At 57.6% G+C, this 56,132-nt stretch carries 56 protein-coding genes and 1 other RNA gene (1 of these 57 running past the window's edge); 36 read left to right on the top strand and 21 right to left on the bottom strand.

Annotation, left to right across the window (positions count from 1 at the left end):
* The 8 genes from D1646_RS04605 to D1646_RS04570 form a co-directional block, all read right to left on the bottom strand.
* Window positions 1-1,906, bottom strand: the 5' portion of a protein-coding gene (locus tag D1646_RS04605) for an FtsX-like permease family protein (protein ID WP_160635328.1). 467 nt of this gene lie to the left of the window's left edge; only the first 1,906 of its 2,373 coding nucleotides appear in the window; it begins with the start codon at window positions 1,904-1,906; its stop codon lies off the left edge, out of view.
* The gene (locus D1646_RS04600; RefSeq protein ID WP_160635327.1) at window positions 1,903-4,323 is read right to left on the bottom strand and encodes an ABC transporter permease; all 2,421 of its coding nucleotides are present in this window, start codon (window positions 4,321-4,323) and stop codon (window positions 1,903-1,905) included. The genes D1646_RS04605 and D1646_RS04600 overlap by 4 nt, the downstream gene beginning before the upstream one ends.
* A 12-nt stretch (window positions 4,324-4,335) precedes the next feature.
* Entirely contained in the window at window positions 4,336-6,735 is a 2,400-nt protein-coding gene (locus D1646_RS04595; RefSeq protein WP_160635326.1) for an FtsX-like permease family protein, read from the bottom strand.
* Between the two features lie 15 nt (window positions 6,736-6,750).
* Window positions 6,751-9,135, bottom strand: coding sequence for an FtsX-like permease family protein (locus tag D1646_RS04590; RefSeq protein ID WP_160635325.1), 2,385 nt, complete (start codon window positions 9,133-9,135; stop codon window positions 6,751-6,753).
* Window positions 9,136-9,148: 13 nt separating this feature from the next.
* A complete protein-coding gene (locus tag D1646_RS04585) occupies window positions 9,149-9,814 on the bottom strand; it encodes an ABC transporter ATP-binding protein (RefSeq protein ID WP_160635324.1) in 666 nt (221 codons plus the stop codon).
* 99 nt (window positions 9,815-9,913) lie between these two features.
* Window positions 9,914-10,939, bottom strand: a complete 1,026-nt coding sequence (locus D1646_RS04580; RefSeq protein ID WP_160635323.1) for a HAMP domain-containing sensor histidine kinase — start codon at window positions 10,937-10,939, stop codon at window positions 9,914-9,916.
* Window positions 10,936-11,625 carry a response regulator transcription factor gene (locus D1646_RS04575; protein ID WP_160635322.1) on the bottom strand — a complete coding sequence of 230 codons (690 nt, stop codon included), beginning with the start codon at window positions 11,623-11,625 and terminating at the stop codon, window positions 10,936-10,938. The genes D1646_RS04580 and D1646_RS04575 overlap by 4 nt, the downstream gene beginning before the upstream one ends.
* A gap of 182 nt (window positions 11,626-11,807) precedes the next feature.
* A complete protein-coding gene (locus tag D1646_RS04570) occupies window positions 11,808-12,452 on the bottom strand; it encodes a DUF2461 domain-containing protein (RefSeq protein WP_160635321.1) in 645 nt (214 codons plus the stop codon).
* Between the two features lie 170 nt (window positions 12,453-12,622).
* Here D1646_RS04570 and D1646_RS04565 point away from each other — a divergent pair, with 170 nt between their 5' ends.
* A complete protein-coding gene (locus tag D1646_RS04565; protein ID WP_160635320.1) occupies window positions 12,623-12,889 on the top strand; it encodes a hypothetical protein in 267 nt (88 codons plus the stop codon).
* Between the two features lie 333 nt (window positions 12,890-13,222).
* Here D1646_RS04565 and D1646_RS04560 read toward each other — a convergent pair whose 3' ends face one another.
* Both D1646_RS04560 and D1646_RS04555 read right to left on the bottom strand, forming a co-directional pair.
* Window positions 13,223-14,389 carry a site-specific integrase gene (locus D1646_RS04560; protein WP_160635319.1) on the bottom strand — a complete coding sequence of 389 codons (1,167 nt, stop codon included), beginning with the start codon at window positions 14,387-14,389 and terminating at the stop codon, window positions 13,223-13,225.
* A gap of 244 nt (window positions 14,390-14,633) precedes the next feature.
* The gene (locus D1646_RS04555) at window positions 14,634-15,248 is read right to left on the bottom strand and encodes a helix-turn-helix transcriptional regulator (protein ID WP_160635318.1); all 615 of its coding nucleotides are present in this window, start codon (window positions 15,246-15,248) and stop codon (window positions 14,634-14,636) included.
* 144 nt (window positions 15,249-15,392) lie between these two features.
* Here D1646_RS04555 and D1646_RS04550 point away from each other — a divergent pair, with 144 nt between their 5' ends.
* The 17 genes from D1646_RS04550 to D1646_RS04465 all read left to right on the top strand — a co-directional run bounded on the left by D1646_RS04550 (window position 15,393) and on the right by D1646_RS04465 (window position 31,447).
* Window positions 15,393-15,581, top strand: a complete 189-nt coding sequence (locus tag D1646_RS04550; protein WP_160635317.1) for a helix-turn-helix domain-containing protein — start codon at window positions 15,393-15,395, stop codon at window positions 15,579-15,581.
* A 4-nt stretch (window positions 15,582-15,585) separates the two neighbouring features.
* Window positions 15,586-15,783 carry a helix-turn-helix domain-containing protein gene (locus D1646_RS04545; RefSeq protein ID WP_160635316.1) on the top strand — a complete coding sequence of 66 codons (198 nt, stop codon included), beginning with the start codon at window positions 15,586-15,588 and terminating at the stop codon, window positions 15,781-15,783.
* Entirely contained in the window at window positions 15,780-16,088 is a 309-nt protein-coding gene (locus tag D1646_RS04540; RefSeq protein WP_160635315.1) for a hypothetical protein, read from the top strand. Before D1646_RS04545 ends, D1646_RS04540 begins: the two co-directional genes overlap by 4 nt.
* A complete protein-coding gene (locus D1646_RS04535; RefSeq protein WP_160635314.1) occupies window positions 16,085-18,484 on the top strand; it encodes a phage/plasmid primase, P4 family in 2,400 nt (799 codons plus the stop codon). Before D1646_RS04540 ends, D1646_RS04535 begins: the two co-directional genes overlap by 4 nt.
* A 301-nt stretch (window positions 18,485-18,785) precedes the next feature.
* A complete protein-coding gene (locus tag D1646_RS04530; protein WP_160635313.1) occupies window positions 18,786-18,950 on the top strand; it encodes a hypothetical protein in 165 nt (54 codons plus the stop codon).
* Window positions 18,951-19,012: 62 nt separating this feature from the next.
* Complete coding sequence (locus tag D1646_RS04525) at window positions 19,013-19,225, top strand: hypothetical protein (protein ID WP_160635312.1); 213 nt, start codon at window positions 19,013-19,015, stop codon at window positions 19,223-19,225.
* Window positions 19,226-19,569: 344 nt separating this feature from the next.
* Window positions 19,570-20,058: a hypothetical protein gene (locus D1646_RS04520; protein WP_160635311.1), complete on the top strand. Its 489-nt coding sequence runs from the start codon at window positions 19,570-19,572 to the stop codon at window positions 20,056-20,058.
* Between the two features lie 14 nt (window positions 20,059-20,072).
* On the top strand, window positions 20,073-20,948 hold the full coding sequence (locus tag D1646_RS04515; protein ID WP_160635310.1) for a hypothetical protein: 876 nt from the start codon (window positions 20,073-20,075) through the stop codon (window positions 20,946-20,948).
* Window positions 20,949-21,394: 446 nt separating this feature from the next.
* Entirely contained in the window at window positions 21,395-21,601 is a 207-nt protein-coding gene (locus D1646_RS04505) for a hypothetical protein (RefSeq protein ID WP_243154015.1), read from the top strand.
* A 523-nt stretch (window positions 21,602-22,124) separates the two neighbouring features.
* Window positions 22,125-22,331, top strand: a complete 207-nt coding sequence (locus D1646_RS04500) for an excisionase (protein WP_160635308.1) — start codon at window positions 22,125-22,127, stop codon at window positions 22,329-22,331.
* 909 nt (window positions 22,332-23,240) lie between these two features.
* Window positions 23,241-24,329 (top strand): redox-regulated ATPase YchF, encoded by a 1,089-nt coding sequence (ychF, locus tag D1646_RS04495; RefSeq protein ID WP_160635307.1) that lies wholly within the window; start codon window positions 23,241-23,243, stop codon window positions 24,327-24,329.
* A 14-nt stretch (window positions 24,330-24,343) separates the two neighbouring features.
* A complete protein-coding gene (locus tag D1646_RS04490) occupies window positions 24,344-24,661 on the top strand; it encodes a hypothetical protein (protein ID WP_160635306.1) in 318 nt (105 codons plus the stop codon).
* Window positions 24,658-25,254 (top strand): chromate transporter, encoded by a 597-nt coding sequence (locus tag D1646_RS04485; protein WP_160635305.1) that lies wholly within the window; start codon window positions 24,658-24,660, stop codon window positions 25,252-25,254. The genes D1646_RS04490 and D1646_RS04485 overlap by 4 nt, the downstream gene beginning before the upstream one ends.
* Entirely contained in the window at window positions 25,251-25,838 is a 588-nt protein-coding gene (locus D1646_RS04480) for a chromate transporter (protein ID WP_160635304.1), read from the top strand. The genes D1646_RS04485 and D1646_RS04480 overlap by 4 nt, the downstream gene beginning before the upstream one ends.
* 461 nt (window positions 25,839-26,299) lie before the next feature.
* The gene (locus tag D1646_RS04475) at window positions 26,300-27,415 is read left to right on the top strand and encodes a patatin-like phospholipase family protein (RefSeq protein WP_243154018.1); all 1,116 of its coding nucleotides are present in this window, start codon (window positions 26,300-26,302) and stop codon (window positions 27,413-27,415) included.
* A gap of 12 nt (window positions 27,416-27,427) precedes the next feature.
* Window positions 27,428-28,324: a hypothetical protein gene (locus D1646_RS04470; protein ID WP_160635302.1), complete on the top strand. Its 897-nt coding sequence runs from the start codon at window positions 27,428-27,430 to the stop codon at window positions 28,322-28,324.
* Between the two features lie 66 nt (window positions 28,325-28,390).
* Complete coding sequence (locus D1646_RS04465; RefSeq protein WP_160635301.1) at window positions 28,391-31,447, top strand: hypothetical protein; 3,057 nt, start codon at window positions 28,391-28,393, stop codon at window positions 31,445-31,447.
* 44 nt (window positions 31,448-31,491) lie between these two features.
* Here the strand turns inward: D1646_RS04465 and D1646_RS04460 are convergent, their stop codons facing one another.
* Both D1646_RS04460 and D1646_RS04455 read right to left on the bottom strand, forming a co-directional pair.
* On the bottom strand, window positions 31,492-32,628 hold the full coding sequence (locus D1646_RS04460) for a site-specific integrase (RefSeq protein ID WP_160635300.1): 1,137 nt from the start codon (window positions 32,626-32,628) through the stop codon (window positions 31,492-31,494).
* Between the two features lie 28 nt (window positions 32,629-32,656).
* Complete coding sequence (locus D1646_RS04455; protein ID WP_160635299.1) at window positions 32,657-32,884, bottom strand: helix-turn-helix domain-containing protein; 228 nt, start codon at window positions 32,882-32,884, stop codon at window positions 32,657-32,659.
* A gap of 114 nt (window positions 32,885-32,998) precedes the next feature.
* On the opposite strand from D1646_RS04455, the gene D1646_RS04450 reads away from it, so the two are divergent.
* Window positions 32,999-33,487, top strand: coding sequence for a sigma-70 family RNA polymerase sigma factor (locus D1646_RS04450; RefSeq protein ID WP_160635298.1), 489 nt, complete (start codon window positions 32,999-33,001; stop codon window positions 33,485-33,487).
* A 119-nt stretch (window positions 33,488-33,606) separates the two neighbouring features.
* Here D1646_RS04450 and D1646_RS23880 read toward each other — a convergent pair whose 3' ends face one another.
* The 3 genes from D1646_RS23880 to D1646_RS04435 form a co-directional block, all read right to left on the bottom strand.
* Window positions 33,607-35,112 (bottom strand): peptidylprolyl isomerase, encoded by a 1,506-nt coding sequence (locus tag D1646_RS23880; protein WP_160635297.1) that lies wholly within the window; start codon window positions 35,110-35,112, stop codon window positions 33,607-33,609.
* Between the two features lie 221 nt (window positions 35,113-35,333).
* A non-coding RNA gene (gene ssrS / locus D1646_RS04440) (6S RNA) lies at window positions 35,334-35,534 on the bottom strand.
* 6 nt (window positions 35,535-35,540) lie between these two features.
* On the bottom strand, window positions 35,541-35,861 hold the full coding sequence (locus D1646_RS04435; RefSeq protein ID WP_160635296.1) for a DUF1292 domain-containing protein: 321 nt from the start codon (window positions 35,859-35,861) through the stop codon (window positions 35,541-35,543).
* Between the two features lie 267 nt (window positions 35,862-36,128).
* Between D1646_RS04435 and D1646_RS23000 the strand changes: the two genes are divergently transcribed.
* The 4 genes from D1646_RS23000 (at window position 36,129) to D1646_RS04415 (ending at window position 42,139) form a co-directional block, all read left to right on the top strand.
* The gene (locus tag D1646_RS23000) at window positions 36,129-38,891 is read left to right on the top strand and encodes a transglycosylase domain-containing protein (RefSeq protein ID WP_160635295.1); all 2,763 of its coding nucleotides are present in this window, start codon (window positions 36,129-36,131) and stop codon (window positions 38,889-38,891) included.
* 235 nt (window positions 38,892-39,126) lie between these two features.
* Complete coding sequence (locus tag D1646_RS04425; protein ID WP_160635294.1) at window positions 39,127-39,567, top strand: ACT domain-containing protein; 441 nt, start codon at window positions 39,127-39,129, stop codon at window positions 39,565-39,567.
* A 54-nt stretch (window positions 39,568-39,621) separates the two neighbouring features.
* Window positions 39,622-40,833, top strand: a complete 1,212-nt coding sequence (locus D1646_RS04420; protein ID WP_160635293.1) for a homoserine dehydrogenase — start codon at window positions 39,622-39,624, stop codon at window positions 40,831-40,833.
* Window positions 40,834-40,918: 85 nt separating this feature from the next.
* The gene (locus D1646_RS04415; RefSeq protein WP_160635292.1) at window positions 40,919-42,139 is read left to right on the top strand and encodes an aspartate kinase; all 1,221 of its coding nucleotides are present in this window, start codon (window positions 40,919-40,921) and stop codon (window positions 42,137-42,139) included.
* 60 nt (window positions 42,140-42,199) lie between these two features.
* On the opposite strand, the gene nifU is transcribed toward D1646_RS04415, so the two are convergent.
* Genes nifU through D1646_RS04400 form a run of 3 tightly spaced genes read right to left on the bottom strand, consistent with a single transcriptional unit; the run spans window position 42,200 to window position 45,170 of the window.
* Complete coding sequence (gene nifU / locus D1646_RS04410) at window positions 42,200-42,631, bottom strand: Fe-S cluster assembly scaffold protein NifU (protein WP_160635291.1); 432 nt, start codon at window positions 42,629-42,631, stop codon at window positions 42,200-42,202.
* A 9-nt stretch (window positions 42,632-42,640) separates the two neighbouring features.
* A complete protein-coding gene (gene nifS / locus D1646_RS04405) occupies window positions 42,641-43,834 on the bottom strand; it encodes a cysteine desulfurase NifS (protein WP_160635290.1) in 1,194 nt (397 codons plus the stop codon).
* Between the two features lie 52 nt (window positions 43,835-43,886).
* Window positions 43,887-45,170, bottom strand: coding sequence for an O-acetylhomoserine aminocarboxypropyltransferase/cysteine synthase family protein (locus D1646_RS04400; RefSeq protein ID WP_160635289.1), 1,284 nt, complete (start codon window positions 45,168-45,170; stop codon window positions 43,887-43,889).
* 324 nt (window positions 45,171-45,494) lie between these two features.
* Between D1646_RS04400 and D1646_RS04395 the strand changes: the two genes are divergently transcribed.
* From D1646_RS04395 to D1646_RS04370, 6 genes are all read left to right on the top strand, one after another.
* Window positions 45,495-46,412: a hydroxymethylglutaryl-CoA lyase gene (locus tag D1646_RS04395; protein ID WP_160635288.1), complete on the top strand. Its 918-nt coding sequence runs from the start codon at window positions 45,495-45,497 to the stop codon at window positions 46,410-46,412.
* Window positions 46,413-46,645: 233 nt separating this feature from the next.
* On the top strand, window positions 46,646-47,512 hold the full coding sequence (gene metF, locus D1646_RS04390; protein ID WP_160635287.1) for a methylenetetrahydrofolate reductase [NAD(P)H]: 867 nt from the start codon (window positions 46,646-46,648) through the stop codon (window positions 47,510-47,512).
* Between the two features lie 99 nt (window positions 47,513-47,611).
* A complete protein-coding gene (locus D1646_RS04385; RefSeq protein ID WP_347565129.1) occupies window positions 47,612-48,328 on the top strand; it encodes a TVP38/TMEM64 family protein in 717 nt (238 codons plus the stop codon).
* Window positions 48,329-48,410: 82 nt separating this feature from the next.
* The gene (locus tag D1646_RS04380; RefSeq protein ID WP_160635285.1) at window positions 48,411-48,830 is read left to right on the top strand and encodes a transcriptional repressor; all 420 of its coding nucleotides are present in this window, start codon (window positions 48,411-48,413) and stop codon (window positions 48,828-48,830) included.
* Complete coding sequence (locus D1646_RS04375) at window positions 48,827-49,369, top strand: ferritin family protein (RefSeq protein ID WP_160635284.1); 543 nt, start codon at window positions 48,827-48,829, stop codon at window positions 49,367-49,369. The genes D1646_RS04380 and D1646_RS04375 overlap by 4 nt, the downstream gene beginning before the upstream one ends.
* Before the next feature lie 67 nt (window positions 49,370-49,436).
* Window positions 49,437-49,592, top strand: a complete 156-nt coding sequence (locus D1646_RS04370) for a rubredoxin (protein WP_160635283.1) — start codon at window positions 49,437-49,439, stop codon at window positions 49,590-49,592.
* 103 nt (window positions 49,593-49,695) lie between these two features.
* On the opposite strand, the gene D1646_RS04365 is transcribed toward D1646_RS04370, so the two are convergent.
* Window positions 49,696-50,205 (bottom strand): hypothetical protein, encoded by a 510-nt coding sequence (locus tag D1646_RS04365; protein WP_160635282.1) that lies wholly within the window; start codon window positions 50,203-50,205, stop codon window positions 49,696-49,698.
* A gap of 206 nt (window positions 50,206-50,411) precedes the next feature.
* Here D1646_RS04365 and D1646_RS04360 point away from each other — a divergent pair, with 206 nt between their 5' ends.
* Complete coding sequence (locus D1646_RS04360) at window positions 50,412-50,771, top strand: helix-turn-helix domain-containing protein (protein WP_160635281.1); 360 nt, start codon at window positions 50,412-50,414, stop codon at window positions 50,769-50,771.
* Between the two features lie 284 nt (window positions 50,772-51,055).
* On the opposite strand, the gene D1646_RS04355 is transcribed toward D1646_RS04360, so the two are convergent.
* On the bottom strand, window positions 51,056-52,111 hold the full coding sequence (locus D1646_RS04355; RefSeq protein WP_160635280.1) for a hypothetical protein: 1,056 nt from the start codon (window positions 52,109-52,111) through the stop codon (window positions 51,056-51,058).
* Window positions 52,112-52,277: 166 nt separating this feature from the next.
* On the opposite strand from D1646_RS04355, the gene D1646_RS04350 reads away from it, so the two are divergent.
* The 4 genes from D1646_RS04350 (at window position 52,278) to D1646_RS04335 (ending at window position 55,150) form a co-directional block, all read left to right on the top strand.
* The gene (locus D1646_RS04350) at window positions 52,278-52,607 is read left to right on the top strand and encodes a helix-turn-helix transcriptional regulator (RefSeq protein WP_160635279.1); all 330 of its coding nucleotides are present in this window, start codon (window positions 52,278-52,280) and stop codon (window positions 52,605-52,607) included.
* Between the two features lie 416 nt (window positions 52,608-53,023).
* On the top strand, window positions 53,024-53,782 hold the full coding sequence (locus tag D1646_RS04345; protein WP_160635278.1) for an exodeoxyribonuclease III: 759 nt from the start codon (window positions 53,024-53,026) through the stop codon (window positions 53,780-53,782).
* A gap of 114 nt (window positions 53,783-53,896) precedes the next feature.
* Window positions 53,897-54,433: an NUDIX hydrolase gene (locus D1646_RS04340; protein WP_160635277.1), complete on the top strand. Its 537-nt coding sequence runs from the start codon at window positions 53,897-53,899 to the stop codon at window positions 54,431-54,433.
* Between the two features lie 18 nt (window positions 54,434-54,451).
* A complete protein-coding gene (locus tag D1646_RS04335) occupies window positions 54,452-55,150 on the top strand; it encodes a response regulator (RefSeq protein ID WP_160635276.1) in 699 nt (232 codons plus the stop codon).
* Between the two features lie 10 nt (window positions 55,151-55,160).
* On the opposite strand, the gene D1646_RS04330 is transcribed toward D1646_RS04335, so the two are convergent.
* Window positions 55,161-55,424 carry a hypothetical protein gene (locus D1646_RS04330; protein ID WP_160635275.1) on the bottom strand — a complete coding sequence of 88 codons (264 nt, stop codon included), beginning with the start codon at window positions 55,422-55,424 and terminating at the stop codon, window positions 55,161-55,163.
* Window positions 55,425-55,502: 78 nt separating this feature from the next.
* Between D1646_RS04330 and D1646_RS04325 the strand changes: the two genes are divergently transcribed.
* Complete coding sequence (locus tag D1646_RS04325) at window positions 55,503-55,721, top strand: helix-turn-helix transcriptional regulator (protein ID WP_160635274.1); 219 nt, start codon at window positions 55,503-55,505, stop codon at window positions 55,719-55,721.
* A gap of 132 nt (window positions 55,722-55,853) precedes the next feature.
* Window positions 55,854-56,072: a helix-turn-helix transcriptional regulator gene (locus tag D1646_RS04320; RefSeq protein ID WP_160635273.1), complete on the top strand. Its 219-nt coding sequence runs from the start codon at window positions 55,854-55,856 to the stop codon at window positions 56,070-56,072.
* The last annotated feature ends 60 nt before the right edge of the window (window positions 56,073-56,132 follow it).

Genomic DNA, 56,132 nt, shown 5'->3' with positions numbered 1-56,132 from the left:
GATTACTGCGGCTGGACATAATTTCTTCCAGGGCGCTTTCGACTCGCTCCGCTTTCTGTGGGTCATTGACAATGCTCCAGGAGTAATCAAAGGCTTCGATCTCAGGATGGAGTTCCCGGAACAGCGCCTCTGGAGCGAACAGCGCCGCCGAATCCATGGCGAGAGCGCCGTGTCCGTTTGCCATCCTCGCCGGATCAAACAGGCCAGATATGGTGACGCTCACAGACTCCTGGCCCAGAGATAGTTCCATGGCGGCCCCGACATCCATCTCAGGATGGCGCTTCTGATAGTTCGTGCCCAGAAGGACGCTGTGGGCGTCCGCAGGTATCGTGCCGGATACCAGCGCGTCCTCCACATCCAGGCGGTTGGCATTCGTCAGCATATCGCACATACCAGCCTCGGCACTGGTAGAGGTCCCAAATCTTGCGTGCAGGGACAGGCGGGTTACCAGCACATCCGTCACTCCGTCCACAGAAAGAATTTCCTGCCGCAGCTCGTCGTTCAGCGGATTGCCGGCGGCCATGATTTCTTCCTCCGGCTGCTCTGAGGACAGGTAGATTTTATAGTCTCCATCCGGGAAAAACAGCCTCGCGGCCTGCTCCGGCGTCCGGGTCAGAACCATGGAGGATACCACCAGAAGCAAAATTCCTCCCAGGCTGAGAGAGACCACGATACTGGTGGATTTTTTGCGGTCACGCCGGAAGTTCGCAAGGCCCATGGACACAGGATTGAGCCTGATGTGTTTCTTCCGGCTGCGTATCCGCTCCTGTCCGGCGGAAAAACGCACCGCCTCCAGCGGTGAGATACCGGCGGCAATCTTCACCGGCCTACGGACGGAGATGGTCACCATGAACCAGCAGACCAGGTTGGTCAGAAGTACGGCTATCCCATAGTAGAGTCCGTGGAAGCCTTTGGGGAAGAGGATAAAACCTCCGCCGGCGCCCAGCAGCACACCAAGCAAGATTCCAATGCCGCCCAGCCGCCTGCTCTCCTTTTTCACGATGCGCCGGATCTGTTTTGGTGTTGCCCCGATGGTGTGGAGCTGCCCATAGCTTTGAATCTTATCCTGAATGGAGATGCGGAAAATGCTCTGGATGACCACATAGCCGCCAATCATCACAAGGGCTGCGATGCCGCCAATCGTAGAGAAGTCGATGGACTTGGAATAATAGGTAAAGTAGCTGTTGTTCATTCCCGCAGGGGGGAGGCCATACCGCCCGGCAATCTCCCGGCAGTAGGCGGTCATGACCTCCTGGCTCAACTGCCTGTCGTTCTGGAAATGCACATAGGCGCGATACCCGGCAGGGGTAAATCCGGCCCACCGGGTCAAGGCCGCTTTGGAAACGGCAATGGCGCAGGTGTTTCCTTCCTTTTCTCCCATGGCAGACAGAATGCCGGTCACAACATAGTCGCCATAAAAACTCTCAGTATCCAATCGAACCGTTTCACCGATTCCGGCGCCCAGGCCATAAGTGGAGAGAAAATATTCGCTGACAGCGACTTCATTCGCATGTGCCGGAAGTTCCCCCTTTACTAGCTCCATTTGGCTGCGGGCAATATACATCATGTCGCTGTCGCAGTACACATAGGAGGCGTTGTATCCCTGCTCCGAATGTTCCTGCCCAAGCAGATAGTATTCGCCCACCCGGGCAAACTCTGGCAGGTCTTTTAGGGCTGCCACGTCGGACGCGTCAACGCTGGTGAAGACTGCTTCATAGGTGTCGGCCACCTGATTACGCTGGATCTGCGTCACAGAAACGGATAGAATCGCTGCAAAAGAGATCAGGAACGCCGCCAGAGCAACAGCAATCACAACCATCAGGTTCCGGCGCTTCTCACTGGCGAGGCTCCTTTTTGCCAGCTTCTTCACAATAGCGCCGGTGTCGTTCTCAAAAGGCCAGGTCATGCTCCGCCTCCAGATGATACCCGCAGCTGCTCTATCAGAGACAGCTTGTTTTGATGCTTCAGCGCCGCCCAGGTTACCGTCAGCGCAGACAAGACCACAACCGCACCATAAACCAGGGCAATCCCAACCGGGAAACGATAATGCAGGTACGTCATAAGCCCGTTTTTCAAGCGGGAGCACAGGGCAGCTCCCACACCGCCGCCAATCAGCATAGAGAAGACCAGCCCAATTCCCGAAGTCATCAAGCTTTCCCAGAGGACCATGGAACAGAGCTGATTTTGCCCCATCCCCACACAGCGCATCAGGGTATGCTCTTTCTGCCGGACGATAACACCAGTGAGGATGGTGTGGATCAGATTCATAATCGCAAAGCAGCCGATAAAGGCCACAGCTGCGGCCAGAACCAGCTTCATCCCCTGGATAAAGTTTTCATTCTGCGCAATAGCGGCGGACAGCGACATCATCTCCAGACCAGAGGCTGCATTAAGAATCCGGTTGATCTCAGCTTCTGCCTGGGCCTCCATCCCGTCGGAGATACGGACGGCAAGTTGATACAGGGTGTCGGCGGAGGTCAGCTGTTTCATCGCGTCCATGGGCAGCATCAGCAAATCAATTTTATCTCCGCTGCTGCCAATTTTGCTCTGATCCAGAACGGCTCCCACCGTGAAATCCCTGTAATTTGTGGAAGTTCCGTCAAAAATCTTTAGAGTAAGCGTCTGCCCAGTCTCCGGCTGAATCCCATACTCCCGCTCCAAGGAGTCGGGACGCCCGACAATCAGCAGGCTCTGCTCTGCCAGGCTGTCATAGTCCAAATCGGTTTGGCCGCTCAAGCAGGGGCGGATCAGATCCATATCATCCCGGTCAAAACCGACCACCGATAGTTCAGATTCCACTGCATCCGCCTGAAACGCCGCCGGAAGATAGTGATATTCGGTTATGTCCTCCAGACCGGATATCATGTTCAGAGAATTTTTCAAGCTGTCGGTAAATGGGCTGGAGGTCTGGATCTGCTCCAGCGGAGCGTTCCGAAGCCGGTCATCGCTAATGTTGAGAATAAACTGCCCACGGGGGAAGCCGGACAAGGACATATCCCTGGCGTTGATGGAGGAGAGAACGGAGGAAAACCCCATAAGCAGAACGCCGGTCAGAGCCAGAGACAGGACGGTGAGCACATTCTTTTTTCGGTTGGTGGCAAGGTGCTTTTTCGCCAGCATGACCGGCGAGATTTTCTCGGGCCGCCTTGCCAGCCGATTTTTACGGGTCTGCTGTCCTGTATAACGGGAGGCGGCAATGGGGGATATGGATGCCGCCAGCAGAGCGGGCTTTCGGAGGGAGAGCCGCACCGTGAGATAGACCAAAACCGTCACTATAGGCCACACCCACAACAGGCTGACGGGCCGGAACCCCTGGGGGATCAGCAGGCAGGACAAGACTGTTCCCGTTCCCAATCCGGCGGGGATAGACCGCACAGACAGGGCAAGCCCCTCGCGGAGCACCAGCCGTTTGATTTGCCGGCCTGTCATGCCGAGGGTCCGCAGCTGCCCATACTCCTGGATGGAGTTGATGATGGCAATGTAAAATATGTTGTAAATTACCAGGATACAGGCCGCAATGATGACCGCCAATCCGGCGGCTGCCGCCCCGATCAGGAGAACAGACGGCCTTGACAGATTGATGTATGTCTCATTGAAGGAGGGAATTTTCGTGATCCCTGCTCGGGCCAACACTTCCGTGACCAGCGTTTCAATTTCAGCTTTGGAGGAGGCACCGCCGGCGTTCACCCGGATCATAGCAGCTGGAGAGAAGCCGTCCCAGCCGCCGTGGGCGACAAAATACTGCTCCGAGACAATCGCTGCATATAAAGATCGGCCAGTCCCGGAGGCCGCTGTTTTCAGATAGCCGGAAAGCGTAAATTCCCTTTCTTCCTGGGTATTGGGCATGAGGATGGAAATTCTGTCTCCAATCCCAGCGTCCAGCTTCCAATAGTCCAGATACTCTTTTTCAATGAGTATTTCCTGCTCCGACTCCGGCATACGGCCATCGGATACCGTCAGGCCGTTCAGGGCGAGGGCGTCTGCGTTGGAGTAGGAGAGGTTCAATCTGCTGTCTCCGATTTTGCTGCTCCCCAACGAGACTGTCAGGCCAGTCAGTACCGTCTGCCCGTCTGCCTGGAGTCTTTCAAACTCAGTTTGACCGATACCGGAAATCAGAGCGTGGTAAGAGCCGGTCACTCTGTTTCCGCCGTCCCGATTGACCGCCGCAATCCCGGAGGTTAGCAGCAGCACTGCGGACATGAGCGCGGCGGCCAGCATGATAGCAAAGGCGGCGACTCTTTTTTGTAGTTTATTATGTTTCAATTTGGCAGAAGCGAGTTTCTGGATTACTGCGCTGGTGTCATTTTCAAAAGGCCATGTCATAGTTTACCACCTCTATTCTGTCACACGAAGCTGCTCGACTACGCTGTTTCTTCTGCAATACAGGCCGGCCCATTTTGTAAGGACAAATTGCAGCGCAAAGACCAGCAAGAAGTAAAAGACCACAGATACGGCGGGGAACGTGTACTCTACAAAGCTGAATCCGGGCACGTTTCCTACCGCAGAACAGATTGCTTTTCCGATAATTAGACCGCCAACGATGGAAGCGGCAAAGCTGCCAAGGGTCTGGAATCCGTTTTCAAAGCCTATCATACGGTAAAGCTGTCTGCTGTCCAGGCCAATGGCGCGAAACAGCCCCATCTCTTTCCTTCTGGAAATGATATTGGTCATGCTGGTATTGACCAAATTGATGATGCTGAACATGATAATAACGGCCAACAGCGCGTATGCCGCAAGAGAAATCGTACTGAAAACACTTTTATATTGCATTGTCATATCTTTTAGCGTCTTCAGGCGCAAATGATCGCTTGACGCAATCAATGAATGCAGTTCGTCCTCAATTTCAGAATAGCCGCTGTGCTCCATCCGAATCACGAACGCACTGTTTGCATTATAGGGAACTGTCTGCTCCATTTCCTCTGCGGGTAAAATAAAGCTGGACGCACTGTTTTTATCAAAGACAATAGCGGATACGACATAGGTAAAATTGCCTTGCAAATCGTTTCCTGCCTGCGAAAAAGTGACAGTATCACCAACCCCATAGCTTTTTTGCAGGTACTCTAATTCTGGGCTGCCCATATTGACCACAAGTGAGTTTTCTCCGGTATGGTCATGATAGGGCAGTTCCCCAGCCATTACCCGATCCTTCAGCGCCTCATAATCCTCTGCGTTCATGCTCCGGATCGCCGTTTCCATTCCGTCAATCGTGACGCAGAGTTCCTGTTGGCAGACGACTCCGCTTACGCCGTCTATCGACAAAATATCATGTTTCAATTCATCTGTCAGCAGATTGTTCTCCTGCAGCCGTGTAAGGGAAAACGTGGGTGTGACCAGCGCCCGGTTCAGCTCTACCACATAGGCTCCCTCGTAGGGAAAACTCTGCTTTGCCCGTTGCTCAGGATCAAGAGAGGACAGCAGGGAGGAAATCCCCACAAGCATCATCCCGCTTAAAACGAGCGAGGTGAAGGTCAGTATGCCCTTTTTCCTGTCTCGAAGCAAATTCATAGCCGCAAGCGAACAGGGCGTGAGGGGTTTCCTGTTCCTTTTCAGACGTTTCCCGCTCTTTTTTACCTTGATATAGCTGCTGTAACGGGATGCTTCCATGGGTGAAACCGACATTGCGATTTTAGCCGGCTTCAAAATGGACAGCTTTACACAAATAAAGACGGCGGTGCCGGACAAAAGTACGATCACAGCGTCAGGAAACAACTGAAATGCAGTTCTGTCTATCAGGAAGGACAGCATCCCGCCTGCAATGCACCCAAGTGGAATGAATCGGAGCGCAAGACAGTTTCCTTCCTTTGAAATGATTCGCTTGATCTGCTTTTTCGTGGCGCCAAGTGTACGCAGCTGCCCAAAGGATGTGACATTGTTCATGACTGAAATGAAGAATATATTATAGATGACCAGGAAACATACGCCGAGCAGAACCAGCCCAACGAGCAGAACCGTCAGCACGGTCTCTTTTGACATGTTATTGCTGTCGATATATAAATTGTTGATCTGAATATTGTCTGTGGAGATTCCGCAATCCAGGCCAATCGTCCGGATCAGTTCTTTCAATTCCTGATTTGTATATTTTGCAGTATCACGAACAGAAATCATGGCGGCTACGGGTCCGGCAGAAAGCGCGGAGTTTTTCCGCACAAAATTCTGTGAAACAATGGCGTTATATGCAACTCTGTTTCTGTCACTTTCGGCGGCCGTCTGGATAAAACCCGTGATTTGAAAATCCGCTGTTTCTAATTGACGGCTTGCCTGGTTGCGGTAATAAACGGATATGGTATCGCCAATATCCGCTTTCAATTTCAGAGCGTCTATATACCCCTTTTCTATAAGCAGTTCATTTGCCGCCTGCGGCATACATCCTTCCATCAACGTAATATTGGAAAGCCGCATGGTTGCTTCATCAGAACACACGATGCCCATTGTGACGCCGTTTTCCCGCTCTGTCATACCGACGGAACGGTAAACGCCTACGCTCTCAATGCGGGGATCTGCTGTCAACAGGGAGATGTTTTCCTGGGAGAGATTTTGAAAAATCCCCTGATACGCAGTGGACGCCGCATATTCACTTGTAACATTGTAGGCGTAAGAAGACACAAAGGCCATAATAGCAGCGGCCATAAAGATAATAACCCCAATCAGACGGTTCCTGAAATGGTTATGCCTGAGACGGGCATTTGACAGCTTGCGGATTACCGCGCTGGTGTCATTTTCAAAAGGCCATGTCATAGCAAAATACCTCCTTCAGTCCGTCGCCTTGATCCGCTCCACCAGAGACAGCCTTCTGGTATAGCGGACCGCGCAGACCGAGAACACCCCCTGCACCAGAAGCAGCGCGGCCCCGAACAGCAGTACCTGGAGCACCGGGAAGTGGTAAGTGAGCGTTCCGAACATACCAATCTGGTCGAACACCCGGCACACGGCCAGACTGCACACCGTCCCCAGCGTCAAGGTGACTAGCAGGGTAATCCCCACATAGTACAGGCATTCATAGGACAGCATGTTGGACAGCTGCCGGCCGCTCATGCCCACGGACTGGAACACGCCGAACTCCTGCTGGCGGGTGAGCAAATTGGTAATCAGCGTATTGGCCAGGTTAATCAGGGAAAACACAAAGATGAAAACCAGAATGCCGTAGTCCCGGGCCAGCTCTTCTTGCAGTCCACGCTCCAGCTCGGCGGACAGGTCATCCAGGCCGGAGACCGCCACCCGTTGGTCAGACACGGTGCTGAACACCGCCCGCCGCAGTTGGCCGCTGTCCTGTTCTGTGTGGAGGTTTACATAGCCGGTAAAGTCCGAAATCTCCGGATAGAGGACAGATAGTTCTTCTTCGGGCAGAATGAAGAAATGAGACGAGTTACCGATTTGAACATCCTGAACAATCCCCATCACGGTATAGGTCTTGCTCAGTCCATTGTAGCAGGAGACGGTGACAGTATCTCCAATCTGATAGCCGGTCCGGTAGATTTCTTTCAGCGCGCTGCCCGCTGGACAGACCAGGATGCCGTCCCTGTCCAGCAGCTGCCGGTAGTCCGCCGTTCCATCCAGAACCGCGCCGCCCGCGTACATCTCAGCCATATTCTCCTGTGAAATGCCCCTGACAACAAACGGCTCATGCTCCCGGTTGCCCGGAATGGCGCTGATGGCGGGGATCTCCACACAGGTCAAACTGTAGGCCGTGACATGATCCACGCCGGGAAGGGCGGCCAGCTCCTCCCGCAGATCCCGCCCCAGAGGATTTTCCTTCTGCATCTCCACAAATTCCCTGCCTGCGTAATCCTCATATTGCAGAAGATACTGGCTCCTGTCTCCAAATTGAGACTGGGCCATTTCCTTTACATCCACCGAGTTTGCGTAGGCAGAAACGCAGAGAAGAAGAATCCCGGTCAGGCTTAGGGAGAGGGCCGTTACAACCGCCTTTTTCCGGTTTCGGGAGAAATTCATCAGAGCCAGGCGGGGCATAGTCAGGCGGCGATGGAGCTGTTTGGAGACGCTGCGGCCCTGCTGCTGGGAATACGCGGTGGTCCGGATTGCCTCAATAGCGGAGACCTTCCCCGCCATTGCCATGGGTTTTCTGGTGGCAATCAGGACGGTCCCATAGGTCAGGAGGGAAACCACCACCCCGGACCGGATATTGTCACCCCAGGACCAGTAGCCGGGCACGGCAATCAGCGCGATTACCACGGCGCAGACCAGCCCAAGAGGGATGGCAACGGCGGTCAGGAAGCGCCGCTCCCGTTTCACCACCCGCTTGAGCTGCTTGGGCGTGGTCCCCAGCACCTTCAGGCGGCCGTATTCCCGCAGCTTTCCCATGACAGAAATGTAGAAGATATTGTAAATCACGATGGCACAGACAACGGCAATCAGGACCGCCGCAGCGTAGACCTCCATCCCGTTCCCCAGGTAGAGGTCCACCATGCCAAAGTAGTTGGAGCTGTAAAAGGTCCGGTCCTCCGGGATACCCATTTCCGCAAAAAATCGCTCAATGTCCGCCCGGAGCTGGGCCGGTTCCATTCCCTGACTGCCGGCAAAGCGGAAACGGAGCTCATAGGGACTCTCCGGTTCCACCGCGGACTCCGAAATCCAAACTGTGAAGATACGGCTGATGTTCTCTGTTTCCAGAATGCCTGTGACGGTATAGGACGTTTCACCATTGCCCAAGTCCAGGACAATGGTCTGCCCGATCTCCTCCGAGAGACTGAAGTAGCGGAAAAAGGCGCGTTCCACGCACAGCTCATTTTTCGCCTGGGGATATGCCCCGGTAATCTTGCCGTAGCCCATCAGGTCGATCATCTCCAGGCTGACAAAGCTGATATTCAGAACAGCATCCTCATGGCGGGCGGTTCCCACCTCAATAGTACAGCCCCATTTCTCAAATTTCCCGGTATCCGCCAGCCGGGTGACTTCTTCCCGGGTCAGCCCGCCGCACCCGGCCTGATACTGCCCCAGGATACCGTCCAGGGTCTTCAGCTGCTGGGCGGAGTAGAGAAAGCAGAGAGTTCCCATGAGACAGACGGCCAGGGCGATGGTGAGGATGACAAAAATACTCCGGCGCTTGTCGGTTTTGATGCTGCGGTGTGCCAGCCTTTTCTCCACCGCGCTGGTATCATTTTCAAAAGGCCAAGTCATCGCTGCCGCCTCCTCAGTCTACGATTTTGCCGTCTTCGATCCGCACGATGCGGTCGGCCAGCTGGGCAATCTCGTTGTTGTGGGTAATCATCACGATGGTCTGGTTAAACTGCGTGCTGGTGCGCTTGAGCAGGCCCAGCACATCGGCGCTGGTCTTGCTGTCCAGATTGCCGGTGGGCTCGTCGGCCAGGACGATGGCCGGTTTGGTAATCAGGGCCCGGGCGATGGCCACCCGCTGCTGCTGCCCGCCGGAGAGGTTGTTTGGCATATTTTGCAGCTTATCCTCCAGGGCCAGCATCCTCACGATCTCGTCCATGAATTTCTGATCCACCGTGTCGCCGTCCAGCTCCACCGGCAGGACGATGTTCTCATAGACGTTGAGAATGGGCACCAGATTGTAGTTCTGGAAGATGAAGCCAATGTTGCGGCGGCGGAAGATAGTCAGCTCCTCGTCATTCTTCTTTGCCAGCTCGTCCCCACGGACGATTACGCTGCCAGAGGTGGGGGTGTCCAGCCCGCCCATCATATTGAGAAGGGTTGACTTCCCGCTGCCGGAAGTTCCCACCACCGCCACAAACTCCCCCTGCTCCACCGAGAGGTTGACGCCATCCAGGGCACGGGTGATGTTGGGTTCGCTGCCATACTGTTTTTTCAGGTCAATGGTCTGTAATACGTTCACGGTTGATCCGCTCCTTTCAAATGCTGGAGCTATGGTAAAACCCAAATGTCTCAGAAATGTCCGAATCAGAGGCTTGTTTGTGAATTTTTTGTGAACGATTCACCGCTTGGGTAGGAACACAGAGAAGGTCGACCCCCGTCCAACCTCCGAGGCCACCTTGATATAGCCGCCCTGCTGGCTTATGATTTCACGGGCCAGATACAGGCCGATGCCCACCCCCGGCTGATCGTGGACCTCCTCCTCCCGGTAGAAGCGCCGGAAGATGGCGGCCTGACGGCTCTCCAGGATGCCCCTGCCGGTGTCGGACACATCCAGCTTGACGTACATCTCCCACTGCTCCACTGACACGCTGATTTTCCCGCCCGTCGGGGTGTACTTCACCGCGTTGTCCAGCAGATTGAACAGGGCCTCCGCCGTCCACTTGCCGTCATGGGATACCCGCAGGTCCTCCGGGCACCGCACTTCCACTGAAATTCCCTTTTTCTCCGCCCCGTAGACAATGCCGCTCATGGCCTGGGCCAGAGTGTCAACCAGCGGACCGTCCTTCTTTTCCAGGGTGATCGCCCCGGTTTCCAGGCGGGAGGCTTTCCCCATGGACTGCACCAGAAATTCCAGCTTGTCCGTCTGGCTGCGGATGCCCTGTAAAAACTCCTGACGTTCCTGCTCCGTGACGGGCTTTGTCAGCAGGGTGTCCGTCACCATTTTCAAATTGCTCACCGGCGTTTTCACCTGATGAGAGATGTCCGACACCAGCGTTTGCAGCTCCCGCCGCTCCTCGTCCACCTTGCGTCGGTTCTCCTGAAGGACGCCGTACAGCCGGGAGAGACGGTAGCTAATCCGGGCAAAGATGGTCTCGCTGTCGTCGGCCCGGGCGGGTTCCTCGCCGCCGCTGATCATGCTGTCCATCGTTTGGCACAGGTCGCTGGTGAACTGGGACAGCCGCCTGGCAAAAAGCATCGTCAGCAGGAACAGCCAGACCAGGGCGCAGGCCGTCAGCAGTACGCCGGCGGCCAGCACCCATCCCTGGCCGGTCATGGCGGAGAGAAGGAAGGAGAGGACCAGCATGGAGAGGGCCGCGCCGGTCTCCACCAGAAAGAACATCGTCTTGACCGGAATGCGCCTCATTTCCGCTCACCCCCCGTCCACTGATACCCGATTCCATAAATGGTCTTGATGTAGGTGTCGCCCTCCGCCTCGATCTTGCCCCGGACGCGGCTGATGGAGGTGGTCAGGGTATGTTCGTCCACAAATTTCTCGTCCACGTCCCACAGCCGTTCCAGAAGCCGTTGGCGGGTCAGGACCTGTCTGGGATTTTTGCAGAACAGATACAGCATCTTGTACTCCATAGGAGAAAGGGTGATGGGTTTTCCGTTTAGGGTGGCGGCCTGTTCTGAGAAGTCCAGGAACAACCTGCCGTCATCGTAGATGTCCCTTGCCGGCTTGTGGTGCTCCAGCATGGCGAACATGGCGCGGATCTTCCGCTGTAAGGCCCCGATAGAAAAGGGCTTGGTGATGTAGTCCACAGCCCCCGCCTCATAGCCCCGGAGTTGGTCACTCTCCTGGTCGTTGGCGGTCAGGAAGATCACCACCGTGTCTGGGTGCTCCGGTTTAATAAGCTGGCACAGGTCGTAGCCGTTCCCGTCCGGCAGATTGATGTCCAGCAGTATAAGATCATATTCCGCCCCGGCCAGCAGGGCGGCGGCGGTTTTGGCGTTCAGGGCCGGTGTGACCTCCCAACCGTCGGAAATCAGGTTATAGGCCAACGTCTTATTCAAAAGGGTGTCATCCTCGACAATCAATATCCGTTTCATAGCTTGTCCTCCTTTGGGTGCTGAGGGTAGTATAGCAGAGAAATGTCCGCGAAATGTTACAGCTATCTTCTTTTTCTAAAAATTTAATGTTTGTCCCGCTTCCATAAAACAAACGGACAAGGCTCAACAAGCCTTGTCCGTTCACGTTTACTCGGTAATTCCTGCGGGTTCGCCCTCTGAGACTATCTCTCCGGCATTTTGAAGCCCGTAAGCGCCTTGTTCAAGTAATCATTAAACGGCTTCATCCGGTGGAAGACATCCGCTGCTTTAGATAGGAACCGATCACCATCCAACAGTTCGTTGTCTTGGACTGGATATTCCAGATACCAGCTCTTATACTTCAGATATTTGGCCTGTGGATGGTCCTTTTCATAGCCAGCCGGTACATTTTTCAGGGCAGTACCGTTTACGGTAAAGTACACCTGAAAATCCGGGGCAGCGAGGATCGTCTCCCACTCGCCGCCGTGTTCCGAAATGTAATCCCGCACCATCCTGGTGGCGTCCTTGAACATATCAGCGAACAGGCCGCCGCCCAGGAAAGACTGTCCGCCCGGTTTGAGCATGACATAGTAGCCCACCGGGATGGGCAGCTTTCCCATGGCCGAGATGTACGCCCGGAACGCAGGGTTGTAAGGGGACTTGTCATGGCTGAATCTGGTGTCCCGCACCAGTTTGAAGGTCAGCTCCCTGGGTGTGTGGCTGAGGACGCTGCCGTCAAATTCTCCGATCCGAAAGATCAGATTCTGTATCGCGTAGTTGACCCGATTGGCACAGCGGCAGGCGCCCTGCCCATACTCGCCGCAATATTCCGAAAGGAACTGGGCCATCTTTTTTCGCGTCCGGGAAAGTCGCTGGCGGTTTATTTTGTCGAGTTGGGTCGAAATGTCACAATTTTCAAAACCCACCTCAAATTGTCCACACCAAGGCCAGTCATTCCGCCCGGGCCCCACCTCGAAGATCTGAGTCTAATTAAATTCAGATTTTCGGAGGTCTTACTGTGATAAGAAAGCAATTTTACATAGTTCTTGACAAAAATATTTTTAATTCGACGATCCGCCGTGACCTGGAGATTCTTACCTGCTCATATCCCATTGAGACAGTGCGGGGCCGCCACGGTGGCGGGGTTAAGGTTGCGGACGAATACTATCTCTACCGCAAGGCGCTTGCTCCTAAGCAGGCTGCGCTCCTCCAAAGGCTGAGGGATCAGCTAGACGGAGAAGACCGCATCATCCTCAACAGCATCCTGCTCCAATTCGCCCTCTGACAGCTCTATCCTCCTTGTACCTTGATAAACAGTGGGACAGGCTCCCGCTCATAGTCAGTATGCAAGTGAGACTTTGCTGCGGCATGGCTTTGGACGCATAGACTGCCTGCGGAACGGGGATTGCAGGGGAGGAGGTGAACCCTTATCCCCGTTCCGTTAAAACGATCATATCAAAGGACCCCAGGGCCATTGACCGGCGCGGGCAGCACCTGAAGCGCGGCGGAGCAATCGCATCATCCTGTACCGCAGGGATACGGGATATAGCCCGCCTAACCCCAGTATTTGCAAGGGGTACGGCGGTTTTCTTATGCCGTTTTCTCTTTCTTTTTCCCTTTATAAATTCAGAACGCCCTTTATGAAGCCCTCCATCCGGTCCGCGCTGTCCCGCTGGAGCTGTTCGGTGAAGTGGACGTAACGGTCCAGAGTAAAGGCCGCAGTAGCATGGCCAAGATTGCCCTGAATGGCCTTGATGTTGTCCCCGGCCCTGATTGCGTTGACGGCGTATGTGTGGCGGGTGTCATGGAAGCGCACACCCCCCAGACCGGCGAGGCCAGTAAGGCGCTTGAATCCGCTTTCTGCCGTCCAGTGCTCCAGCGGTCCGCCCAGCGCGGAGGTAAAAACCAGTCTGTGCGGATTATCCCACACAGGCCCTGCCCGGAGCCGCATTTCCGCTTGCCTGGCCTGTTGACGTTTCAGCGCGGCCAGAGCGGACGGGGCGGCGGTGATCGTGCGGGCTTTCCCGCTTTTCGGTGAGATGAACAACCCCGCCGCTCTGTGCTCCAGTCTGGCCAGCTGCTTATTGACGTGGATGGTGCCCCGCTGGAAGTCCACAGCGCTCCAGGTGAGGCCCAGCAGCTCAGACAGGCGGAGGCCGGTAAACAGGGCCACGGTGATAAGGTGCTCCAGATCGCTCCCTTTGGCGGCGGCCAGCAGCGCGGTTACCTGTTGATCGTCGAGCGGGTGTATCTCTTTCTGATCCAGCCGGGGGAGCTCACACCGTTCCGACGGGTTTCGGGGAATGTATCCCAGCTCCACAGCCTTCCCCAGCGCCATGTGGAGCACCTTATAGGCCAGCTGGACAGAGGCCGGGGACAGCTCTAAGCCGTTGACAAATCCCTGGACAGTGTGGGGGTGGAGCTGATCGAGGCGGACAGCCCCCAGCGCGGGCTTAATGTGGTTCTTGATGTTGCCCCGGTAAATTGAAGCTGTGGCGGGCTTTACACTGCCCAGGTAGTCAGACGCCCACACGTCCAGCCACTGCCCTACGGTGAGCCGCTGCGGAGCCGTGTAGGTGCCCTGGTTGACCTCCACCGCCGCCACCTGCATCTTCTCCCGGACCTCCTTCGGCGACTTGCCTGTGAAAGAGCGCTGGAGCTGCTTGCCGGTGCCAGGGTCCCGCCCCGTGGTGACTCTTGCCTCCCAGTATTCGTACTGCTTGCCGTTGCGGGTGACTGTCTTTTTCCGGATCGTCCCGCTGCCCTTTGCGTTTTTCCGTGCCATAGAGTTAATTACCTCCTGTATTCTTGACACCACGGCACGCCTGAGCTATAATAATAGGCGCACTGGTGCCTTGATTGACTGTCCTGGTATTTGTGCACATTGACCGCGTAAGTGTTAGCCGCACTTGCGCGGTTCTTTTTTTGCTCTGCTACAGTGTCCAACTTGGACACCATGAGCGGAATTGGATTCCGGGCGCTTCTATTTGCCCTCTGGAACAGGAAAACGCCGCTGGGGGCGCTCCTGGTTACGCCTCTTTGCCCATTCTAGCCGCACCACGTTTTTTATATCGGCCTGACGCCTCCAGGTCTTCGGCGTAGTCCACCACCTTCCCCCGGCCCTCTTCATTCATCTGCTCCATGGAGCTTGCCACGCGCTGCACATCCTCAGGGAGTGTGGTGACAGAAGTGGTTGTCGAGGGTGCTTTGTCTTCCGAGAATCGCTTCACCATATCCTCATAAGTGGCCGAATACCCAAGCACTCGTTCGTGCGGTACTTGAAAATAATCCGCTATTTTCTGCAAATATTCTTCAGTAATAAATCGGCTACTGCAAGGATCTTCATAGGTCTTAATTATAGAAACAGGAATGCCAGTTTCTGCCGATAACTTATTACGTGATACGCCATCAATATCCCGATAAAACCGAAGATTTTCGTGTAACCAAGACGGTTCATCCAAAATTTGCTTAACTGGTACCCTAAGAACAATAGATATCCGTTCCAGCGTCTCAATTTTCGGTTTGCGTAGATCATTTTCCCACTGAGCGAGAGTTTGATAGGCTAAGCCAAGTTTTCCGGCTAGCTCCTTTTGTGTCATTCCGGCCGCTTTCCGTACCTCCTTTATGCGCTGTCCAGTAGTCACTCTATACACCTCCATAAATAGCATACCACGGCAAAATGAAAAACGCAACAAAAAATTTTACAAAAGACTGTTAAACAATCTTGACTTTTGCTTTTGACTGTGATACTATCAGCGTGCAGTCAAAAGTAAAAGGAGGTGAACAAAATGCGAATAGACCGAGTGGCGTTTGCTGCGGCGCTGGCCAGAGAGGACCTGAGTGTGAAGCGGCTGGCGGAGAAGACCGGGGTGAGCCGGGTGACTATCTCCGCTGTCAAGACCGGGAAAAGCTGTTCTGCGGAGACGGCCCGAAAGCTGGCGGCTGTCCTGGGCGCGGACATCATCGAAAGGAGCTGAGACCATGCCGAACATCAAGGAAAACCCGATGCTGCTGACCGTCTCTCAGGCGGCGGAGCTGCTTCAGCTGGGCCGGGATACGGTGTACCAGCTGACCCACCGGGAGGACTTCCCCGCTATCCGCCTGGGGCGGAACGTCCGCATTAACCGTGCTGCGCTGCAAGCGTGGCTGGACAAAAACAACGGAGGTATGCTGCTGTGAGAAACACGATTGTAATCTATGTGAGGTCCTTCCTTGTGCTGGCCCACAACCACCGGACGGGCAAGGAGGAGGCCATCACCGTCCCCGTGACCAAGGAGCAACTGCGGGCCTCCCAGCTGGTGGGCCAGAGCTCCACGGAGCTGGTCGGGCGGCTGTGCGAGCGCCAGAGCTACACCGTCGTGAAGATCGGCACCCCGGTCAGGCACTCCATCACCCTGAACCTGGAGGAGCTGGTGAAGCAGTACCAGGAGCACCAGGACGCTAAGGCCAAGTGGAACTATCTGTATGGAGGCGGGGCTGAGTGAGCGATACCGGCAATCTCCCCGCCCAGCTGCGGGAACAGGCTATGTTCTGCTGCTGGCGGTATGAGGAGAGGGGCGGTAAAAAGACAAAGGTCCCCTATAACCCCCGGACTGGGGGCAAGGCCCAGAGCACCAATCCCACCACCTTTACCCCGCTGTCCGTGGCTCTGGAGGCGCTGGAGCGGGGCCGGTATGACGGTATCGGTGTGGGCGTCTTCGGCAGCCTGGGCGCTATCGACATTGACCACTGCGTCAGCGAGGCCGGGGAGCTGTCCCCAATGGCCCTGGACATCATGGAGACCATGCAGGCATACACGGAGTTTTCCCCCAGCGGCCACGGCCTGCGTATCCTGTTCACCGTGCCGAGTAGTTTCCAGTACGACAAGGCCCGGTACTACATCAACAACCAGAAGGCCGGCCTGGAGGTCTACATAGCCGGCGCGACACAGAAGTATGTCACCATTACCGGGAACGCCCTCACCCCCGGGCTGGACCTGGAGGAGCGTGGGGAGCAGCTGCGGGCGGTGCTGGAGAAGTACATGGTCCGACCCCAGGCTCAGAGGCCCACACCTCCTCCTGCTCCGCTGGACTGGGGCGCGGAGATCGGCGGCAGCGGCGCGGTGGACCTGGATGACCTGGCACTGATCCAGCGGGCCCAGCGGGCCAGGAATGGCGCTCAATTCTCTGCCCTGTGGGCTGGGGATACCAGCGGCTATAAGTCCCACTCCGAGGCTGATATAGCCCTGTGCAACGCCCTGGCATTTTGGACCAACAAGGACGCCGCCAGGCTGGACAAGCTCTTTCGACAATCCGGCCTGTTCCGCCCTAAGAAGTGGGACCGCCCCCAAAGTGGCAGCACCTACGGAGCTATCACCATCCAGAACGCCATAGCCACCGCCCGACAGGGCTATGACCCCCGAGCTCATTTTCAGCGCAAGGCGGACCGAATCACCGTCCCTACCGCCGCCGGTGGGCTGAAGCTGGCAGACCTACACCCGGAGAAAAACGACCGCTATGGCTGGAACGATATCGGCAATGGCAATCTGTTCGCAGACTGGTACAAGGATGTGGCGCGGTATGTCCCGGAGCGCAAAAAGTGGTTTGTCTACAGTGGGAAGGTGTGGGAACCGGACCCCGGCAATCTGCGCACTATGGAGCTGTGCAAGCGCCTTGCGGATTCGCTGGTACTGTACGCGCTGGGCCTCCCTGATGGGGCGCTGCGGGACGATTACCGGGAGTTTGTGGAGCGCTGGCAGAAACGGTATAACCGGGAAACTGTGCTGAAAGACGCCGCCAGCGTCTACCCCGTCAAGCTGACGGACTTCGACAAAGACCCTTTTCTGTTCAACTGTCTGAATGGGACACTGAACCTGCGCACCCGGCAATTCCATCCCCATTCCCCGGCGGATATGCTGACGCTGATTGCTGGGGCCAACTATGACCCCGCCGCAAAATCCCCCCTGTGGGAAAAGACCGTGGCAGACGCGATGCAGGACAACGCTGAGAAGATTGCTTATCTCCAAAAGGCGCTGGGCTATGGCCTGACCGGGGACACGTCGGAGGAATGCTTCTTCATGCTGTACGGCCCCACTACCCGCAACGGCAAGGGGACCATCATGGAGACCTATATGGCCCTCCAGGGCGGCTATGGGAAAGCGGCACGGCCTGAGACTATCGCCCAGAAGGACAAGGCCAACAGCAGCGCACCCACTGAGGATATCGCACGGTTGGCCGGAGCGCGGGTGGTGAATATCTCCGAGCCAGGAAAGCAGATGATCTTGTCCGCCGCTCTGGTCAAAACCCTGACGGGCCGGGACACCATTATAGCCCGGTTTCTCAATGAAAACAGCTTCGAGTTTACCCCGCAGTTCAAGTTGTTTATCAATACCAACCACCGCCCCAAGGTCACAGACCCCACTATCTTCGATTCTGGCCGGGTGAAGGTGATCCCCTTTGAACGGCACTTCACCGAGGCGGAACAGGACAAGGGACTAAAGCGGAAGCTGCGCAAGGCGGCCAACCTCAGCGGCCTTTTGAACTGGTGTCTGGAAGGGCTGTGGATGATGCAGGAGACCGGACTGGAACCGCCCCCGGCAGTGCAGGCCGCTACGGCGGACTATCAGAGGGACAGTGACAAGATTGCCCGCTTCGTGGCCGAGATGATGGAGCCTGACCCTATGGGGGAGATCAGGACCGAGGAGGCCTATCAGGCCTATCAAAACTGGTGTGTCCGTAACGGCCAGTGCGCCGAGGCTATGACTGCCTGGAAGCAGCGTATGGAAGCCCACACGATTATCAAACGCAAGCGGCCCAATGGGACTGGACGAGAGGCAAACCGTTTTTGGTTCATCCGAGGAATGAAATGGCGGTGTGGTCAGCCGTGGTCAGCCATTTCATAGTCCCTTCTACGCGAGGAATTATTTTAAGGCCCGTGGAAAACCCTGACCACACCTGACCACACGCTGTGCCACAACGGTTTGCGCATGTGGGCCTAAATTGACGAAAGGAGAAAATGATTATGGACCAACTGATATGTCCCCTGGATGGGTAGCCCTGTGAGCGTGACTGCCCAGACCGCTACGTGGATCAGCCCGAGGGCGGCTGTATCCTGACCACGGCTCAGGAGCTGGGAGCACGTATTATCTACCTGGGCGGTGGCAATGTCGGGATGCTGTATACCCCAGAGGGGGGTGAGAACTCGTGAGCTACTACCGCGTCTGCCCCCACTGCGGGGCGCACCTGGACCCCCGGGAGGTCTGCGATTGCGGACCCTCAAAATCCCAATCGTCTGGGGATTTGAAAAAAGAGCTCCCCGCCAGCTCTGCGAAAGCTGACGGGGGCAAGGGGACCCAGCGGAGCAACTAACTACACAAGGCCCACCCTTATTCTATGGGGTGGAGGAAAGGAAGTCAAGGAGGATTTGTCAAATGCCAGCAATGATGCTTACTGAAAAGGAAGCTGCGTTTCTGAAATGCGCCCACATGATTCTGGCAGACCAGTGCCCTCCGGACCGCAAGCACTATCTGTGTATGGTGTCGGAGGACTGCACTGGGGATTGCGCTCAATGCTGGATCGAATACCTGTGGGGAATTGGAACAGGTGCCATTAAGCTTCCCAGCGGAAAGAGAGTTACAGCGTGAAGTGGAAATGTACATACCAGCCCGAGGAAAAGGAGGCGGCGGCCGCTGATCTGGCGGCCCTCCTCCGAAATCACCCCGGCGCAAGGGTGCGGAAAAGTACCGCACAAGCCCCGAAATTGTGCGTCTATCTGACCACCAAGAATCCAGAAAAGCCTTGCGGCACAGCGGAAAAGTCTTGACCAATAATCACCCCTGTGGTAAAATATACCCAGAGAATAGGCGCAGGGTTGAGTACCGCCCTTTTGGGTAATGTCTGTATAACAGGCGTGGGAAAACGATTTGATGATCGTTTCCTGCGCCTGTTTTTATTTTAGCCCCACTCAGGGCGTAAAACGGAGGTAATTATGAACAAGGAATTTTTGAAGAACTTCCAGGTGAACGGCCAGCCCCTGCCGGCGGCGGTGATTGACGCCATCATGACGGAGCACGCCCGGGACCTGGAGGCCGCCACAGCCGACCCCGGCGCAAAGGGGGAGGGCGGAAAGCTCTTCACACAGGACGATGTAAACCGGATCGTCTCCGAGCGGTTGGCCCGTGATCGGGCTGACAGGGCAGCGCCCAGCCCGGAGGACGAGCGTGAGAAGGCCTTGAAGGCCCGCGAGGCCCGGCTGGACTGTCGGGACTACCTGGACAGCAAGAAACTCCCCGCCGCCCTGCTGGAGGTGTTGGACTGCTCCGACGTGGAGAAATTCAAAGTCGCCGTGGGCGTGGCTGTGGAGAAGTTCCCGGCCATAGCCCGGGCGGATGAGGTCCCGCCCCCCTATGCGTTTGGGACCGGCACGGGCAGCGTTTACGGGGACCCCTTTGCAGCAGCCTTCAAGCCGAAAAGCTGAAAGGATGATTATGAATGGCCATTGAACTGGCAACCAAATTCCAGCCCTATACCGACGAGCAGTTTTCCACCGAGTCCAAGAAAAGCCTGCTGACCAACCAGGACTTCGACTGGACCGGCGCCCACACCGTAAAGGTGTACAAGATCACCACCAGCGGCATGAACGACTATGGCCGCAGCGGCCCTGCTGAGGGCAACTGGAGCCGCTACGGCGCGGTGGCCGCCCTGGACGCCACCACCGAGGAGTTCACCTTGAAGAAGGACCGCTCCTTCACCTTCGCCATTGACAAGCTGGACACCGACGAGACCGCCCAGCAGCTGGCGGCGGCGTCTGCTCTGGCCCGGCAGAACCGGGAGGTGGTAATCCCCGAGGTGGACACCTACACCTATGGCGTGATGTGCAGCAAGGCCGGTCACAAGCCCGACGCCAAGGCGCTGACCGCTGAGAACATCTATACCGAGGTGCTGGCCGCCTCCCAGGCTCTGGACGACGCTGAGGTCCCCGAGACTGGCCGTGTGCTGGTAGTCACCCCCGCCACCTATGCGCTGATGAAGAAGTGCAAGGACATCACCATGGAGACCGACGTGGGCAATGAGCTGCGCCTGCGGGGCGTGATTGGCGTCCTGGACGGCATGACTGTGCAGAAGATCCCCGCCAACCGCCTGCCCGTCGGCTTCGGCTTTATGGTGGCCCACCCCTGCGCCACCGTCGCACCCGTGAAGCTGGAGGACTACACCATCCACGCCAATCCCCCCGGCATTTCCGGCAGTCTGGTGGAGGGCCGTATCGTCTATGACGCTTTTGTCTTGGACAACAAGGTGAAGGCTATCTATTACCAGGCTCTGCCTGTCGTCACGCCGCCCAGCGGTGAAGACGGGGGCAAGGGCTGACCCAAGGGGGGCGCGTGGGCAGGAGCCTGTGCGCCCTTCACTATCCGCAGATTTCGCAGACCCTAAAAAGACAGCTATGGCAAGATTTGCGAGACCCTAAAAAGACAGCTATGGTAAGATTTGTGAGAGCAGAAAAAGCGGGTTTCCGGACACCGTAACGCGCACGCATGACAATGTCAGCTTATCCGACATTTCAGACATCCTGAAAGGGCATGTTTTATGAGCAACCAGATATTTCCAAAACGTCTCCAGAATTTGCGGAAACAAAAGCAGCTGAGTGCGCACGCTCTGAGTGAGCTGTGTGGCATGGGCAAAAACAGAATCCTGTTGTATGAGAAAGGTGAGCAAGAGCCAACCATAAGCAAACTGGAGGCCATCGCTGATTTCTTCGATGTATCTACGGATTATCTATTAGGGCGTGACCACAAATAGCGGGGTGTGCGTCTATGGCCAACAAGGACCTGAAGATATACCGTGCGGCCCGGATGTGCCCGGTGTGTGGGGAGGACAGCCGGGTCTATGATTCCAGAGAACAGTCGGACGGGACCATACGCCGGATACGTTGCTGTTCCGTCTGTGGGGTCCGCTTCAGCACGGAGGAGAGCTTTGTGGGCATGGTGCGCATGAGACGCCTATCCCGCTCCAGCCAATAGAAAGCCGGGGCTGTGATTTGGGATCAGACAAACGCCCACAAGCCTCCCTTGAAAGGGGCTTATGGGCGTTCTCTTTTGCCCTTTTGTTTTCCCTTGTTTTTTCCCTTTAACCTTCCCGGCCCTATCAGGTGACACCCAAAAAGAACGGGTGAAAAGTCTTGCGCCACAGCGGATAGCGGATGTGAAAAGGGACCAGCGGGCAGCAGCGGGTGGCCCCTGCGTATCGCAGGGTCAAAGGGGGATACTGTGGGAATGGTTTGGGCAGCCTCGCCAACTGCCGCCGCCATCTGTCGGTATCGCGCCGCCGGTCTGCCGTCGGCGGGCTTGCATACTCCCGTGCCGGGGGTGAGCAGTAGGGCGGTCTTGCCGCCTGAGAATACGGCACAATAAAATATAACATAGTGTGCGGGAAGTGCCATCGCCGGAGTCAGATAGATATATGGATAGAAAACGAGATCTGACGGTGGCTTTCCCGTACAAAATTGCTGTATAGATTCAATGCTATAATGAGGGGGGCATTAAATTGGAACAGAGCATTGACAAAGCGCCAATTCATTTGAAAATGACCTTAACTATTAGGGAAGCTGCGGAATACAGCAATATCGGAATTAACAAAATAGACAGTATGCTGCGTATGCCTAACTGTCCGTTCGTCCTTTTTGTCGGTTCAAAAAAGTTGGTAAAGCGCAAGGAATTTGAGGATTATATTGGACAGAAACTCATAATATGACCTAATAAAAAGAGCGGCAAAATAACGCTTGAGAAAGAGAGCGGTATCTGCTATACTCATGGTGTAGTAGTGTGCTCTCTTTCCTTGCGAGAAAGGAGCCGATTCATGGGAAAGAACTTAAAAGGCAAAAAATGTGTAAAGGAATTTGCCAGAGAAAGGATGGGTTATACTTAGCACGATTTGTTGACAAAGCAGGGAAAAGGCATGACAAATGTTTCCGAAAGCTTCCAGAAGCCAGAAACTGGCTGGAGGAAGCACGAGTTCTCGACAGGCAGGGAGGACAGAGTGCTGAGCCGAACGAAGAAAGCTTTGCGTCGCCTGATATGACGGTAGACGCATGGTTTGAATTTTGGATTGAGAACATTATAGGTGATTTGGCCCCTAATACTTGCCGAAACTACTGTGAAAGGTATGTAAACAATGTTCAGTCGGTAATTGGCAAAATGCTTCTGCGGGATGTGTGACCCATGCACTGCAAGAAAATTCTGATTGGAATGGATGCCGATTACGCAGGCTCAACTATCCGACAAACCCATATCGCAATGGGTACTATGTTTCGTTCTGCTGTGATGAATGGTATGATCCCTAAACATCCTATGGACGGGGGTTAGATACACCAAGCCGGTATGCGTTCCCAGCGATATCAAGTATCTCACGGTTGAAGAACAGGAAAGGTACTTCAGAAGCTACTGGGTCACGCCAGTATCCAGACCACCATGGATAAATGTGTGCATGTGACAGATGACTCACTGACTGCCGGTGTACGGCAATTTGAGGCCAGCAGAATGTAACTGCACATAAGTCAATGGCAAAATGGTGAAGAAATGGTACAGTAATGTTGAAGCTCTAAAGGAGCAAAACCTGGAAACCATTGATAAATCAGGACTTTCTAAGGAGATGTAAAGCAATATGAAATTAGGAATCGTGGGTTTGCCAAATGTGGGCAAGAGCACCCTGTTCAACGCCATTACCAACGCCGGAGCGGAGAGCGCCAACTATCCCTTCTGCACCATCGACCCCAACGTGGGCATGGTGGCGGTGCCCGACTCCCGTCTGGACAAACTGTCCGAGATGTACCACCCCAAGAAGACAACCCCGGCGGTGATTGAGTTTGTGGACATCGCCGGTCTGGTCAAGGGGGCCAGCCGAGGGGAGGGCCTGGGCAACAAGTTTCTGGGCAATATCCGGGCCACCGACGCCATTGTCCACGTGGTGCGCTGCTTTGACGACGATAACGTGATCCACGTGGAGGGGACCACCGACCCGGTGCGGGACATGGACACCATTGACCTGGAGCTGGTCATGGCCGACCTGGAGATGGTGGACCGGCGCATTGACAAGGCCAGGAAGGCGGCCAAGGGAGACAAGAAATTCCTCCAGGAGGCGGCGGACTTCGAGGGGCTGCGCTCCTGGCTCAACGACGGCAAATCCGCCCGCAGCTATACCGAGGTGGACATTGCCGCCGAGTATCCCGACTGTGAGCTGCTGTCCCTCAAGCCGGTGATTTACGCCGCCAACTTGGATGAGGACGGCTTTACCAATCCGGAGGGGGTCCCCTACTACAAGCAGGTGGAGGTCCGGGCCCGGGAACAGGGGGCTCAGGTCATCCCCGTGTGCGCCAAGCTGGAGGCGGAGATCGCCCAGCTGGACGGGGAGGAAAAGCTGATGTTCCTGGACGACCTGGGGATTGCGGAGTCCGGCCTGGACCGGCTGGTAAAGGCCAGCTACACTCTGCTGGGCCTGATCTCCTACCTCACCTCCGGCGAGGACGAGTGCCGGGCCTGGACCATTATCCGGGGCACCAAGGCCCCTCAGGCTGCGGGAAAGATCCACTCCGACTTTGAGCGGGGCTTCATCCGGGCTGAGGTCATCTCCTACCAGGACCTGATAGACTGCGGAACCATGGCTGCCGCCCGGGAGAAGGGTCTGATCCGCTCCGAGGGCAAGGAGTATGTGGTCCAGGACGGGGATATCATCCTGTTCCGCTTTAATGTGTAAGGAGGGAAGCGCACATGGACTTGAATCTCATGTTCGAGGCGGGCATCCGCAGCGGATGGATGCTTACCAAAATGGAGTCCCTGGGGAAAAAAGAACTGAAATCCAGGATCCCGCAGCTGCCCGAGGCAGAACAGCGCACCTTTGAAGTACTGATGCAGATACAGGACGCCACGCAGCTCCCCTTTCAGCTGGGCCTGGCCTCTCTGCTCCGGCTGACCGCCGCAGTGCTGGACGAGCCGGAGGAGAAGCTTGTGGAACAGATGGACCAGGAGGTAGCGGCGGTAAAGGAATACCTGGAGAACAAGCTGGAAAATGGGGGTCTGGAGCCGTGAGCATCTACGCTGACCTTTTCCTCACCTTTGCCAAGGTGGGGGTATGCACCTTCGGCGGGGGCTACGCCATGCTGCCCATCCTCCAGCGGGAGGTGGTAGAGAAAAAGGGCTGGGCCACCGACGAGGAGCTCACCGACTACTTTGCCGTGGGCCAGTGTACCCCCGGCATTATCGCTGTCAATACCGCCACCTTCATCGGGTACAAATACAAGGGGATCCCCGGCGGCGTACTGGCAACCCTGGGCCTGGTGTTCCCCTCTCTGATTATTATCACTGCCATTGCCGCATTTCTGTCCAACTTTGCCGATATCCCGGCAGTGCGGCACGCCCTGGCCGGCATCAACGCCGCCGTGGTGGCCCTGATTGCCGCCAGTGTGCTGAAGCTGGGCAAGTCCACGCTGAAAAACGGAGCCGCCATCACCATCTTCCTGTGTGTGCTGGCCCTGGCAGCGGCGGGGAACATAGTCAATTTCGGCCCCGGGACCCCGGGCGCCATGCTGGATTTGCTCACCTCCCCCGCCGTTCTGATCGTACTGGCTGGCATAATGGGCTTTGCGCTCTACAGGAACGGGAAAGGCGGTGAGGGGAAATGATCTTTCTGCGGCTGTATTTTGAGTTTGCCAAGGTGGGACTCTTCGCCGTGGGCGGCGGACTGGCTACCATCCCCTTCCTCCAGGACATGGGGGCCCGCACCGGCTGGTTCACCGCCGTGGACCTGACTACCATGATCGCTGTGTCCGAGTCTACCCCCGGCCCCATGGGGGTCAATATGGCCACCTATGTGGGCTTCCAGACGGGCAGTCTGGCGGGCGGCTCCATGGGCGGTGTTCTGGGCGCTACGCTGGCCACCCTGGGGCTGATAACCCCCTCCATCATTATCATTATGATAATCGCTGGATTTCTACAGAAGTTTCGCCAGTCCAAAACGGTGGACGCCGTCTTCCAGGGACTGCGGCCCGCCTCCACCGCGCTGATTGCCTCCGCCGGGCTGTCGGTGGCCCTGTCGGTGCTGGTGAGCATCGGGGGGACGGAGGAGCACACCTTTGCCGTCCACTGGCCCGCCCTGCTCCTGGCCGTGGCCGTGTTCCTGTGTATGCAGTCCAAGCAGCTGAAAAAGCTGCACCCCATCGTGTTTATTGCCATCGCCGCCGTGGTGGGGATCGTATTTCAACTCTGAACCCCGGAAAACCGCTCCCAGAGGCACAAGTCCTCTGGGATTTTTTTGTCCTGCCGCTGGGGCATCCACCTGCGCGGATTCCTCCCCTTTAATTCGTAAAGTATCTTTTGTAGGATGGGACGACCTTAGTCTGCTGTTTTATGGCCCGGCGAAGCCGGTGGGGATTGACCTGTTGGCACTGCTTCGACTTGAAATCCGAAATAGAAGCAGTTTTCCTAAGACAATCCCCCGCCTTCGCTTCGCTCAGGGGCCCCCTTTGCCAAAGGGGGCAAGCGGCTTCGCCGCTTATGCGCTCCTGCGGCATCACAAGATGGAACTACTCCGGCCCGCTCTACAATTTTTCTCTACTTTACGAATTGAAGTTCCTTTTGCTTCCCCCTTGTTCGACAAAATTATTGGTGGTATAATGGAAGTTACTACGATTTTCCCGGCTGCGGGACTGAGGAGATGAATATGTCGTGATGGACTGGACTGGCTTGGGACAATACTACTCCGGCAGGCTCTGCGAGGATTTTTTCCGCAGTCTTCCCCCTGACGCGCTCCGCCCTCTCCCCCAGGACGCGGGGTGGACCTGCTGTATGCGGGTGGGGGAATGGCGGGTCGAGGGCCTGGGGGACACGGTCCGGCTTGCCAACACCATGCACCGGCTGGCGGTATATGCCCGGGAGCCGGACCTCTTCCAGGCCATGAAACAGTTCATCGGCCAAATCACCGGCAATGACGGGCGGCCCAAGGACAAGCTGGCCCTGGTGCTAGCCGGAGGGGGCGCAAAGGGGGCCTATCAAATCGGGGTGTGGTCTGCCCTGGACCAGCTGGGGCTGTCGGGGGAGATCGGCGGCATCTCCGGCACCTCCATCGGCGCGGTGAACGCCCTGCTCTTCGCCCGGGGCGACTTTAACTACGCAAAAAATCTCTGGCTGGAGCTGAGCCGCACCAACAAGCGGCAGGAGATTCAGGCACGCATCCGCAAGGTCAACGTCAAGAAGGTCCCCGGCCTGGGGGAGCTGATTTTGGACGACCGCTTTCTCTCCCAGGCCGCGCTGAAGCGGGCGGCCTCCCAGGCGGTGGGCGGCGGCTATGGGGATCAGATCAGGCGGCGGTACCATATGTACACCACCAGCGTTGTGGCCGAGCCCCTGCTCAAGCTGATGACCATGCGGACCAAGGACATGAAGGAGCGCTACATCCCCTGGGGCATCCTCTCCCCTGCGGAGATGGTCCAGGCGGTGCTGGCCTCCTCCGCCCTGCCCGTGGTGTATCAGCCGGTGAAGCTGCGGGGCGCCGAGTACTACGACGGCGGACTGAAGGATAATGTCCCCTTCCTGCCCCTGTACCGGTGCGGCTACCGGAAGTTTATCATCGTCCATCTGGGGCGTAGCCATGTGGAGGAGACCCAACACAAGCTGGCCCAGTGTCCTGGCGCCTGGGCGGTGCAAATTATCCCCGGCCCCCAGGTGGGCAGCGGCGTGCAGGCCATGCTGGACCTGAGCTATAAGGCGACTCTGCACCGGAAGAAGGCGGGGGAACTGGATACGCTGGCCCTTAAAGACAGTCTGCTGGCCCTGGCCAGAGGATAAGGGAGGTATTTTATGGAATGGGAACAGTTTAACGACCTGCTGCGCCAGGCTCTGGAGACCCCGGAGGTACGGGCTCTGATCCGGCAGATTGCAGCGGAGGATGACCATATGGCGGGCACAGCCCCGGCGGCCCGTCCGGAGCAGCTGCGGGAGCTGGAGGAGCTCAATGCCAAGCTGCGGGAGCGCATTGACCTGGCGGTGGAGGAGCGGGACGCTCTGGAGGTCCGCCTCCGGGAGGAGCAGAGGCGGAACAAACAGCTGACCTCCCAGGCGGAGGAACGGGAACGCCAGCTGAGGGAGGCCCGCCGCCAGGGCGCGGAGTGGGAGAATCAGCTCACACTGGCCAACCAGCGGTGTACCGGTCTCTCCGCAAAGCTCCAGGAGGCAGAGCAGCAGTGTAAAGCCATATCCGTCCAGCAGCAGGAGGCCCTGGCCAAATCCCAACGTATGGAGGAGGAGCTGAAACAGCAGACGGCCCGCTTAACCCCCCTGCGCCCGCTGCTGGAGCACTTTGACGCCTACCGCGCCCTGCCCGGGACGCTGTTGAAGACCCTCGCCCCCCTCCTACCGGCGGACAACGTGATGGGCTTCTGGGCCAACGGCTGTCAGATCGACAATATCCTCCACCTCTGGGACGCGCTGAAACTTCAAACCGGCAGCCTTTCCCCGGAGCACCAGGCAGTGATACTGGATATCCTGTCCTTCTTCCTGGACCGGTACAACTCCGTCTGGGCCAGCCCGGTCTACCAGCTGATGACCCAGGAGGTGGGAAGGCCCTTTGACGACCTGCGGCACCTGAGGTCGGGGGATTGCAGCCGCTTCCAGGGGGATGTGGCCCAGGTCCTTCTGCCCGGCATCTGGAATCTGAACCGGAATACCGCCGAGCGCAAGTGTCTGGTGCGGTTTTAGCGAAAAATGTTAGAAAAACTGGCCCCTGCTGCGGGGCGGAAGCCAATAAAAGAGGAGGCAGTTGATATGGATGAGACGGCAAAAAACACCCCCCAGGAGCCCGGCGGGGAGTCCTGGGAGTTTCAGCGGGACTTCAACTGGAGCGCCGGCCCCCAGAGCGGGGTGCGGCGGCTGGACGTGTTCCCGGTAAACTGGAAGCAGATGACCCAGAAGCAGGTGACCCGGGAGCTGAAGCTTTTGGAGAACTACGTCTGGGAGTTGTTCAAGGGGGCATATGTGGACGGGCACCAGAACATCCAAATTGCGGAGCTCCCCCTGCGTATCTGCCCGGCGGAGGACCTGCGCCTGTTTGTGGAGGACTACTCCAAAATTGAATTGACCACCAACAACGCCTACTATGTCTGGAACTACAACTACAGCCAGGAGGGATATCAGCAGATGACCAATCGGGGCAGCCTCCGGGCTCTGGGGGAGCTACAGGAGGCCGGCATCCGCGGCTGGCGTCTGTGTACCAAGGATGAAGCAAAGATTATCTTTCAAGGGGAACCCTGGGGCGGTTGGGGGGTCAACTCTGGCACAATCAGCGGCGTCTCCCTCTATGATACAATTCACAGCAAAGAGTTCAGCGTGTTTCCCACTGGGGCCAGCAGCCAGTATTATCATATAAGCCAAGGACAGATCAGAAATTTTGGTGGAACCAGCTGCACGGTGGCGGACGTCTATGTGGCCGGTTTTCCCGAGGACTTCTGTCTGCTGGACTTCCTCCTGGAGCGCCGCTGGACCCCTGTGCTGGCCGTCGGGACCCTTCAGTGGCAGGAGCTGACCGAGCTGTACCAGCGGCAGTTCATCCAAATCACCTCGGAGTGGGACGATGTGGCGGCGCGGGAGGAGTTCACCATCTTGCCCACTCCCCAGCTGTTCCAGGCGCTGGAATCGGGAGAAACCCTCCACATCGGCGGCGCCAGCTTCACCGCAGGCTCACCGCAGCTGCTGGAGGAGGCGCGGGAGGAGGTCCTCCGCTGCGACACCCAGCGGGCGAATATAACCCCCTACGACCCCATGCAGCTGGAGGACCCCAACCGGGGCTCCTGGGAGCTGTGGGCCCCGCCTATGGACGAGATGGTAATGATGTCCATCCCCGCGCCGGTGTACGCCCGGGACCCCCGTCTGGACGTTCGGCCCGGGGGCGTGATCGCCATTGACTTCGGCACCAAAAGCACGGTGGTGGCCCGGCAGGACGACAGCGACTACACCCATCTGGTGCGCATCGGCAAGGGGCTCTACGACCAGGAGGCCCGGGACAGCGACTATGAAAATCCCACCGTCATGGAATTTGTCGACCTGGACAGCTTCCTCCGGGCCTACCGCAGCCGGGAGGGACGGCCCGCCACCTCCTGGAGCGACCTGACCGTATCCCACACTGCCAACGATATGTGGAAGGACAACAAGGACAGCAGCAAATACTTCTCCTTCTTCGGTGAGCTGAAGCAGTGGGCGGGGAACCAGAACCAGAACCTGCGGGTCCGGGACCGGACGGGGACCACGGAGCTCACCCTGCCCCCCTATCTGAGCATCTCCGAGGGGGAGTTTGACCCCATTGAGCTGTACGCCTACTACATCGGCCTGTACATCAACAATATGCACACCAGCCAGATCTATCTGGAATATCTCCTGTCCTTCCCGGTCACCTACCCGGAGGAGGTGCGGAAACGGATTTTGGACAGCTTTCGCCGGGGCCTGGCCAAATCCCTGCCCCAGGCGGTGCTGGACGACCCGGAGTGTCAGGAGCAGTTCTCCGTGCGCCAGGGGGCGGGAGAGCCAGCGGCCTATGCGGTGTGCGCCCTCCAGGAGTACCAGTTCCAGCCGGAGGAGGGGGAAAATGTCTACTACGCCATCTTCGACTTCGGCGGCGGCACGGCGGACTTCGACTTCGGCGTGTGGCGGAGAGCCCCCAGAGGCAATGGGAGGCGGCGGAAGTACAACTATATCATCAGCCACTTTGGCGACGGCGGCGACCGGTATCTGGGAGGGGAAAATCTGCTGGAGCTGCTGTCCTACCAGGTCTTCCGGGACAACCAGAGCCAGCTGCGCCAGGCAGGGATCACCTTCTCCCGTCCCCCTCAGTGCGAGCCTTTCAAGGGCAGCGTGGGACTTCTGGCCAACTCTCAGGAGGCCCACACCAATATGCGCCAGATGAAGGAGGCCCTGCGCCCCCTGTGGGAGCGGCCCGAGGGCTGGGAGTCGGAGTACGCCAGCGGGGCCATTAAGCTGGACCTGGTGAAGCAGGACGGCAGCTGGGCCCTTGGGACCCAAATTCAGTTGGACCCGCAGCGGCTGGAGGCCATTTTGAGAGGGCGTCTTGCCGAGGGGGTCGATAAATTCATCCACGCCCTGAGCCGGGCCTTTAAGCCGGAGCTGTACAAGAGCCATCCCGCCAACCGCATCCACATCTTCCTGGCGGGCAACGCGGGCAAGTCGGAGCTGCTGCGGCAGGTATTTGATGAGAAGCTGGCCGCCTTTGCCGAAAGCATTGGCCAGTGCTACCAGGAGCGGGGGGAGTATGACCATGAGGATTTGGACTTCTTCCAGCTGTATCCCCCTCTGGGAACCCCGGAGGCCCAGGCGATCATGCGGGAGCGGGGCTGCACCTTCTCCGAGGACGAGGAGGTGGACGAGCGCCCCACCGGCAAGACGGGGGTCGCCTTCGGCCTGATCCTGTGCCGGGAGGGCTCCCCCATCAAGGTGGAAAACGAGGTGGCCCAGGACCAGGAGATCAAGTTTACCTTCTCCGTGGGCTACAATGACGACGGCTTTTTTGCACCCTGCCTCACCCGGGATACCCCCTACGGCCAGTGGGTCGAGTATCTGGAGGCGGACGCGGCCCAATTCGAATTCTACTTCTCCACCGACCCCACCGCCCAGCAGCCGGGCCGCCTGCCCGTCTCCAAGGCTAAAAAGCGGGGCGGCGTGCGCATCCCGGCCTCCGCCGTCAACGAGGACTGGTGGATCCTCCTCCGGCCCACAGGCCCCAGTCAACTGGAGTATGTGGTGGCTAAGAGCCTGGAGGACGCCGCCCAGGAGCGCTATGAGTGTCCCCCCAAGGCCATAACCCTGGAGAACTAGCGCCACCCAAAACACCCTGCCCAAATGGACAGGGTGTTTTCTCTCTATTGGGTTTCCATTAACGCCGCCGCAATGGCGTCCGCCGAGGCCTGCTTGGAGTTGAAATCCAGGTGGGAGTAGATATCGGCGGTGGTGGCGAAGGTGGAGTGGCCCAGCCAGTCCTGGATCTGCTTCATGGGGATGCCTTGGCTGAGGAGCAGAGAGGCGCAGCTGTGGCGCAGGTCGTGGAAGCGGATGATCCGCAGGTTGTGCCGGCGGAGCAGCAGCTTGAAGTGGTCGGTGACATAGTTGGGGCGGAAGAGACGGCCCATCTCGTTGACGCACACGTAGTCCAGATAGTCCATGCAGTAGGCGGAGCGGAACAGCTCCTGATAGCGGGCCTGCCTGCCCTTCTGTTCCAGCAGCAGCTCCCGCATGGCGGGGATCAGGGGTAGGGTTCGGAAGCTGGACTTGTTTTTCAGCTTGTCCTCTGTGTACATCTGGTACTTTCCATTCTCAGAGCTCTCCGTCACCTTGTGGTTGATCGTCACGGTCCCCCGAGCAAAGTCCACCGCGCTCCAGCGGATGCCCAGTACCTCGCTGCGCCGCAGGCCGTAGTAGGCGGCCAGCTGGATGACCACCGACATGGAGTCCTCCCTGGTAGCCTCAAAGAGGGCGGCCAGCTCCTCCTTGGTGTAAAAGCCCGCCAAATATTTTCCCTTTTTGGGCCGGTCCACCTTGTCCGCCACATTCTCCGCCAGCATCTCGTTCTTCACGGCGTATTGCAGTGCCTTGCGCACCACGGCGTGGTAGTGGATGACGGTGTTGGCGTTGCAGCCGTCCTGAAAGATGGACTCGTGGAGCTCCCGGATGTGGCAGGGCTCCACCTGGTCCAGCCGGAGCTGGCGGCTTCGGAAAAAGGGGTCCAGCCGGGCGGAGATGATGTTTTCATAGCTGTGGTAGGTGGTGCGCTCAATGGTGGGGGCCACAATTTTCAGCCAGTCCCACAGGTAATCAGCAAACAGCGGGAGCTCCTCCGCCTTCTGCTCCGGGCGGCCCCGCTTCTGCTCCTCCAGACGCAGCTGGAGCCTGCGCCGTCCCCTCTTCCGCGGAACGCTCAGGGAGACGGCCTTTTGCCTGCCCTTTCCGTCCGCGTTGCACAGCCCGGAGCGCTCCCGGAACGCGGTCTCTTGGTACTTCATAAAAATCCTCCTTTCGGCCCCTGCGGCCTCACCTGGAATCCCGCTCCCCACTGTACAGATAGTCGATCACTGCCGACTTGGGGACCCGGTACAGCCGCCCCATCCGGACGCTCTGGATCTTCCCCTCCCGCAGAAGGCTGTAGGTCATGCGCTGGCCAACCCCCAGCATCTCCTGTACCTGGCGGGGGGTCAGGGCGTCGGGATAGTGGAGGAACATGGTCCCATATCGCAGGGCTTCTTTCTCTTTTTTGTCCATTGATGGATTCTCCTCTCTGTTTGGCAGTCCTTTTGACTATAATAGGAAAAAAGATATCGCCTAATATATAGGCGGCGAGAAGGGCAAAAACGGAACTGCAAAGGAAGAATTTTTTTGAGAAAGACATATGCAGACATTCGGGAGGAGAAGCTGGAGCAGAAAATCCAGGCCCTGGCCGGGGAGGGCAACTGGACCGCAGTGCTCCAGGCTCTGGACGACTTCGACGCCAACAACGAGCGGCGGGAGCTGGAGCACCGGGCCCAGCTGGACATCACCATTGCGGACCGGGACCTGGGAGATGGAGAGGGCTGCCGGGCGGCGGTGCTGCTGCGGCTGAGCCGGCGGGAGGACTTTGAGGAACATATTTTTTCCCGGCGGCCCGAGGACCTGTACCAGCTGGCGGGGGACCGCTCCGTCAGCACGGCGCTGCGGCGTCTCACCCCCATCCAAAGCCGGGTCCTATTTGAAAATGTGGTCTACGGCGTCCCCGCCAAGGAGATCGCAGCGGAGCTGGGGTGCTCCCACCGAAATATCACCAAGCACCGCCAGACCGCCCTGGCCAAGCTCCGGTACCTGGCCGCAGTTCCGGAGGTCAAAGGCTAGACACGCGTGTCCCGCCTCGCACCGCGGGACTTGTTCCCTTGGGCAAAGGGGGTTGCCCAACCCTTTGTGCAGCAAAAATCCCGACTTCTGAATCAGAAGTCGGGATTTGATATTGGGATTTAGCCCACAAAGCCGGCGCCTATACCCTGGGAGGCGCTCCAGCCCTGGACAACGTCCGTCTCCAGCTGCTCCCGGTCCTGACTGCGCAGGGCGGAGAGAGCGGTGAGCTTCCAGGCGGGGTCGTCGGTGGAGACATAGTACATCACGTGCCAGCCATACTCGCTCTTCACCAATTCGGTGTCGCCCGGGCGGCGGGAGGGATCAATGGCCCAGTCCCGGAAGGGCTCCACATAGTTAGAGCTGGAGTTGATGCCCGAAATCAGGCCGCCGGAGAGCCGGGAACCCGTGTCTTCAGTGTTGTCGGTGGCCAGCTGGGCGAAGGAGTCCTCGGTGGCCTCGCCGGCGCGCCACTGGTCCAGCAGCTCCTGCGCCTTCTCCTCGGCCACATCATACTGGGTCTGGGTGGGGGTGCTGGTGGCCACGTCGCCGGTGGCCCGGATCAGGATGTGGCGGACAGAGTTGGTGTTCTCCTCATCCCGGAGGCGCTCCTCAAAGCGGGCCACATAATAGAAGTAGGAGTCCACTGTCTCCTGCTCGGTGATGGTGATGTCTCCGGAGCGGCGGCTGGAGTCCAGCAGCCAGTCGGCGTAGATGGAGTTGACCACGTTGCTGCCGCTGGCCCGGCGGGAGGCGACGGAGCTGTACAGCTGGTCGGCGTACTCCTCGGCCAGGTCCTCCGGCTCGGCTCCGGCCCGCAGCTTGGCCTCTACCTCCTGGGCCAGAGCCTTCTGCTCAGCCTTGGACTCCTCCAGGGCGGCGGTCTTCTCCTCGTCGGTCATCTCAATGGGGTTGCCCTCCTCGTCCTGCGTGGGGACATAGGCGCGGAAGGCCAGCTGGGAGTAGACAATGGTGTCCATGTTGTCGGCGTTCTCCCGGTAGTAGGCCTCGCAGTCGGAGTCGGGGTGGTCAATGGCGTCCAGCTGGGCGCTGGCGTAGTCGCTGGCCAGCACTTCCCGATGGAATAGGGAGACCAGCTTGTCATAGGTCATATAGGCGCCGAACTGGGCCCGGATGAAAGCGTCCCGGCTGGTGGCGCCGTAGCCAACCCACATGGTGTTCAGCTGCTCCAGGTTTGAGTCCAAGCTGTCCTGGGCCTCCTGGGAGAGGGTATAGCCCTCGCTCTCGGCCCTGGCGGCCAGGGTGGTATCGGTGGTCAGATCCTCAATAGCCAGCTCCATAATGTGGTCGTGCCAGCTCTGGCCGGTCTCCTGGTCGTAGGTCTGCTTCTTCACGGAGGTGCTGGAGTCGAAAGCGTAGCTGCTGGCCAGGTTGTTATACTGGGTGCTGTAGTAGTATTGCAGCTCGGGGACGGTGTAGTTGAAGCCGTTGATGGTCACGGCGGTAAGGCTGCGCTGAAGGAGTCCGCTGTTCAGGATCATCAGAACAACGGCGGCAATGACCACAGCGGCGGCGATGACGGAGTAAACGGCCACAGAACGGCGGTCCTTCTGCTCCTCCTGACGGCGCTGCTCATTGCGCTGGGCCTTTTTTTCGGATGCACTCACAGTTGGTTCAGTCCTCTCATTCTTCAAAGTAAAATCGCAAATGTCCGTGGGAAAGGGGAGTCTGGCGGGCATTTCCGACCTATTATACTAAATGCCGCCGCCGATTGCAAGAGGGAGGGGGGACTTTTACACTTTATTTATAATTCCCCCGGAGGGGCGGCAAAGGGGGCTAAAAAAGACCGCGGCATACTGCCGCGGCCAAAGTGCAAGGAAAAATTTTTTATAACCCCGCTCTGGCCGTGTGGACCCGATTAAAACCTGCACGTAATGGCAGGTGGGTCGCCTCCACAGCGTTTTTCTGCTTCCAACGTCCAGCTGACCTCATAAGGGGGCCGGGAGGCCTGCAAGCCGCGCCGTGAGGTGGGCGTCCCGTTTTAGAAATGTGGGTTTAAAAGGGCCCATCACGCACCGAGCAGGAAGGGTTCCGCCTAACTGTCCGCTTCCTCCTCGTCGTCCTGGAAGAAGCGCTCCATAAACAACTCGTACACCGTGTCCAGCTCCTCGTCGGAGTCCAGGGTGGACAGCAGTTCCTCGCCGTTTTCCACGATGGCCTTCATAATCACCAGGCCATACTCCTCGTCGTCGGCGTCCACGTCCTTAGGCTGACCGGATTCGTCCTCCTCCACGGCGGGGAACATGGCGTAGTAGGTAACGCCCTCATGCTCCAGGGTGTCCACCAGCTCCAGCTCAAAGTCGTTGCCGTCCTCGTCGGTAACGGTGATGAAATCGGGGCCGAAATTTTCTTCCATGGGAGCGCCCTCCTGTTCTTTGTTGCTCTTATTGTACCCCGGACCGAGGAAAAATGCAAGAGGCAGGACAGGTAAATTTTAAGAAACTTTGAAGAATATACCTTTGGGATGTTTGTGGGTGGACAAACATGGAAAATCTGGTATAATACGTAGTATCAGGTTTATTGCTGGCCCCATAGAACGAAAGCAAAAATCCGGACGGACCCCAGGTGCGTCCAGGGAAGCCGGGGCGGGCGGAGAACCCCCGGCCGGCTGGAGGTATTGATTGTGTCAGACTACAGAAATTACAATAATTACAAGCACTCGCTGTATGACGACAGCGACTACCCCTCCCGCAGGCAGCCCCCCAGCCGGGAGCGGCAGAGCGGCGGCAGCAGCGGTGGAGGCGGCGGCGCGCCCCGGAAGCGGCGCAAAAAGAAGAAACGTGGGGGCGTGGGCCGGGTCATCGGCGCTTTCTTTAAGGTGCTGGGCACGCTGATCCTCATTGGGCTGTGTACCGGCGCGCTGATGGCCTGCTTTGCGGCGGTCTATATCAACGAGGTCATCGTCCCCCAGGCCGACCTGAGCATGGACGACTTCCCCCTGGGCGAGAACAGCGTCATGTACTATGAGGACAAGGAGACCGGCCAATATAAGGAAATGACAACGCTGCTCAACGTGACCAGCTCTGTGTGGGTTGACTTTGAGGAGATGCCCCTGAACCTGATTAACGCCGCCGTGGCCATTGAGGACAAGCGGTTTTGGACCCATCCCGGCGTAGACTGGCGGGGCACTGCCAAGGCGGTGCTGAGTATGTTTACCGGCGGCGAGGTGTCCGGCGGCTCCACCATTACCCAGCAGCTGATTAAAAACGAGACCCAGTACAACGAGACCACCGTGAAGCGGAAGGTCACCGAGATCATTCGGGCCCTGCGCTTCACCCAGAACAACTCCAAGGAGGACACCCTGGAGCGCTACCTGAACATCATCCCCCTGGGCTCCGGCTGCAAGGGGGTGGGGGCCGCCGCCCTGGAGTACTTCGGCAAGCCGGTGTCCCAGCTCACCCTGGCCGAGTGCGCCAGCCTGGTGGGCATCACCAACAATCCCTCTAAATACGGGCCCTACTCCTTTAACCGCTCCCAGGGCGTGAACACGGAGGAGATCTGGGACGCCCGGCAGTGGAACAAGTACCGCCAGGAGGTCATTCTTTGGCAGATGCTGGAGCAGGGGATGATAACCCGGGCGGAGTATGACCAGGCCGTGACCCAGGAGCTGAACTTTGTCCGGGCCCAGGGCGAGGGAAACTCTGACCAGATCTACACCTGGTATGAGGAGACCGTCATCTCCGACGTGCGCCAGGCCCTCCAGGACAACTTCGGCTGGTCCGACGAGCGCACCGACCAGATCATGCAGAGCGGCGGACTGCGCATTTACACCTGCTACGACCCCGAGGCCCAGGCCATTGCGGAGGAGATTTACACCGACCGGGCCAATTTAAATTACACCTCCAAGGACGGCCAACAGATGCAGTCGGCCATCTGCGTCATCAACAACGAGACGGGAGATGTGGCCGCCATTGTGGGCCAGTTCGGGGACAAGACAGTAAATCGGGGCAGCAACTACGCCAACGCCGGCCACCGCCAGCCCGGTTCCTCCTTCAAGCCCCTGTCGGTCTACTCTCCCGCTCTGGAGTTCGGCAGGATCAACCCCTATACCGTACTGGACGACTACCCCTACGACACCCGCACCGGCAGCGCCTGGCCCAAGAACTCGGGCAAAACCCACTACCGGGGCCTGGTCCCCGCGTTTGAGGCGCTGAAGCGGTCGCTGAATACGGCGGCGGTGCGCATCATGTCCGACTATATCAATCCGGAGGAGAGCTTCAAGTTTGTAGAGGAGCGCTACCACATTGAACTGGAGCCGGGCCGGATGGTCTACGGGGAATGGAAGACCGACATCGACGTGGCCCCCATGGCCATGGGCGGCCTGACCAACGGGGTCAACGTCCGGGATATGGCCGAGGCCTTTGCCACCTTCCCCAACGGCGGGATGTACAAGCGGTCCCGCACCTTCACAAGGGTGACCCAGCTGGTCAACGGCCAGGAGGTGACCCTGCTGGAGAACAACACCGTCTCGGAGCCCGCCATCAAGGCCACCACCGCCTACTATATGAACACCATGCTCCAGGGCGTGTTTGCCGACGGAGGCACCGGCGCCAGCCAGGGGGGCATCAAGGGCCAGCACGCCGCCGGCAAGACGGGCACCACCAGCGAGAACTTTGACCGCTGGTTTGTGGGCTACACCCCCTACTACACCGCCGCCGTCTGGACGGGCTATGAGCGCAACGTAAAGATCGTGGCCAAGAACAACCCCGCTCTGGCCCTGTGGAAGCAGGTGATGACCAAGCTCCACGAGGACCTGCCTGACAAGGATTACCCCTGTCCCGAGTCCATGCGCACCATCAACTACTGCCGGGACAGCGGTCTGCTGGCCAACGAGTGGTGCAAGCTGGACCCCCGGGGCAACCGGACGGCCAGCGGATCTGTCTTCCCAGAGGACTACCCCGAGAACAAGCCGTGTACCGTCCACACGGCGGAGAGCACTGTGACGGTCTGCCTGGACTGCCCTGTCCTCAAGGCCGACGGCAGCCCCTCGAGCCTGTACCACCAGGCGGGCCCCTACTGCCCGGAGGACCGGCAGCAGCAGGTGTGCTACCCCAACTACCAGCGGGAGCAGGTGGGCAATGCCTCGGCGGACGACGGCCTGTGGCGCTATGAGACGGCCAGCGCCTACGGCCAGTGTACCGTCCACACCGAGCCCCCCGTCACCGAGCCGGACCCGCCGGAGTTGACCGACCCCACCAATCCTACGAATCCCACAAATCCCACCAACCCAACGAATCCCACCGACCCCAACGGTCCCTGGAACAACTGGGGGGAGCCCAGCAATCCCGGCACCACTGACCCCGGCCCCGTCCAGAATCCCACGCCGGAGGACCAGCCGGACGTGCCCATCTTCCCTCTGGACCCGAATAACAGCATGGTGGGATAGAGTTCCAGCAGATCAAAGCCCTTTTCATACCGCCGCAGGCCCGCCGGTCTGCGGCGGTATCCTTGTGAAGTGTGAAATATGACGAATCTCTGCCGCTTTATCGAGAAAAAGTTCCACGAACCCCACAGCCATTTTCGGGTTGCGGCTCAGCCCTTTGTGTGCTAAAATGAACGACAGCGCAAAAACAAATGACCACGCGGCGCGGACAACATTCCAGCGCAGACGGGAGGAAGCTATGAGCGGTCCTGCGAAATATTTTATTGTGGACGCCCGGGCCATGCCGGAGATCTTTCGGAAGGTGGCCGAGGCCAAGCGCCTGCTGGAGACGGGGGAGGAGAAGACCGTCAATGGGGCGGCCCAGGCGGTGAATATCAGCCGCAGTGCTTTTTACAAGTACAAGGACGCGGTGCGGCCCTTTAACGATATGCTCCACGGTCGCATTGTCACCTTTCAGGTGCTGCTGAAGGATGAGCCGGGCGTCCTGTCCGGGGCGCTGAATGTGCTGGCGGGCACCGGGGTCAATATCCTCACCATCAACCAGAATATCCCGGTGAACGGCTGTGCGGTGGTTACCATGACGGCGGAAACCTCCGCCCTCCAGGCCTCCCTGGAGGAGGTGCTGTCCCATCTCAGCGCCGGGCCGGGGGTCGTCAAGTGTGAGATCCTGGCGGGCTAGGGACGCCGGGCCCGATGAAACAGACCTGACTATATGAATGAAGGAGAAGAACCAATGGTTAACGTAGCGATTTTGGGATTTGGAACGGTGGGCTCTGGCGTGGCCGAGGTGCTCACCACCAACGGCGGCCTCATTGACAACCGGGTCCGCGACCTGGTGCGGCTGAAGTATATTCTGGATGTGCGGGACTTTCCGGACAGCCCCTACAAGGACTGCTTTGTGAAGGATTTCGCCGTCATCGAGAGCGACCCCGAGGTGGACATTGTGGTGGAGACCATCGGCGGCGCGAAGATCGCCCTGGAGTTTACGGCCCGGGCCCTGAAGGCGGGCAAGAGCGTTGTCACCTCCAACAAGGAGCTGGTGGCCACCCACGGCTGCGAGCTGCTCCAGCTGGCCCGGGAGCACGGGTGCAGCTATCTCTTTGAGGCCAGTGTGGGGGGAGGCATCCCCATTCTGCGGCCCCTCACCTCCTGCCTGGCCGCCAATGAGCTGGAGCAGATCACCGGCATCCTCAACGGCACCACCAACTATATCCTGACCCGAATGATCCGGGCGGGCCTCACCTTTGAGCAGGCTCTGAAGGAGGCCCAGACCAACGGCTACGCCGAGAAGGACCCCACCGCCGACGTGGACGGCCACGACGCCTGCCGGAAGATCTGCATCCTGGCCGACCTGGCCTTCGGGCGGCAGGTGGACCCCGCCCTGGTGCCCACCGAGGGCATCCGGAACGTGACCCTGGAGGATGTGGCCTATGCCGACTCTGTGGGCTATCAGATCAAGCTGCTGGGCCGCTGTCTGCGCCAGGAGGAGGGCAGAGTGTGCGCCTTTGTGGCCCCCCATCTGGTGCCCGCCGGAAATCCCCTGTCCGGGGTCGAGGATGTGTTTAACGCCATTGCCGTCACCGGCAACGCCATTGGCGACGTGATGTTCTATGGCCGGGGGGCGGGCAAGCTGCCCACCGCCTCCGCCGTGGTGGCCGACGTGATCGATATTGCCAAGGACCTGAAGAAGGACCGGCACAACGGCTGGGAGGCGGGCAGTCCCGACCTGGTGGTCTCCGCCGACTATCTGATGTCCCCCTGGTATGTCCGGGGCCAGATGTCCGCCGACCAGGCCCGGAAGAGCTGCGGCGAGGTCCAGCTGCTGGCCCGCAGCGGAGCGCCCGCCGGGGAGTGCGCTTTCCTCACCGCCCCCATGACGGAACCGGAGGTGAAGGAGAAGCTGGCCGGCCTGGAGGTGGGTTCCCGCATCCGGGTCCTGTCCTGAACGCAGTGGGCCGCATAGGATGGCGGGGAGGTATGCTTCCCTGATCCCAACCACTTATCTTGAACCTTTAGGGGGAACAACATATATGCTCATTGTACAAAAATTCGGCGGAAGCTCGGTGGCCGACGCCGATAAGATCCGCAACGTGGCCCGCATCGTCACCGAGACCTACCGCAAGGGCCACAGCGTGGTGGTGGTCCTGTCCGCCCAGGGGGACACCACCGATGATTTGATTGAAAAGGCCCGGGAGATCCACCCCGGGGCCTCCAAACGGGAAATGGATATGCTTTTGGCCACCGGAGAGCAGATCTCCATCTCCCTGTGCGCAATGGCCATTGAACGCATGGGCTATCAGGCCATCTCCCTCACCGGGTGGCAGGCGGGAATGCTCACCGACTCGGCCTACTCCGGCGCCCGGATCAAGCGAATCCGCACGGAGCGCATCCGCAAGGAGCTGGACAAGAAGAAGATCGTGCTGGTGGCCGGCTTCCAGGGCATCAACAAGTACGACGACATTACGACCCTGGGCCGGGGGGGCTCCGACACCTCCGCCGTGGCCTTGGCCGCCTCCCTCCACGCCGACCTGTGCCAGATCTACACCGACGTGGACGGGGTCTATACCGCCGACCCCCGCAGTGTGACAGGGGCGCGGAAGATCGACGAGATCACCTTTGACGAGATGCTGGAGCTGGCCAGCCTGGGGGCCCAGGTGCTCCACAACCGCTCGGTGGAAATGGCCAAGCGGTACAACGTCAATCTGGAGGTGCTGTCCAGCTTCAGCGGAAAGCCCGGTACGAAAGTGAAGGAGGTCGTCAAGACTATGGAAAAAACCCATGTCAGCGGTGTGGCCAAGGACAAAAACGTGGCCCGCATTGCCCTGGTGGGGCTGGCTGATCAGCCCGGAATCGCCTTTAAAATCTTCTCCCTGCTGGCCCAGAAGGGGATCAACGTGGACATTATTTTGCAGTCCATCGGCCGGGACGGCAGCAAGGATATCAGCTTTACCGTGGCCCGTGGAGACGCCCAGGCGGCCAAGGAGGTCATGGAGGAGTACAAGGAGACCGTCGGCTGCAAGCTGGTGGAGCTGAATGAGCAGGTGGCCAAGGTGTCCATTGTGGGCGCGGGCATGGTGAACAACGCCGGCGTGGCCTGCAAGATGTTCGAGGCCCTGTACTCCGCCGGGGTCAACATCAATATGATCTCCACCAGCGAGATCAAGGTGTCCGTCCTGGTGGATGAGCGGGAGGCCGACCGCGCCGTTCAGGCCATCCACGACCGCTTCTTCAGCGAATTTGGAAATGCGTAAACAAAAAATCCGCCCTACCTGGGGCGGATTTTTTATCAAGGAAGGCCTGTCGGCGAGGGCCTACACGTGGCAGCCCTCACAGCTGCCGCAGTCGGGGAACTGGGCGGGGTCGTAGGGGATGCCGCTGCGGTCGTAGTAGTCCTTCAGGGCCGCCTTGATGGCCTCCTCCGCCAGCACGGAGCAGTGGAGCTTGTGGGCGGGCAGGCCGTCCAGAGCCTGGGCCACCGCCTGGTTGGTCAGCTCCAGGGCCTGGGAGATGGGCTTGCCCTTAATCATCTCGGTCGCCATGGAGCTGGAGGCGATGGCGCTGCCGCAGCCGAAGGTCTCAAACTTCACGTCGGTGATGATGTCGCCCTCAATTTTCAGGTAAATCTTCATAATATCCCCGCATTTGGCGTTGCCCACCTCGCCCACGCCGTCGGCGTCCTCAATCACGCCCACGTTGCGGGGATTGCGGAAGTGGTCCATTACGGTTTCGCTGTAAAGTGCCATAATTTTACCTCACTGAATGACAAAAGATTGTTTTCCCGTTTCCAGGTCCCGCCACACCGGGGACATACTCCGCAGGTAGCTCACCACCTGGGTCACCGCCTCCACGGTGTAGTCCACATCCTCCTGGCTGGTCTCCTCCGACAGGGTCAGCCGCAGGGAACCGTGGGCAATCTCGTGGGGCCGCCCGATGGCCAGCAGCACGTGGCTGGGGTCCAGGGAGCCGGAGGTGCAGGCGGAGCCGGAGGAGGCGTATACCCCTTTGTCGTCCAGCAGCAGGAGCAGGGATTCCCCCTCGATGCCCTCGAAGCAGAAACTCACATTGCCGGGCAGGCGGCGGGTGGGGTCGCCGTTGAGTATGGAGTGGGGGATGTTGGCCAGCCCCGCAATGAGCCGGTCCCGCAGGGCGGAGACCTTGGCGGCGTTTTCCTCCATGCGGCCGCAGGCCTCATCCAGAGCGGCGGCCATTGCCACGATGCCGGGGATGTTCTCGGTGCCGGCCCGCTTACCCCGCTCCTGAGCGCCCCCCTCAATGAGGCTGGTCAGGGGGACGCCCTTCCGGACGTACAGCGCCCCCACCCCCTTGGGGCCGTGGAACTTGTGGGCGGACAGAGACAGCAGGTCGATGTTCTGCCCCTGGACGTCAATGGGCAGATGGCCCGCCGCCTGGACCGCGTCGGTGTGGAACAGCACGCCCCGCTCCCGGCAGATGGCCCCAATCTCCGCCACAGGCTGGATGGTGCCAATCTCGTTGTTGGCGTACATCACCGTCACCAGGCAGGTGTCCTCCCGGATGGCTTGGGCTACCTGCTCCGGCTGAATCAGGCCGTTTTCGTGGACGTCCAGCAGGGTCACCGCAAAGCCCTCCCGCTCCAGCCTGTCCAGGGTGTGGAGGACGGCGTGGTGCTCGAAGGCGGTGGAGATGATGTGCCGCTTCCCCTGCCTGGCCCCCAGCAGGGCGGCGGAGCGGATGGCCTGGTTGTCCGCCTCGCTGCCGCCGGAGGTGAAGGTGAGCTCTCGGGGGGTACAGTTGAACTGCCGGGCTATGCGCTCCCGGGCGTGGGACAGCGCCTCGCTGGCCCGCTGGCCGGGGGAGTGGAGACTGGAGGGATTGCCGTACACCTGGTCCAGACAGGGGAGCAGGGCCTGGATGGCGGCGGGACTCATTTTAGTGGTGGCTGCGTTGTCAAGGTAAATTTGTCTCATAGGGATTTCCTTTTCTCAAGTTGCCGCCTCCGGAGACGGGGCGGGAAGGGTGTTACTTCACCGCGGCAAAGCCCTTCTCCAGGTCGGCGATGATGTCGTCAATGTGCTCAGTGCCGATGGACAGGCGGATGGTGTTGGGACGGATGCCCTGGTCCGCCAGCTCCTCGGGGCTCAGCTGGGAGTGGGTCGTGGTGGCGGGGTGGATGACCAGTGATTTCACGTCGGCCACGTTGGCCAGCAGGGAGAAAATCTCCAGGCTGTCAATGAACTTGTGGGCCTCCTTCACGCCGCCCTTGATCTCAAAGGTGAAGATGGATGCGCCGCCGTTGGGGAAGTACTTCTCATAGAGGGCGTGGTCCGGGTGATCGGGCAGGCTGGGGTGGTTGACCCTCTCCACCAGGGGATGGTTCGCCAGGAAGTCCACCACCTTTTTGGTGTTCTCCGCGTGGCGCTCCAGCCGCAGGGAGAGGGTCTCAACCCCCTGGAGGAGCAGGAAAGCGTTGAAGGGGGAGATGGCGGCCCCCGTGTCCCGCAGGAGGATGGCCCGGATGTAGGTGACGAAAGCGGCGGGGCCCACGGCGTCCACGAAGGAGATACCATGGTAGCTGGGATTGGGGGCGGCGATGGGGGCGTACTTGCCGGAGGCCTTCCAGTCGAACTTGCCCGAGTCCACAATGATGCCGCCCAGCGTGGTGCCGTGGCCGCCGATGAACTTGGTGGCCGAGTGGACCACAATGTCCGCCCCGTGCTCGATGGGCCGGATGAGGTAGGGGGTCCCGAAGGTGTTGTCAATGACCAGGGGCAGGCCATGGGCGTGGGCAATTTGAGCAATGGCGTCGATGTCGGGGATATCGGAGTTGGGATTGCCCAAGGTCTCCAGATAGACGGCCTTGGTGTTGGGCTGAATGGCGGCGGTGAGCTCCTCCAGATTGTGGGCGTCCACAAAGGTGGTCTCCACGCCGAACTGGGGCAGGGTGTGGGCTAGCAGGTTGTAGCTGCCGCCGTAGATGGTCTTCTGGGCCACGATATGGTCCCCCGCCTGGGCCAGGGCCTGGATGGTATAGGTGATGGCCGCCGCGCCCGAAGCCAGGGCCAGCGCCGCCGCGCCCCCCTCCAGGGCGGCCAGACGCTTCTCCAGCACGTCCTGGGTTGAGTTGGTCAGCCGTCCGTAGATGTTGCCGGCGTCCGACAGACCGAAGCGGGCGGCGGCGTGGGCGCAGTCCCGGAAGACATAGCTGGTGGTCTGGTAGATGGGCACCGCACGGGCGTCGGTGGCGGGGTCGGGGCTCTCCTGGCCCACGTGGAGCTGCAAGGTCTCGAATTTATAGTTTGACATAATAAACTTCCTCTCTTTGTCCGTATTTTGGGGCTTGACCAGGAAAAAATGTCATATTCGGCCAAAGCGGAAGTTGGCTCTTACCAGGGTTTCCCAATGGTATCGCATAACTGGCACCTCACTTGCGGTATTTCCTACCAACTGAGTTGGCTGTATTCTAGCACGATTTACCCACCAAGTCAATAGGAAATTTAAAAACCACTTTCATTTACATTTTCTATCGCTTCATCCAAAAGATGTATTGGATTCCCAGGCTGGATTCAGTTAAAATGATACTATCTGAATCAGCGGAGATGTACCGCGAAAAATAGGGAGGTATCGGTTATGAACAATCTGCCCAGCGCCATAACCCTGTGCGAGGTCGGACTGCGGGACGGCCTGCAAAACGAAAAGACCCTGCTGCCCACCGAGAAAAAGGTGGAGCTGCTCCGGGGCCTGATTGACGCCGGCTTCAAGGTGATTGAGGTGGGCTCCTTCATGCACCCCAAGGCCGTTCCCCAGATGGCGGACACCGACGAGGTGTACAAGGCCCTGGGTGAGGTCCCCGGGGTGGAGCTGCGGGCCCTGATCCCCAATCTGCGGGGGGTCAAGCGGGCCGTGGACTGCGGCTGCAAAAAGGTGAAGCTGAACGTGTCCGCCAGCCGCCAGCACAACCTGAAGAACCTGAACATGACGCCGGAGCAGAGTGTGGCCGGCTTTGCCGACTGCGTGAAGGAGGCCCAGGCCAACGGCATTGCCATCTCCGGCTCCATCTCCATGCCCTTCGCCTCCCCCTGGGAGGGCCGCATCCCCCTGAGCGATATCGAGTCCATCATCGAGGCCTATTTGAAGGTGGGGATTGACGAGATCTCCCTGTCCGACACCTCCGGCATGGGGGTCCCCAACCAGGTCTACGAGATGTGCGCCAGGGTCCGGGAGAAGTACCCCCAGGCCAGCTGGTGGCTCCACTTCCACAACACCAGAGGGCTGGCCATTGCCAACATCCTGGCCGCGATGGAGGCGGGTATGACTCAGTTTGACGGCTCCTTCGGCGGCTTGGGCGGCTGCCCCTTCGTCCCCAACGCGGCGGGCAACATCTCCACCGAGGACGTAATTAACATGTGTGACGAGATGGGCATTGAAACCGGCGTGGACATTGTGAAGGTCATGGAGCTGTCCCGTACCATGCGGGATTTGCTGGGCCACGACCTGGACAGCTACATCCTCCGTGCCGGCCGCGCAAAGGACCTGATTGTCTCCTGAACCCAACTGCACCCCCGCCGGAAAGCGGGGGTGCTTTTTTCACCGCGTTCACGCAGCGGCTTGCCGGCTTATACAAGGGGGCCGCTGCGGTTTTTTTTTCACAAAAAATGGCAGAGCGCAGAGGAAAATATCTGCTGTTTGGCCTGGAAAAATTTTGTGCGGCGGGGAAAAAACGTGATATAATATACCCAGTGAGCTTGTCTGTATTTTGCTCAGAAAGAAGGTATATTACCATGAAACTCTGCGAATTATTTAAACAGGGGAGAACAGTCTTCTCCTGCGAGGTGTTTCCCCCGAAAAAAACCGCCCCGGTGGACAGCATTTACAAGACCCTGGGCGGTCTGAAGGACATCCGCCCCGACTTTATCAGCGTCACCTTTGGGGCGGGAGGGTCCCAGGCCAACCAGAGCACCCGGGAGATTGCCTCTCTGATTGAAAATCAGTACCACATCCCCGCTATGGCCCACCTGACCTGCGTAGTGGCCGGACGGGAGGACGCGGACCGTCTGCTGACCGAGCTGAAGGAGGAGGGTGTGGAAAATGTTCTGGCCCTGCGGGGAGATATCAATCCGGACTATCCCCCCAAGACCGACTTCAAATACGCCAGTGAGCTGGTGGCCTACATCCGGGAACGGGGGGACTTTGGGGTGTCCGCCGCCTGCTACCCGGAGGGCCACCCGGAGAGCCCCGACCTGGTCAGCGATATCCGCCACCTGAAGGAAAAGGTGGACGCCGGGGCCCAGCACCTGGTGAGCCAGCTGTTTTTCGACAACGACGACTTCTTCCGCTTTCTGGAGCGGGCCCGCATCGCCGGCATCAATGTGCCCATTGAGGCGGGGATCATGCCAGTGCTGTCCAAGAGCTCCATCCAGCGCATGGTGTCGGGGTGCGGCGCCAGTATGCCCAGTAAGCTGACCCGCATTCTGGCCCGCTACGGCGACCACCCCGAGGCCCTGCGGGAGGCCGGCATCGCCTACGCCATCGACCAGATTTCCGACCTGATCGCCGGCGGCGTGGACGGCATCCACCTGTACACCATGAACAATCCTGACGTAGCCAGGCAGATTGCCGGCAGTATCTCCTCCATTCGGACCGTGTGAGAGGAGACTCTGTTTACAATCTCTTCACGAAAATTTAAGGTGGATTTTGTCGTAATTTTCTCCGCAGCGTGCTAGAATACCCTCAGAGTCAACATGGGGGTGTTTTTTACGAAGCACAAGAAGTGGATCCTGTCCCTGGCCACCCTGGGGCTGCTGGGGGGCGGCGGGTGTTTTTTGTACCTCAGCGGATTTTTTCAGGCGGTCTCCTCCCTGGAGGAGCTGCGGGCCTATATATCCCGCTTCGCACCCTACTCTCATCTCATCTTTTTCCTGCTCCAGTTCCTGGCCGTGGTACTGGCTCCCATTCCCAGCAACGTGGTGGCCGCTGCGGGGGGCGTGCTCTTCGGGACCCTGCCGGCCTTTCTGCTCACCTTCAGCGCGGTGGTGTCGGGCTCGCTGCTCACCTTCACGCTGTCCCGGGCCCTGGGGCGGGACTTCGCGGAGCGGATTGTGGGCCAGAGGCTGTCGGAAAAATATCAGCAGGTGCTGCATACAAAGGCCCCCGTCTTCCTGACCCTGGCCTTCCTCTTCCCCTTCTTCCCGGACGATATGCTGTGCATCTTGGCCGGCCTCACCTCCCTCTCCCTCCGCCGCTTTGCCCTGATCGTGGTGCTGGCCCGGCCCTGGGGGCTGCTGTTTGCCAGCGCTCTGGGTGGGGAAAGTCTGGGACTGCCGGTGTGGGTCATGGTCCCGGCCGGGCTGGCGGGGCTGGCCCTCTTCCTGCTGGGGATGAAATATGGCAATCAAATCGAGGAAATGCTGCTCTCCCGGCTGAAAGAGGGGAGAAAACGGAGTGGGCAGGAGAAAAAAATTTGAAAATGCCCCCTTTACAAATTTAGAAAAATGTGGTAGGATAAATCATAACAATAATTAGTATTGTTAAGAGGAGAGCGAACCCATGCAGCGCGCCGTGCGATACAGCAAAAAACGGGAGGCGATTCTGGAAGCCATCCGGGGGACAAGCTGCCACCCCTCCGCAGAGTGGGTGTACCGCCAGCTCAAGCCCCGGCACCCAGACCTGAGCCTGGGGACGGTGTACCGGAATCTGGCCTTTTTTCGGGAGCAGGGCCTAGTCCGGAGCGTTGGCACCGTTCAGGGTCAGGAGCGCTTCGACGCCATTGTCGCTCCCCACAGTCACTTTGTTTGCAGCTGCTGCGGCTGCGTCCAGGACCTGCCCGGCCTTCAGCTGGGAGAGGAGCTGGACCGGTCCGTCAGTATGCAATACGGGCTTGCGGTGGAACGCCACGAGCTCACATTCTATGGTCTATGTCCCAGTTGTCTGCATCAACAAAATTTTAAGGAGGAAACACAGTTATGAAGAAGTTTGTCTGTTCCGTCTGCGGCTATGTCTACGAGGGCGAGAGCGCTCCCGCCAAGTGCCCCCAGTGCGGCGTCGGCCCCGAGAAGTTCGTGGAGCAGGGCGGCGAGATGTCCTGGGCCGCTGAGCACGTTGTCGGCGTAGCCAAGGGCGTTGACCCCGAGATCTTGGAGGGCCTGCGCGCCAACTTCCAGGGCGAGTGCACCGAGGTGGGTATGTATCTGGCGATGGCCCGCGTGGCTCACCGGGAGGGCTACCCCGAGATCGGCCTGTACTGGGAGAAGGCCGCCTATGAGGAGGCCGAGCACGCCGCCAAGTTCGCTGAGCTGCTGGGCGAGGTGCTGACCGACTCCACCAAGAAGAACCTGGAGATGCGCGTCGAGGCCGAGAACGGCGCCACCGCCGGCAAGGTCGCCATCGCCAAGAAGGCCAAAGAGCTGGGTCTGGACGCCATCCACGACACCGTGCACGAGATGGCCCGGGACGAGGCCCGGCATGGTAAGGCGTTTAAGGGCCTGTTGGAGCGTTACTTCGGCTGAGCAATTTTCCACCTTCCCGCCCCTCCGGGCGGGAAGATTATTTTAACAAATTTAGGAGGAGCATAAAATGGACAAGTATGTTTGCCCCTGCGGCTATGAGTACGACCCCGCGGTGGGTGACCCCGATAACGGCGTCGCTCCCGGTACCCCCTGGGACCAGGTCCCGGACAGCTGGGTCTGCCCCGTCTGTGGTATGGGCAAGGACGTGTTTGAAAAGGAATAAGGAAACCCAGAGGGGCGGCACGTTGATGTGCCGCCCCTCTATTATTTAGTATAACCTATTGAAGCGGTACGGGATTGGTTCCGTCCAGTTGTCTATAATTGTGTTATCCTTGCCGCTCAACAAGCATTTTACTAACAATCTGAAATATTTCGCCACTGTTTTCCACATTTCCAAAGGAAACTTTTCCAGATGACGTTAAAAAATGAAGTGTCGTTTTGCCCGAAGATGAGACAGAACTAATTGAATTTAGCGGCAAATCAACTTGCTTTCCAAAGCTGCTACGACCATAGACGCGCTTATTCGTCACCGTCAAAGCGTTGTCCTTGTTCTTAAAGAAATCTATGATACCCCAGATAAAAGCAGCAATACCGATGTAAACGACAACTGAAATCCAAATTGAAGTCGTTGCGGTAACGTCAAAAATGAGGGTCGATACAAGGAAAAGAGATAGGCTAATGTTCAAAGTGTACATATGTTCCCGTATTTGAGGCAGAGCAACCGCATAATAAAACACAATGGTAAGGATAAAAATCACTACTGGCACCGCAAAACAACGTACCAACGTACCTGAAAGGGCAGAGTGGGTGCTTTTTACTATTACTTTTTCTTCCATAATAATTTTCCTTTCTTTCTCCCGCACTTGGTGGGTCATTTCCCCGTGTCTTTGTTATGGTCTTGCCATCAGCCGCACAGTGAGATTATTATACTCTGATTTACGGCTAATTGCAAGATATATTTTTGTTTTTCTATCAATTAGCATGTTTAATTTCTGGCTGTGTGTTGTAAAATCTATCAATAAGACATTTGAGGGGTAACACAATGGATTTATCGCTTATGGGCAGCAAAATTAAAGCAGAGCGAAAGCGACTTAACTTGACGCTGGAAACATTATCAGAGCAGATAGGAATATCCAGAAACTACCTTTGGGAAATAGAGGCTGGACGCAAGGCCCCCGCTTTGAATACACTTTTCAATTTAGGCATTACCCTCAATGTGTCTATTGACTATTTGTTGGGGGCCTCCGCCGAAAAGAAAAGCATTAACGGCAATCCTCCCGCCACAGAACGCGATTTAGAGATTGCACAGATTATGAAAGCACTAAATGAGTATGAAGTAAAAGAGTTATCGCTAATATCTAACGTGATACATGACTTTTCAAGATATTTTGAACAAAAATAGCAAGCGCGGTTACTGAAAGCCGCGCTTGCTTTTTACTATGAGGAAAATACCACCGCCGCCCGCTCGACTATATAACCTCCGCCGTGATTTTATGTCGGTCGGGAAATCCGCTGAGAAAACCAGCATTGAAAAATCAAAATGAGATTTTCCCAAAACCATCCCCCTGGTGGGGTGCTGGCTGCTGCCCCGTTGTGGTATGGGCAAGGACGTGTTTGAAAAGAAATAAGGAAACCCAGGGGGCGGCACGTTGATGTGCCGCCCCTCGTATTCTCTTTGTCAAGATGTTAATAAGTTGAAACATCTACTTTCTCTGGCTCACTCACAAAAGCCCCTGTCTTGTCAATAATGCCCTTGAACACGCTCCCGGCGTTATTTTGGAACAGGATGGTTGCCTGTCCGTTTTCAAAACACGGAGCATTGACCCCTTGTGAAGAGGAATAAAAAATCCCGCGCATGCTGTATTCATGTAAATCAATTACTAAATTCCCTTCAATATCATAAAAGCCGGGATTAGACCTTTCTTCCGAACACGCAAAGAATAATCCCTCTGAATACACAGGGAAATTATGCCCAGGTTTATTGGGCAAAAATTGACATGACAACTCTGTAATTTCACATTCCGTACTCATGGCATAGAGTTTGCCGCCTCCAAGCGAGGTTTCTTCTTTACAGAAGAGTAGATATCCATCTTGGAATACAGATATTTTGTTTGCAGTAATCTGTCTCTGGGTATTATTTGTAACATTCCAAAGGAGACATTCCCACACTGCCAACTCACTTCTGATAGGAGACTTTTGCGACATAAAATTTTCCCATGGTCCTACACGATACTCTTCATCCTTTGTAAATACAGAGACCCCCGGCGAGGCAAGGAAAACTCCTTCGCCAAGGTATGTATAACACGAACTGTCCCGCAAAGTTTCGCTGCTACCTTCAGCACGAAAACGCACATTGTTTACAAAAGTTCCAGTATCAGTCATCTCCTGAACCCATTCACCATTATCATCCACCACACCGAGCGTAATTTTGTAGCCATCGTAGGCATCGACCTCTTTTTTGACCAAGTGATAGCCATCGCCAGAACAAAGAATTTCGTCCCACTCTCCGTTGTTAGGAACTGCTGTTTCCTGACCGTTAGACGTATTGTCGCTTGATTGCTCGTCACTGTTCGGTGTGCTGACTGGTGTATTGGTATCGCCACCGCTGGGCGCGTCTGTGCTTGTCGTGTCCCCATTTCCGCCGCTGGGTGTGTTGGTATCCCCACTCCCACCGCCGCCGCCACAGGCCACCAGAGAGAGGGCCAGAACCGCCGCAAGCATGAGTGCCAAAAGTTTCTTCATCCTATTGTACCTCCCAAATGATGTGAATTGTTACTGTGTCTTTCTTCATAATATTTATGAAAACAAGCACATTATACATCTAAAGGCCTATAAAGTCAATCCGTAGGTGCTTATAATTTCGCCAAAAGGCGTATACAATTAGCCCGAAGGATAATTTAGAGGTGAAATGATGGAAAATGCAAATCTGCAAGAAATAGGAAAAAGAATCCAGCTACGCCGAAAACAACTTGGATATACTCAAGACCAACTTGCAAGCATGATGGATGTATCAATACAAATGATTTCAAACTTGGAGCGTGGAAATAAGGCCATTCGCATTGATAATCTAATAAATTTGAGCCAAATTCTCAATATAAGCACAGATTACATTTTGACAGGGAAAAATGTGGGTTACAACGGTGCATCACTATCCGAAAAAATATCTCTATTATCCAGCAAGAGCCGTGATATAATCGAACAATTTGTTGACTATTGTTTGAATCCATATGATTTATAAATCCGCAAGGTCAGGAGGACACTTGCGGATTTTTGTTTTCTAATTTTGCCGCGTCCGCCGTTTTCGGCCATTTCCGCCGTGATTTTATGTCGGTCTGGAAATCCGCCGAGAAAACCAGCATTGAAAAATCAAAATGAGATTTTCCCGTAACCATCCCCCCGATGGGGTGCTGGTTGCTGCCCCGTTGCGGTATGGGCAAGGACGTGTTTGAAAAGAAATAAGGAAACCCAGGGGGCGGTACGTTGATGTACCGTCCCCTCATATTTGGCAGGGTTTATTGGCAGAGACAGCGCGGAGTTGGACTGTTTCCGCCCCGGCGCTGTGGGGGAATTACAAGGCAAACAACCGCTTTTTTCTTGCACTTTCTTCCGGGCTGTCGTATAATAGGGGAAACCAATGAGGGCGGAGGAACTGACATGGTATTGCTTTCCTGGAACGTAAACGGTCTGCGGGCGTGTATGAAAAAGGGATTTTTGGAGTTTTATCAGGAGAAAAAACCGGATTTTCTCTGCCTCCAGGAGACCAAGATGGAGCGGGGCCAGGCGGACGTCCCCCTGGGGGAGGGGGTCCTGGAGTACTGGAACTCAGCGGAGAAGAAGGGCTACTCGGGCACCGCGATTTTCACGACCCGCCAGCCCCTGGCCGCCGCCTATGGTATGGACAAGGACCAGCACGACCACGAGGGGCGGCTTATCACCCTGGAGTATGAGCCATTTTACCTGGTGTGCTGCTACACCCCCAACGCCCAGGACGGCCTGAAGCGGATTGACTACCGCATGGCCTGGGAGGACGACCTGCGGGAGTACCTCATGTCCCTGGACCGGACCAAGCCGGTGATCTACTGCGGCGACCTGAACGTGGCCCACCAGGAGATTGATTTGAAGAATCCCAAGACCAACCGGGGCAACGCCGGCTTCTCCGACCAGGAGCGGGAGAAGATGACTGCCCTGCTCTCCTCCGGCTTCACCGACACCTTCCGCTTCCTGTACCCGGACCGAGAGGGGGCCTACTCCTGGTGGTCCTACCGCTTCCATGCCCGGCAGAAGAACGCGGGGTGGCGCATTGACTACTTCATTGTCTCCGACCGGCTGCGGGACAAAATTGTGCGGGCGGAAATCCTCTCCGAGGTGGAGGGGAGCGACCACTGCCCCGTTTTGCTGGAACTGGATATCTAACAAACTGCCCGCCTTCCATCAGGCGGGCTTTTTTCCAAATCTTATCTTTACCCACTTCCCTGTTTGTGGTATACTAGCTATAATTGGGTTAACATCCTGTAAGGAGGAACAAATATGAATCTGGCAGAGCGCAGAGTTCACAGCGATACAATTTTTGAGGGCAAGATCATCAAGGTGACCAAGGACCAGGCGGAGCTGCCCGACGGCAGTCTGGCCAGCCGTGAAGTGGTGAATCACCCCGGCGGTGTGTGTGTGCTGGCCCTGGACGAGGACTCCAACGTGACACTGGTAAAACAGTTCCGCTATCCCATCCAGCAGCTGCTTCTGGAACTGCCGGCGGGCAAGCTGGAGTACGGGGAGGAGCACGGTCCCGCCGCCGTCCGGGAGCTGAGCGAGGAGACCGGTCTGGAGGCGTCAGAGTGGACCTATCTGGGCTATATGCTGTCCTCCCCCGGCTTCTGCACCGAGAAGATCCATATGTACCTGGCCCGGGGTCTGACTCGAAAAAAGCAGCATCTGGACGAGGGGGAATTTTTGGACGTGCTGGCCGTCCCCTTTGAGGAGCTGATACGCCAGGTGATGGACGGGACCATTACCGATGGGAAGACGGTTACCGCCGCGCTGAAAACGAAGGTCCTGCTGGGCCTGTAAGAAAAAGGAGGTCATTCAATGGGAAAGACCATCTTGATCGTGGAGGACGAACAGAGCATTGTGGACATTTTGTCCTTCAACCTGACCAAGGAGGGCTACGACACCCTGGAGGCGCTGGACGGTCCCACCGGCCTGCAGCTGGCGCTGGAGCAGAACCCCGACCTGGTGCTGCTGGACCTGATGCTGCCGGGGATGAACGGCTTTGACGTGTGCAGGAAGATTCGGGCGACCGGGAGCGCCGTCCCCATTGTCATGCTCACCGCCCGGGAGGAGGAGGACGACAAGGTCAAGGGTCTGGAGCTGGGGGCGGACGACTATATCACAAAGCCCTTCAAGAATCGGGAGCTGCTGGCCCGGGTTAAGGCCAACATCCGCCGTGTCTCCATGAACGCCGCCCTGCCCGAGCCGGTGGCGGAGCTGCCCCTGGGAGAGCGGATGTCGGTGGACGAGGAGCGGGCCACCATCTTCAAGGACGGCGTGCCCCTGGACCTGACTCAGCGGGAGTATGACCTGATCCGCTTCCTGGCCTCCCGCCCCGGCAAGGTCTTCTCCCGGGAGGCCCTTATGGAGCACGTGTGGAATTATGAGGGCTATGTGGGCGATGTGCGGGCGGTGGATGTGGCAATCCGGCGCCTGCGGGAGAAAATTGAGGACGACCCCGCTTCCCCCGCCTTCATCAAGACCAAGCGGGGCATGGGCTACTACTTCGGGGAGTGAGAGGCGCGGCCTATAAATCCAGCGCCTGAACCATCTCCCCGCGCAGACCCAGACCCAAAGCGTAGTAGGCACGTACCTCATAGTCGCTGTACCGCATGAGCCGGGAGACGTACCGGTCGTACAGGTCATAGCCGGCAATGGCCCGGATTTCTTCCGCCAGAGCTTCAAATTCCCGTTCGGCTTCCGAAAAACCGGGCAGTTCCTTTTTGAGCCGGCTGGCAGCCTCGTCGATTTCGGGATTGCGCCACAGAAGCTTTGTAAGTAAGTCTTTCATTTTGGTTACTCCTTTTACATGCTTTTTGCATGTATTATAAATTTGCTTTAAGCATGTGTCAAGTCCTTTGGAGGAAGTATGGCAAAATTTTGTGATCGTCTTAAAGTGCTGCGCAAAGAGCACGGCTTGAAGCAGCGTGAAATGGCAGAGAAACTTGGTCTTGCTTTGAGTTCTTATCAGTGCTATGAGTATGCAAACAGATACCCTGAATTTCACGGGCTGATTGCGATTGCTGATTTTTTCGATGTGAGTATTGACTATTTAGTCGGGCGCTCCGATGTGAGAGAACGGCGATAATCCCTCGGCCCCTTTCAAAAGGAGCTCTGCGAATCGGGATTGCGCCACAGAAATTCGGTAAGTCAGTCTTGCATTTTTTAGGCACCTTGTTTATTCTCTTAAAGTGATTGTCAAGGCCCCGGAGGTAAAATCATGGCACAATTTTGTGAACGAATCAAAGAACTGCGCATCGAGTGCGGATTGAAACAGCGCGAAATGGCAGATCAGTTGGGTTTGGCGATAAATTCCTATCAGGCTTACGAGTATGCGACTCGGTATCCTGAGTTCAAAGGGCTGATTGCGATTGCTGACTTCTTTGATGTTAGCTTAGATTATCTGGTTGGCCGGTCAGACGTAAGAGAACGGCGATGACCCCGGCCCCACGGTACGGTGAGGATTGATTTGAGGCACTGCTTCTACTTAAAATTTTGG

This window comes from Pseudoflavonifractor sp. 60, from assembly GCF_009911645.1.
Classification (GTDB): Bacteria; Bacillota; Clostridia; order Oscillospirales; family Oscillospiraceae; genus Lawsonibacter.
This window is presented reverse-complemented; position numbering and strand designations above follow the sequence as displayed.

Excerpts from the sequence above, each read along its gene's own strand:
- D1646_RS04545 (WP_160635316.1), top strand. The coding sequence starts at position 15,586 with ATGCCGAACATCAAGGAAAACCCGATGCTGCTGACCGTCTCTCAGGCG.
- D1646_RS04435 (WP_160635296.1), bottom strand. The coding sequence starts at position 35,861 with ATGGAAGAAAATTTCGGCCCCGATTTCATCACCGTTACCGACGAGGAC.
- D1646_RS04465 (WP_160635301.1), top strand. The coding sequence starts at position 28,391 with ATGGATGAGACGGCAAAAAACACCCCCCAGGAGCCCGGCGGGGAGTCC.
- D1646_RS04335 (WP_160635276.1), top strand. The coding sequence starts at position 54,452 with ATGGGAAAGACCATCTTGATCGTGGAGGACGAACAGAGCATTGTGGAC.
- D1646_RS04595 (WP_160635326.1), bottom strand. The coding sequence starts at position 6,735 with ATGACATGGCCTTTTGAAAATGACACCAGCGCGGTAATCCGCAAGCTG.
- nifS (WP_160635290.1), bottom strand. The coding sequence starts at position 43,834 with ATGAGACAAATTTACCTTGACAACGCAGCCACCACTAAAATGAGTCCC.
- D1646_RS04460 (WP_160635300.1), bottom strand. The coding sequence starts at position 32,628 with ATGAAGTACCAAGAGACCGCGTTCCGGGAGCGCTCCGGGCTGTGCAAC.
- D1646_RS04415 (WP_160635292.1), top strand. The coding sequence starts at position 40,919 with ATGCTCATTGTACAAAAATTCGGCGGAAGCTCGGTGGCCGACGCCGAT.
- D1646_RS04490 (WP_160635306.1), top strand. The coding sequence starts at position 24,344 with ATGGACTTGAATCTCATGTTCGAGGCGGGCATCCGCAGCGGATGGATG.
- D1646_RS04470 (WP_160635302.1), top strand. The coding sequence starts at position 27,428 with ATGGAATGGGAACAGTTTAACGACCTGCTGCGCCAGGCTCTGGAGACC.
- D1646_RS04590 (WP_160635325.1), bottom strand. The coding sequence starts at position 9,135 with ATGACTTGGCCTTTTGAAAATGATACCAGCGCGGTGGAGAAAAGGCTG.
- D1646_RS04550 (WP_160635317.1), top strand. The coding sequence starts at position 15,393 with ATGCGAATAGACCGAGTGGCGTTTGCTGCGGCGCTGGCCAGAGAGGAC.
- D1646_RS04330 (WP_160635275.1), bottom strand. The coding sequence starts at position 55,424 with ATGAAAGACTTACTTACAAAGCTTCTGTGGCGCAATCCCGAAATCGAC.
- D1646_RS04580 (WP_160635323.1), bottom strand. The coding sequence starts at position 10,939 with ATGAGGCGCATTCCGGTCAAGACGATGTTCTTTCTGGTGGAGACCGGC.
- D1646_RS04520 (WP_160635311.1), top strand. The coding sequence starts at position 19,570 with ATGAACAAGGAATTTTTGAAGAACTTCCAGGTGAACGGCCAGCCCCTG.
- D1646_RS04455 (WP_160635299.1), bottom strand. The coding sequence starts at position 32,884 with ATGGACAAAAAAGAGAAAGAAGCCCTGCGATATGGGACCATGTTCCTC.
- D1646_RS04525 (WP_160635312.1), top strand. The coding sequence starts at position 19,013 with ATGCCAGCAATGATGCTTACTGAAAAGGAAGCTGCGTTTCTGAAATGC.
- D1646_RS04350 (WP_160635279.1), top strand. The coding sequence starts at position 52,278 with ATGATGGAAAATGCAAATCTGCAAGAAATAGGAAAAAGAATCCAGCTA.
- ychF (WP_160635307.1), top strand. The coding sequence starts at position 23,241 with ATGAAATTAGGAATCGTGGGTTTGCCAAATGTGGGCAAGAGCACCCTG.
- D1646_RS04320 (WP_160635273.1), top strand. The coding sequence starts at position 55,854 with ATGGCACAATTTTGTGAACGAATCAAAGAACTGCGCATCGAGTGCGGA.
- D1646_RS04575 (WP_160635322.1), bottom strand. The coding sequence starts at position 11,625 with ATGAAACGGATATTGATTGTCGAGGATGACACCCTTTTGAATAAGACG.
- D1646_RS04375 (WP_160635284.1), top strand. The coding sequence starts at position 48,827 with ATGAAGAAGTTTGTCTGTTCCGTCTGCGGCTATGTCTACGAGGGCGAG.
- D1646_RS04370 (WP_160635283.1), top strand. The coding sequence starts at position 49,437 with ATGGACAAGTATGTTTGCCCCTGCGGCTATGAGTACGACCCCGCGGTG.
- D1646_RS04600 (WP_160635327.1), bottom strand. The coding sequence starts at position 4,323 with ATGACATGGCCTTTTGAAAATGACACCAGCGCAGTAATCCAGAAACTC.
- D1646_RS04325 (WP_160635274.1), top strand. The coding sequence starts at position 55,503 with ATGGCAAAATTTTGTGATCGTCTTAAAGTGCTGCGCAAAGAGCACGGC.
- D1646_RS04380 (WP_160635285.1), top strand. The coding sequence starts at position 48,411 with ATGCAGCGCGCCGTGCGATACAGCAAAAAACGGGAGGCGATTCTGGAA.
- D1646_RS04395 (WP_160635288.1), top strand. The coding sequence starts at position 45,495 with ATGAACAATCTGCCCAGCGCCATAACCCTGTGCGAGGTCGGACTGCGG.
- D1646_RS04560 (WP_160635319.1), bottom strand. The coding sequence starts at position 14,389 with ATGGCACGGAAAAACGCAAAGGGCAGCGGGACGATCCGGAAAAAGACA.
- D1646_RS04570 (WP_160635321.1), bottom strand. The coding sequence starts at position 12,452 with ATGGCCCAGTTCCTTTCGGAATATTGCGGCGAGTATGGGCAGGGCGCC.
- metF (WP_160635287.1), top strand. The coding sequence starts at position 46,646 with ATGAAACTCTGCGAATTATTTAAACAGGGGAGAACAGTCTTCTCCTGC.
- D1646_RS04480 (WP_160635304.1), top strand. The coding sequence starts at position 25,251 with ATGATCTTTCTGCGGCTGTATTTTGAGTTTGCCAAGGTGGGACTCTTC.
- D1646_RS04340 (WP_160635277.1), top strand. The coding sequence starts at position 53,897 with ATGAATCTGGCAGAGCGCAGAGTTCACAGCGATACAATTTTTGAGGGC.
- D1646_RS04425 (WP_160635294.1), top strand. The coding sequence starts at position 39,127 with ATGAGCGGTCCTGCGAAATATTTTATTGTGGACGCCCGGGCCATGCCG.
- D1646_RS04420 (WP_160635293.1), top strand. The coding sequence starts at position 39,622 with ATGGTTAACGTAGCGATTTTGGGATTTGGAACGGTGGGCTCTGGCGTG.
- D1646_RS04515 (WP_160635310.1), top strand. The coding sequence starts at position 20,073 with ATGGCCATTGAACTGGCAACCAAATTCCAGCCCTATACCGACGAGCAG.
- D1646_RS04475 (WP_243154018.1), top strand. The coding sequence starts at position 26,300 with ATGGACTGGACTGGCTTGGGACAATACTACTCCGGCAGGCTCTGCGAG.
- D1646_RS04505 (WP_243154015.1), top strand. The coding sequence starts at position 21,395 with ATGGCCAACAAGGACCTGAAGATATACCGTGCGGCCCGGATGTGCCCG.
- D1646_RS04360 (WP_160635281.1), top strand. The coding sequence starts at position 50,412 with ATGGATTTATCGCTTATGGGCAGCAAAATTAAAGCAGAGCGAAAGCGA.
- D1646_RS04345 (WP_160635278.1), top strand. The coding sequence starts at position 53,024 with ATGGTATTGCTTTCCTGGAACGTAAACGGTCTGCGGGCGTGTATGAAA.
- nifU (WP_160635291.1), bottom strand. The coding sequence starts at position 42,631 with ATGGCACTTTACAGCGAAACCGTAATGGACCACTTCCGCAATCCCCGC.
- D1646_RS04400 (WP_160635289.1), bottom strand. The coding sequence starts at position 45,170 with ATGTCAAACTATAAATTCGAGACCTTGCAGCTCCACGTGGGCCAGGAG.
- D1646_RS04355 (WP_160635280.1), bottom strand. The coding sequence starts at position 52,111 with ATGAAGAAACTTTTGGCACTCATGCTTGCGGCGGTTCTGGCCCTCTCT.
- D1646_RS04365 (WP_160635282.1), bottom strand. The coding sequence starts at position 50,205 with ATGGAAGAAAAAGTAATAGTAAAAAGCACCCACTCTGCCCTTTCAGGT.